We start from the raw sequence: 47,070 nt of genomic DNA, 5'->3' as shown, positions 1-47,070 counted from the left end.
GTGACGTCGATCGACAACCCGGCCGACGTCCGCGAAGCGCTCGCGGCCGCGCCAGCAAGCGGCCGCCAGGCCGCGCTGGTCGAGGTTGCCGAGCTGCGCGCGCTCGTCGCCAACGTCGATACGCTCGATGCCGCGCCGATCCTACGACAGGCATCGCGTTTCCTCGCGCTGACCGCAGTGCGCATGGCGGCGCTCCGCGGGATGGAATGGTGCGAAGTCGAGGACCTCGATGGCGACGCGCCGATCTGGCGCGTGCCGGCGGCGCGGATGAAACTCGGTGCGGCAAATAAGCGCGACCCCGCCAATGATCATATCGTGCCGCTTTCCGCGCCCGCCGCTGCAATTTTGCGCGCGATCCGCGCGAGAATGGCGGTGCCGGGCGAACCATCGAGCTTCGTCTTTCCCGGGCGGGCTGGCGCTCAACCAATTGGTGCCGGCGCGATCGGCGAGCTCTATTTCCGCGCGGGCTTCGGTGGCCGCCACGTCCCACATGGCTGGCGCGCCAGTTTCTCCACCGTCATGAACGAGCGGCGGCCGGAATGTCGCGCCGATATCGACCGCACGCTGGGCCACATGCCAAAGGACATGAAAAAGGTGGAGCTCGCCTATAACCGCGCCAAACACATCATCGCGCGGCGCGCGCTGCTCGAGGAATGGGCCGAGATCCTGATCGGATAACCATCGGCCGATATTGAGGATCGCGCCCGTTCTGACCGTGCACAACGCGCCATACCCGAGGGCAGGGTGGCACGCTTCATGCTCTCGCCCCCCGATAGCCAAAAGCCCGACCGCCAAGCTGGGCGATCGGGTTGCCGTCCAGGTCGGACGTCTGCACCGGGGGAAGGGGCGATCAATAGCGCACGCCGAAGGCGTTCCTTTTATTTATCTCCTGAGGTGGTGGACTCTCTGATCACTAGAATCGCGAAGCTACGATAAAGCGGGGGCGGCGCGGCGGGCGTGCATGCCCTCGACGGCACTATTTGCGTAATGCTCGTGGCGCGAGGCGGCTGTGCGGTCGCTTCCGGCCGACTTGGCACGCGCTGTGGCCTGGGCGGCAAGCTCGTGCTCTGTGGGCTGCCTGGGAGGCTGTACGGGCGGCAACACGATGGACGAGACCTTCTCGAGCGCATCGCGCACGCGTTTGGCGACCTCGCCCGGGAGTTTGAGGAAATAGGCGTTGTTGATCTGGGTGTTGCGCGCGCTCCCGAGCTCGCCGCCGACGATCGGCACCATGCGCCGCCATTTCTCGACCAGGTGCAGTCGCTCGAATTTCTTGATCGCGGCGCTCAGCGTCTGCGTGCAGCACTTCGCCATGGCGCAGATCTGCGAATAGGCGAAGTCGAGCCGCCCCGTCAGATAGTCGCGCGCGTCGTGCAGCACTTTCAAGATGACCTTCTCCTTGGGAGACAGCAGCCCCCAGGGCCGGCCCTTGGCCTTATGCTCGTCGGCCCAGGCGAAGATCTGCTGCAGGCGTTCCTCTTTCTCGACGCGTGGGAAGACATTGTGGTGCCGCCAGTTGCGGAGCTCGGCCTCGCCAGCGAGCCGACTGGTCGCAAGCACGGCGCAGCTGCCGCGCCGCTTGCCTTCGAAGCTGAAGCCGACGCCCTTGATCAGGCTGCGAACGGTGTGGCGTTCCGCGCGCGCCTGGTTGGCGGCGGCGAGGCCAGCCGGTTTTGTCGGCGCGCTCACCGCGCACCGCCGATCAGCTGCGTCGCGGACCGTCCAGCAAAGAAGAGGCCGGCGGAAGCTCGCCGACCAGCATCGTCGCCCATTCCTGCGCCAGATCGCGACGGCGGGGCATATAAGCGGCGCGATTGTACGTCGCCTCCACGCCCGACGGAACGTGCGCCAGCATCAGATCGATGATCGCGCGATCGCCAACGCGATTCCGTTCCTCCGCCAGCTCGTTCATGATCGTCGAAAAGGTCGATCGCCAGCCGTGCGGAACATGCACGCCCGAATAGCCCGCGTCGCGATAGGCCTTGCTGATCGTGCTGTCGCTGATCGGCCGCCGCGTGCTGCGGACGCTGTGGAAGATCAGCGGGGCACCGCGCGAGAACGCGATCGCGACCTTCACCGTCTCGACCGCCTCGGGCGACAATGGCACCAGAAATTCGAAGGCTACGTCGCGCTTGCGCTCGACGACCAGCTTCATCTTGGCCGCAGGAATGCGCCAGAGCGGCATTTCCCCGTCGAGATCCTCGAACTCGTGCGGCTCGGCTGCGCGCAAGACGCCGGACCGCACTGCGGTGAGCGCGAGCAATCGCGAAGCGAGCTTGGTCAGCGGATGGCCGGGCTGCGCTTCTGTCGCCGCCAGCACCTTCCGCGCGTCCGCGATCGTCCGCACCGCGGGCGACTTGCCCTTGATCAGTTTCTTCATGGCAGGCGCGAGGCCCGCTGCCGGGTCCGACTCGGCAATCCCGCTCGCGATCGCCAAGACGAACACGTCCGAGATCCGCTGGCGCGCGCGCCGTGCCGTCTCGATTGCACCGCGCGTTTCGATTGCGCGCAGCGCTTCCAGCACCAAGGGCGGGGTGATGTCCGCGATCGGCAGCTTGCCGATCTTCGGGAAGACGTCGCGCTCCATCTGGCTCAGCACGTCGGCCGCGTGTTTCGCCGACCACAGGTGTTTCTGATTCTCGTGCCACTCCCGCGCCAGGGGCGCGAAGGTGATTCCGGCCTTGCTGGCCTGGGCGGCACTCCGCTGGCGCTTGTCGATCGACGGATCCACACCTGTGCGCAGCAGGCGGGCACCTGCCTGTTGCAGTTCGCGCGCCTCGATCAGCGAAATCTCCGGATATGGCCCGAACACCATCCGCTTTTCTTTGCCCGCGAACCGAAACTTCCAACGCCACGAGCGGTAGCCCGAGGGCAGCACGTACAAATAAAGCCCGCGAGCGTCCGCGAGCTTGTATGGCTTCTCCTTGGGCGTCGCGCGGCGACAGGCTAGGTCGGTCAACATGCGGTGCCCCCACAAGCAGCAACCGGTGCCCCAGAAGTGCCCCCGAATCGATTGCGCTGTGCTGTCGCTCAATGATGTCGAATGAGACAACCCGCAAGGCATTTACCGAGGGCGGGCGAGTCGCTTTGGAGCTAAATGAGACAACCCGGCACAAAGCCTTGGCGGAAGAGGTGGGATTCGAACCCACGGAGAGCTTGCACCCTCGCCGGTTTTCAAGACCGGTTCCTTAAACCACTCGGACACTCTTCCCGTCGGTCTGCGACAACGGCCAGCCGACTCTCATAGGCCAACCTTGCAGCGGATGCCCCGCTTAGCGGCGACGGGACGAGATGTGCAAGGTTTGTGGTCGGTATCGGGCCTTTAGGGGTTCATGTGGGCAGGCCGGTGTGCCAAGGTCGGAGGATGCGAGGAACCAGTATTTTTGGGCGTCGAATTGGCATCGCGCTGGCCGTTGTGGGCGCGTGCTTCACCATGATCGGGCAGGCAGCGGCGCAGGATGAAGCGGGGTTTCAGGCCTATCTCCAGACCCTGCGCGCGCAGGCGCTGGCGCGGGGGGGTGAGCAGGGCAACGCTTGACGCGGTCCTTCCTACGCTGACGCTCAACCAGCGCGTCATCGATCTGGATCGTGCGCAGCCGGGGGCCAATCCCAATGCCGGGGTTCCCAATTTCGCGCCGTATCAGGCGCAGCACCTCACGACCGCGCTCATCGCCAACGGTCGCAATGCCTATCAGGCCGAACGGTCGCGCCTGCAACGGATCGAGCAGCAGATCGGCGTGCCCGAATCGATCATGGTCGCGATCTGGGGGCATGAGACGAGCTATGGCCGGGTTATGGGCGGGTTCGATCTGCCGCGTGCGCTGGCGACGCTCGCTTATGAGGGGCGGCGGCGCGATCTGTTTGCGGAGGAGTTCATCGCCGCGCTGCAAATGATGGATCGCGGCGTATCGCGCGCGCAACTCGTCGGCAGTTGGGCAGGGGCGACGGGTGGGCCGCAGTTTCTGCCGTCGGTCTATTTGCGCCTCGCGCGCGACGGCGACGGCGACGGCCGGGTCGACATTTGGGCGAGCCGGGCCGACACGCTCGCCTCCATCGGTAATTATTTCGCGAATGCGGGGTGGAGACCGGGCCAACCGTGGGGCCTCGCAGTCTCCGTACCCGCGACGTTCGACCGCAGCCAAGTGACCAATCGCTTGCTGTCGCCGCGCTGTCTAAAAAGTGTTCGCGCGCCACAGCGCGTGGAAAACGATGGCCGAATGGCGCAGGCTGGGGCTTGTCCCGCTGACGCGCGACTGGCCGGGCGATTCGGTGCTGGCGACGTTGCTCGAACCCGATGGCCCCGGGCGCACGGCCTACTTGCTGACGGGCAATTACCGGGTGATCCTCGATTATAATTGCTCCAATTTCTATGCCTTGTCGGTCGGCCTGCTGGCCGATGCCGTGGAGCGCTGAGATGGGCGTGCTGGTGGCGCTGGCGCTGGTAAGCGGGGGCGGGCAGGCGATGCCGCCCCCTCAGCACCGCGGCGCACCCAAAATTCACGACGTCTCCTCGCCCCCCGCGATCGCCGCCGCCAGCGATTTGCCGCCGGGCGATGGCCGCGCGGCACCTCGGGCGAAGTGCGGGACGATAGCGTCGGTTTCGCGGCCGTGTCATCGCTGCCGGTCGATCCGCAGTGGAGCGCGGTGACGATGGCGGTCGCGCATCCGAATGTCCCGCCGGGCACACCGGTCGAGATCACCGCGCTCGATACGGGGCGGACGATCCTGGCGCTGGTGGTCGCGCGCGACACCAGCAGGGCGGTGGTCTCGCTGTCGCCAGCGACCGCGCAGGCATTGGGGGTTGGCGACCGGGCTCCGGTGCGGGTGCGGGCGGTGGTGGCCAGCCCGCAAGATCAGACGGCATTGCGCGCGGGACAGGCGGCATCGGCGCGGCTGGATGCGCCGCCAGCTTTGCTCACGGCGCTGCGTCGCAAAGTGCCGATGCCGCAGGGAACACCGGCGGTGCCGCGTGCGGTCCCCGCCAAAGCGCCGATGCCCAAAGCGCCAGCGCCCAAGCCGCTCGCCAAGCCAAAGCCGGCACCGGTTCCATCGATACCGGTTCCCTCTACGGCTGGCGGATTTGTCGTGCAGGTCGCCGCTTTGTCATCGGCGGAGCGAGCCGCTGCGATGGCGCACGCCCTGGGCGGCCATGTTGTTCCGCTCGGACGCCTTTTTCGCGTGCAATTGGGCCCCTTTGGCGACAAAGCCAGCGCACAGCGCGCGCGTGACGGGGCCGCCCGGCACGGTTATGGTGACGCGCAAATCCTCCACACCGACTAAAAAACGAGACCGGACCTGATGCTTTCCCGCCAAAAACTGATCGCCGCCGCTGCCCTCATCGCCGTCGCCGCGACCTGTCCGGCCGTGGCCGCACCCGAGTTCCAGACGCCGGCACCGGTCGCCTATCTGCAGGACCTGTCCTCCGGCGCGATCCTGTATTCGAAGGATGCCGACCGCCGGATGCCGCCCGCGTCGATGGCCAAGATGATGACGGTCTATGTGGCCTTCCAGATGATCAAGTCGGGCGAATTGAAGCTCGATACCAAATTCCCGGTGCGCCCCGAAACGTGGCGCGCATGGCATTCGCAAGGCTCGACCATGTTCCTGTCCTCGGGCGAGAATGTCAGCGTCGAGGATTTGCTCAAGGGCATCGTCACGCTGTCGGGCAATGATGCCTGCGTCGTGCTGGCGGAAGGGATTTCGGGCACCGAATCGGCCTTTACCGAACGGATGAACCGCGCGGCGGCCAAGCTGGGCCTCAGCAACAGCCATTTCGGCACCGCCAATGGCTGGCCCGACAATGGCGTCACCTATGTGACCGCGCGTGATCTCGCCAAGCTGGCGAGCGCGACGATCCAGGATTATCCCGATCTCTACAAGCGCTTCTATTCGCTGCGCAGCTTCACCTGGGGCAAGACGCTGGGCGGCGAGAAGCCGATCGACCAGGCCAATCGCGATCCATTGCTCGGTCGGGTGAGCGGTGCCGACGGGCTCAAGACCGGGCACACCGATGAAGCCGGTTTCGGCTTTACCGGCTCGGCGCAGCAGAATGGCCGTCGGCTGGTGATGGTGCTGGCGGGGCTGGGCACGTCGGGCCAGCGCGCCGAGGAATCGGTCAAGTTCATGGAATGGGGTTTTCGCGCGTGGCAGGCCAAGCCGATCCTCGCCAAGGGCAAGCAGATCGAAACCGCCGAGGTGCAGCTCGGCACCTCCAACAAGGTTGGGCTCGTCGCGCCGAGCGATCTCTCCGCGACGGTGCCTGCCGGCACGGCGGGCGAAATGCGGCTGACGGTCAGCTATGACGGGCCGATCAAGGCACCGATTAAGGCCGGGCAGCACATCGCCGATCTGGTGGTGGTAACACCGGGGATGCCCGCCGAGCGGCTTCCGCTGGTGGCCGCCAACGACGTGCCGCAGGCGGGCTTTTTCGGGCGGGCCTGGGCCGGGTTGATGAGCCTGTTCGGCGCTTGAGCCGATGACGGGCATCGGGCGTTTTATCTCGCTGGAAGGCGGCGAGGGAGCGGGCAAATCGACCCAGGCGCGCTTGCTCGCCGATGCGCTGGCGATGCGCGGGATCGAAACGCTGGTGACGCGCGAACCCGGGGGCAGCGAGGGGGCCGAGGCGATCCGCGCTTGCTGATGCAAGGCGACGTCGCGCGGTGGAGCCCGCATAGCGAAGCGTTGCTGTTCGCCGCTGCCCGCGCTGACCACGTCGAAAAGACGATCCGCCCGGCACTGGGGGCCGGACGCTGGGTGATTTGCGACCGGTTCCTCGATAGCAGTCGCGCCTATCAAGGGGTGGCTGGCGGCATTGACGACGCTGCCGTGCTGGCGCTCCATGCCTTCGGTTCACGCGGGCTGCTGCCCGACCGGACGCTCGTGCTGGAACTATCGCCCGAGCTTGGACGAAGACGCGCGGCGGTCCGCGATGGCGCTGCAGCGGATCGGTTCGCGGCGCGCGGCGATACCTTCCACGCCGACGTCGCCGCCGCCTTTCGCCGGTTTGCCAAGCAGGAACCCGAGCGCTTCCGCCTGGTCGGCGCGACCGCAGCGATTGACGATGTCGCAGACGCGGTGTTTGCCGCCGTGGCCGACCTGCTGCCATGACGCTGCCGCTCGGCAACGATGCCGCGCACCAGGCCTTCGCCGCCGCAATGGCGAGCGGAGCCTTGCACCATGCGTGGCTGTTCGCGGGGCCGGAAGGCATTGGCAAGGCGACGTTCGCGCGCGCGGCTGCGTTGCGGTTGCTGGCCGAAGGGGCGGGGGCAGAGCTGCCGCCGGGTTTCGACGTGCCCGAGAACAACCCGCAACGCAAATTGATCGCGGCGGGATCGCACCCCGATTACCGCGTGCTCGCGCGGCAGCCCAAGGAAGGCGACAAGACCGGGCTCGACCTCGCGCGCAGCATCCCGATCGCGCAGGTCCGCGCGCTCGGCCCGATGTTCGCGACGCGCCCCTCCATGTCGAGCAGGCGAGTCGTCATCATCGATGCGGTCGATGATCTGGAACGGCCGGGGGCCTCCAACGCCCTGCTCAAAAATCTCGAAGAGCCGCCCGAGGGCACGATCTTCCTGCTCGTCAGCCACGCGCCGGGGCGTTTGTTGCCGACGATCCGCTCGCGTTGCCGCCAGTTGCGCTTCGATCCGCTGGATGACGGCACCATGACGGCTGTGCTGAACCAACAGCTTCCTGCTGCCGATCCGGCGGAAGTGGCGGCGTTGATCCGCATGGCGCATGGATCGCCGGGCCGCGCCCTTGGCTTTGCCGGGCTGGATCTGGCCGCCATCGATCAAGCGCTGGCGGCAATCGCGCGCGATGGCGACCCGAGCAACGGCCGTCGCGTCCGCCTCGCCAAATCGCTGGCGCTGAAGGCCGCACAGGCGCGCTATGAGGCGTTCCTCGACCGCGCCCCCGCCTTTATCGCGGGCCTGGCCCCGGAACGGCACGGCGAACGGCTGCGCATTGCGCTCGACGGCTATGACGCCGCCCGCACGCTTGCCGCCACCGCGCGCGCGCTGACGCTCGATGCGCAGGCGACCGTCTATGAAATGTCGGGGATCGTCGCACGGCTTGCACGCTGAAAGCGGCGCCAAGGCTTCAATTGCGGCGACCGATGCTCTAGGAGGCCGCCATGGCCGACCCTTATTATATCACCACCGCAATCAGCTATCCCAACGGACGCCCGCATATCGGGCATGCCTATGAGGCGATCGCGACCGACGCGATCGCGCGCTATCAACGCCAATTGGGCCGTGAAGTCCGCTTCCAGACCGGGACCGACGAACATGGCCTGAAAATGGTCCAGGAAGCGCGCAAGCGTGACCTGACCCCGCGCGCGCTGGCTGACGAAATGAGCGGCTATTTCAAGGCAATGGCCGAGAAACTGGAGATTTCGTGCGATCGCTTCATCCGCACCAGCGACGCCGACCATTACCGCGCCAGCCAGGCGATCTGGCAAGCGATGGAAGCCGCGGGCGACCTGTATCTCGACCGCTATGAAGGCTGGTATTCGGTTCGCGACGAAGCCTTTTACGACGAGAAGGAACTGGTCGAAGGCGAGGGCGGTGCCAAATTGTCGCCGCAGGGCACGCCGGTCGAATGGACGGCGGAGGAAACCTGGTTCTTCCGGCTTTCCAAATATCAGCAGCCTTTGCTCGACCTATATGCCGCGCAGCCCGATTTCATTTTGCCCGAGGCGCGCCGCAACGAGATTTTGCGCTTCGTTGAGGGCGGCCTGTCCGATCTCTCGGTATCGCGCACCAGCTTCGACTGGGGCGTTCCGGTGCCGGGCAGCCCGGGCCATGTGATGTATGTGTGGGTCGATGCGCTCACCAATTATCTGACCGGGGTCGGCTATCCCGACGATGTCGAACTGTACGAAACCTTCTGGCCCGCGCATCTGCACGTGATTGGAAAGGATATCGTGCGTTTTCATGCAGTTTACTGGCCAGCTTTCCTGATGAGTGCCAACATTCCGCTGCCGCGTGCGGTGTTCGGCCATGGCTTTTTGCTCAACCGCGGTGAGAAGATGTCCAAGTCGGTCGGCAACGTGACCGATCCGATGGAACTGGCCGATCGCTTCGGTGTCGATGCGCTGCGCTATTTCCTGCTGCGCGAAGTGAGCTTCGGCCAGGATGGGAGTTATTCCGAAGAAGCGATCGTAACCCGTTGTAATGCTGACCTTGCCAACAATCTTGGCAATCTCGCGCAACGCTGCCTGTCGATCATTGCCAAGGCGTGCGGTGGCGTGGTGCCGGCGGCGGGCGAACGCACCGAGGCCGAGGACGCGCTGCTCGCCAGCGTCGCTGCGGCGGAGGCCGGGATGCACGATGCGATGGGCGATCTGGCCTTGCACAACGCGCTCGACGCGATCTGGTCGCAGCGCGCGATGCCAACCAATATTTCGCCGATCAGGCACCGTGGAGCGTGCGCAAGACCGATCCGGCCCGCGCCGACACCATCCTCTATCATGCAGCGGATGCGGTGCGGCGGATCGCGATTCTGGCGCGCTGGGCGATCCCCAATGGGGCGGACAAATTGCTCGATCTGCTGGGGCAGCACGGCGATGCGCGCCACTTCGAAGCACTCGGCCACCCGCTGGCGCCGGGCCTGACGCTGCCGGCCCCGGTCGGCGTGTTCCCACGGCTCGAAGCGCCGGTCGAAGGCTGATGTTCGCCGACAGCCATTGCCACCTCAATTATAAGGGGTTGGGCGAGCAGCAGGATGAGATCCTGGCGCGCGCGCGGCGCGCGGCGTGCATGCCATGCTCAACATTGCGACGCGCGAAAGCGAGTGGGATGCGGTGCTGGCCACCGCCGAGCGCGAGCCCGATGTTTGGGCGACGGTTGGCATCCATCCCAATGAAGCCGATGAGCATCCCGATATCGGCACCGCTCGGCTGGTCGAACGCGCGCAGCATCCGCGCGTCGTCGGCATTGGCGAGAGCGGGCTCGATTATTACTATGAACATAGCGACCGCGACCGCCAGCGCGCGAGCTTTCGTGCGCACATTGCCGCCGCGCGCGAAACGCAACTACCGATCGTGGTGCACACGCGCGATGCCGAGGACGATACCGCCGCGATCCTGCGCGAGGAAATGGGGAAGGGGGCCTATCCCGGCGTCATCCATTGCTTCACCGCGAGCGGGGCATTTGCCGATATCGCGCTGGAGCTTGGCTTCTATATCTCGATCTCGGGCATCGTGACCTTCAAGAACGCCAAGGATCTGCAGGACACCGCCGCGCGGCTGCCGCTCGACCGGCTGCTGATCGAAACCGATGCGCCGTTCCTGGCACCGGTGCCGCATCGCGGGAAAACGGGCGAGCCGGCCTTCGTGGCCGATACCGCCGCATTCCTGGCAAAATTGCGCGGCGAGCCGCTGGAAACGCTGGCAGCGGCGACGGCGGAGAACTTTCACGCACTGTTTACCAAGACGCGCGCATGAAGGTGCGGATCCTGGGATCGGGCACCTCGTCCGGCGTGCCGCGGATCGGCAATGACTGGGGCGCGTGCGACCCGACCAATCCGCGCAATCGGCGGATGCGCGCGTCGATCCTGGTCGAGACGCAGACGACGCGCATTCTGGTCGATACCGGACCCGACATGCGCGAACAGTTGCTGGCGGCGGATGTGTCGACGCTGGATGCGGTGATCTGGACGCATGATCATGCCGATCACACGCACGGCATAGATGATCTGCGCCAGGTGTTCCATGCGATGGGGCGGCCGGTGCGCGGGCTGGCGCGGCCCGATCTGATGGACACGTTGAAGCGGCGTTTCGGCTATGTTTTCCACGGTTGGGATGATTATCCGCCGACCGTCGCGATCGAGGCGCTGCCCGACAGTGTCGTCATCGGGGACATTACGGTTGGCGTGGTCGATCAGCCGCACGGGCCGTTCCAATCGGCCGGCTTGCGCTTTGACAGCATCGCGGGATCGATTGGATATGCGACCGATCTCAGTGCGATGACGCCGGATATGGCGAGGCTGTATGAAGGTCTTGACCTGTGGATCGTCGATGCACTGCGCCGCAAGCCGCATCCGTCGCACCCGACGTTGAACATGGCGCTGGGCTGGATCGAGATGCTGAAGCCGCGTCATGCGGTGCTGGCGCATATGGACCAGTCGATGGATTATGCGAGCCTGCTGGCAGAACTGCCACCGGGCATCGAGCCAGCCTATGACGGGCTGGAACTGCAGGTATGACCGACACCAGCATGGATCTGGTCTTTTACGCGCTGGTCCTGATCCTGCCGGTCAGCGCGCTAGCGGCGCGCCGTTTGCCGCTCGGCGATACGATCAGGATGGCGCTGGCCTGGGTGGCGATCTTCGGCGTGCTGTTCGTGCTGGTGGTGCTGTGGCAGGGCGCTTTCGGGGCTGGATCGGTATTGGGAGGCTTGCTCTGATGAAACGGCCTCAATTTAACATAATGTATATTATCGGATTGATGGAGGTCGCCAGCGGGAGCCGGTTCCTCACCCGAAATGGAGCGTGTCGATGATCGAACGGCTGGTCACGATCATGGCGCGGTTGCGCGATCCGGTGTCGGGCTGCGAATGGGATGTCGCGCAGGATTTCGCCAGCATCGCGCCCTATACGATCGAGGAAGCCTATGAAGTCGCCGATGCGATCGCGCGCGGCGACATGGCCGAGCTGAAGGACGAGCTTGGCGACCTGCTGCTCCAGGTCGTTTTCCATGCGCGCATGGCCGAGGAAGCCGGGCATTTCGCGCTGCCCGACATCGTGGCGGCGATCAGCGACAAGATGGAGCGCCGTCACCCGCATATCTTTGGCGATGTCGATGAGGGCGGCCATCATCTGTGGGAACAGATCAAGGCCGCCGAACGCGCCGCCAAGGGCCTGGCCGACGTCCCGCCGGGCGCGCTGGACGGCGTAGCCTTGGGCCTTCCCGCTTTGCTGCGCGCCGAAAAGCTGCAGAATCGTGCGGCGCGCGTGGGGTTCGACTGGCCGGACGCGGAAGGCCCGCGTGCCAAGATCGACGAGGAAATCGCCGAGATCGAAGCGGCCACCACCCCGGCCGAGACCGAGGATGAGGTCGGCGATCTGCTCTTCTCGGTGGTCAATTGGGCGCGCAAATTGGGCGTCGACCCCGAGGCGGCGCTACGCGGTGCCAATGCCAAGTTCGAACGCCGTTTCAAGGCGATGGAAGCGGAAGCTGGAGATGCCTTTCCCGGCCTGCCGCTCGCCGACAAGGAAGCCTTGTGGCAAGCGATCAAGGCACCGCGTCAGGAATGACCGCGGTCGCATAAGGGCAATGCACCGACCAGCCGAGGCTCGTATAAAGCGCGCGGCCTTGCGCGGTTGCGACCAGCACTTCGCGCGACGCGCTTGAGCGGCGCTGCGCTTGCAACAGGCTCATCACCGCCCGGCCCAGGCCGCGCCGCTGATGATCCGGGTTGGTGACGATGCGATCATAGACCAATACGCCCGACGCTTCGGCAGCATAGCCGCTGGCCGCGAGCGCGCCGTCTGCGCCGGTGATCGCGACCCGAACGACACCGTTGATGGTTTCGACCGTCGGGAGATAGCCGTCGGGCAGCCCCGTTTCTGCAAGGGGTGTGGCCCCCGCTGTCATCATCCAGGAAGGCGCACAGATTTGCCAATGTGACGGCAAAAGCGCTCTTAAAACAGCGTCATCCTGGCAAAGCTTCACATAGACTCTTGGCTGAGTGATGCACTGCGCCAGCTCGGCAATCGCGGGTGCCGGATCGGTGAAGACATAGCGGCACCATTCCTGCTCCGACCGCGTGTCCACCCGCCAGCCGCCGTGATCGGCCACTGGCATCGGCAGAGCCCGCGCGATCGAGCGGGCATGGAGCCAGCCTGCGATCAGGTCGCGATCGACGACGTCAGCGCTGGCAGAACCGTTCATAATCACGCTCGGCCATGCGGACTTCATAGATCGCCTGTTCGCCCTCGACCGATTGCTCCAGCACCTCGCCATGCGCGTGAAGCCAGGCCGCGCCGGCACCATCGCCCGCATCGAGCAGGATGGTGTAGCGGCGATGGCTCGACGTCAGCAGCGCGGCGACGGTGTCGAGCAAGGCCGACACCCCTTCCCCACTCAGCGCCGAAATCGCCGCAACATCGTCGCGCCGCGCGGCTTCGCCCAGCAATTCGGCGCGATCGTCGCCATCGAGCATGTCGAGCTTGTTCCACGCCTCGATCCGCGGAACCGAGAGATCCACACCGATATCGCGCAGCACCGCCTCGACATCATCCTTCTGCGCAATCGTATCCGGGTGCGCGATGTCGCGGACGTGGATCAGCAAATCGGCCGACACCACTTCCTCGAGCGTCGCCTTGAAGGCCGCGACGAGCTGGGTCGGGAGTTCGGAGACGAACCCAACGGTGTCCGACAGGATCGCCTTGTCGATGCCCGGCAGCGCGATCTGCCGCAGCGTCGGGTCGAGGGTGGCGAACAGCAGATCCTCCGCCATGACGTCAGCACCGGTCATGCGGTTGAAAAGCGTGGATTTTCCGGCGTTGGTATAGCCGACCAGCGCGATCACCGGCCAGGGCGCGCGCTGGCGCCGGTCGCGGTGCAGCCCGCGCGTGCGACTGACTTGCTCCAATTCCTTCTTCAACCGCGCCATGCGATCGCGGATCAAGCGCCGATCGGCCTCGATCTGCGTTTCACCCGGGCCGCCGAGGAAGCCGAAGCCGCCGCGCTGGCGTTCCAGATGGGTCCAGCTGCGAACGAGCCGCCCCGCCTGATAATCGAGATGCGCGAGTTCGACTTGCAAGCGCCCCTCGGCGGTTGCCGCACGTTCGCCGAAGATTTCGAGGATCAGCCCGGTACGGTCGATCACCTTGGCCGACAGCGCCTTTTCGAGGTTGCGCTGCTGTACCGGCGTCAGGCTGGCGTCGAACACGACCAGTTCGGCTTCCGCCATCCGCACCGTGGCACCCAGCGCTTCGAGTTGCCCCTTGCCGATCAGGGTCGAAGGCTGGAGCGCGCGCACCTTGATCGCAACGCGATCGACCACTTCGACATGGATCGCCATGGCCAGCCCGGCGGTTTCGGCCAGCCGGGCATCGGCATCCCGCGACGAAATACCGGTGTCGGGATACACGACAACGGCCTTGGCACCGCGCGCGACATCGCCGCGGTCCCGTTCAAAACCTGTGGTCAATCGTCGTCCGAACCTGCTGTTTCATCAGCCAAATTAAGGGGATGGGCGGGCTGAATGGTGGAGACCGCATGCTTGTAGACGAGCTGCGCCATGCCATCGCGCTGGAGCAGCATGCAGAACAGGTCGAACGCCGCGATCTGCCCCTGCAACATTACGCCATTCACCAGGAACATGGTGACATTGTCTTCGGACTTGCGCACCGCGTTGAGGAAGATTTCCTGCAGCAGCGGCTGCTTCTTCTGCGCCTCGCCGATCGCGTTGACGATCGCATCGATGTCGACCGTGTTGGCCGGCATGATCGTCGAAATGGCATGCTTATAGATCAGCTGCGACTGCCCATCCCGGCGCAGCAGCACCGAGAAATTGTCGAACCAGGTGACGATGCCCTGCAGCTTGACGCCCTTCACGAGGAACATCGTGATCGGGGTTTTGGTGCGGCGCAGGGCGTTGAGGAACAGGTCTTGCAGAGAGGTGTGCTTGTCGGCCATCGGTCGATCCTTTGTTCTTGGCGGGGGATTCCCGCAGCGCGCCGGTTCCGGCGTCGAGTTAGGTGGTGTACCCGTCCTCTAATCTAGGGATGCACGATCGTTTCGTCCACCGATCCAGTCGATTAATCCTCGCGCACCTCGGTAATGCCGAGCAGCTTCAGCTTCCGGTGCAGTGCCGACCGCTCCATCCCGATGAAATTGGCGGTGCGGGAGATGTTGCCGGAGAAGCGGCGGATCTGCACGCGCAGATATTCCCGCTCAAAGGTCTCGCGCGCTTCGCGGAGCGGCGCACCCATAATCGCGGTCGCCCCGCCGCCCAGTTCGCCCGGATCGCCGAGAATATCGGGGGGTAGCATATCGAGATCGATCTGCCCGATCCGGTCGCCCGGTGCCATGATGATCGTGCGCTCCACAATGTTGCGGAGCTGGCGCACATTGCCGGGCCATTCATAGGATTGCAGCGCCACCATGGCGTCAGGCGCGACGGCTGGCGTGGGAACGCGCCGTTCGGACGCGTAATGCGCCATGAAATGATCGACCAGCGCAGGGATATCCTCGCGCCGCTCCGCCAGCCCCGGAATGGTGACGGGCACGACGTTGAGCCGGTAATAGAGATCTTCGCGGAAGCGGCCTTCGGCAATTTCATGCGTCAAATCGCGTGCGGTGGCAGACACCACGCGCACATCGACCTTGACCACGCGCTGCCCGCCGACGCGGCTGAAACTCTGGTCGGTGAGCACCCGCAGGATGCGGCCTTGCGTTGCCAGCGGCATGTCGGCGATTTCATCGAGGAACAGCGTGCCCCCGTGCGCCTGTTCGAGCAGGCCGGAGCGGACGAGCTGCCCCCCCTCCTCGATGCCGAACAGCTCCTCCTCGACTCGCTCGGGCGTCATCCGCGCCGCACTGACGACGACGAACGGCGCATCGGCGCGCTGGCTCCAGCCGTGCAGCAGCCGAGCAGCCACTTCCTTGCCGACGCCCGCCGCGCCCATGATCAGCACGCGGCTGCCCGTCGCGGCCACGCGCTTCAGCGTTGCGCGCACGCCGTTGATCGCACCGGAATTGCCGGTCAAATCGGTATCGCGGCCCACCACCGCGCGCAGGCTGGCGATCTCGCGGCGCAAGCTCTCGGTCTCGGTCGCGCGTGCCACCATCAGCAGCAGCCGCTCGGCCTCGAACGGTTTTTCGATGAAATCGGCCGCACCACGCCGGATCGCAGCAACGGCGGTATCGAGATTGCCATGCCCCGAAATCATCAGCACCGGGATCGACGGGTCGCGCCGCTTGATCTCATCAAGCAACTCGAGGCCGTCGAGCCGCGAGCCTGTAGCCACACGTCGAGCAGCACGAGCGACGGCCGCCGCACCGAAATGGCTTCCAGGGCCGAATCGCTGTCGGCCGCGACGCGCGCGCCATAGCCTTCGTCTTCGAGCACACCGGCGACCAGATCGCGAATATCGCGTTCGTCATCAACGACAAGGATGTCCAGGGGCATGGGTTCAGGTCCGGTTCTGCGAGAGTTGCTGGGGTGGCGCTTCGGCGATGCCCCCATCGCCTCCGTCGCCGGTGTCGAGATTGGAGAGCATCGCCGTGTCGAAGCTGACGGTGACGATCGTGCCGCCGCCGGGGCGGTCGGCAAAGGTCATCGTGCCGAAATGCTCCTCCACGATCTTCTTGACGATCGCCAGGCCAAGGCCGGTGCCGCGCGCCGCGTCGTGACATAGGGCTCGACGATACGGTCGCGCGCGGCGGGCAAGCCGATGCCGGTATCGGCGACGGTGATGGTGGTGCGGCCGTCCCGCTCCTCCAGCGTCATCGTGATGCTCGCCTCGGCTGCGCCCGGATTGGCTTCAACCGCCTCGACCGCATTCTTGACGATGTTGGTGAGAGCCTGGCTAATCTGGCGGCGGTCGCACACCAGCATGATGCTCGGCTCTTCATGCGCCAGGCTGAACACGACGCCGGGGTGCGCGACTTCGTGCAGGAACAGTGTCTGGCGAGCGAGATCGACCAGCGACTCCTCCCGGAACACCGGTTTGGGCATCCGCGCAAAGGAGGAGAATTCATCGACCATGCGTCGCAAGTCGCCGACCTGGCGAATGATCGTATCGGTCAGGCGCGCAAAGGTGGTGTCGTCCGGGTCGATCTGCTTGCCATAGCGCCGCTGGAGCCGTTCCGCGGCGAGCTGGATCGGGGTCAGCGGGTTCTTGATTTCATGCGCGATGCGGCGTGCGACGTCGGACCAGGCGGCACGGCGCTGGTCGAGCAGTTGCCCGGTGATGTCGTCGAAGGTCAGGATCGGCCCTTCGTGTGCCCGCGTGACCTTGACCGCCAGCGTGCGCGCGTCATTACCGGTGCCGATCTCGATGATCGCTTCGCGATCCTGTCCGTCGAGCAGCGCCGCCAATTCGGGCGCGATCAGCTTCAGCGGTTTGCCGACCGGCATATCGTCAGGACCATCCAGCAGCGTGATGGCCGAACGATTGATCAGGCGGACGGTCCCGTCGGGCGCGACCGAGATGACGCCGGCAGTGACCCCCGACATCACCGCCTCGATCAAGGCGCGACGGCTTTCCAGCGCACCGGTCTGCGCTTGCAGGCGCTCGGTCATTTGGTTGAAGGCGCTGGTCAACGTGCCGATCTCGTCGTCGGTTTTGGGCGTCGGCACGCGCGCGGTAAAATCGCCTGTAGAAACCAGATCCGCCGCTGCCACCAGCGCGCCGAGTGGACGCACGATGCGATCGGCAACTTCCAGCGCGATCCATACGGCGATGGCGATGATCAGTAGCGAAATTCCGAGCAACGCAGCGTTGAACTTCAGCTGCAGCGATCGCGAACGCGCGAGAAAGTCGCGATAGCTGGACAGCACTGCCGCGCTGCGCTTCGACTGCGCTTCCATCACGCGGACGTCCGAAATCGCGACGGTCAGCAAATAGACATTGGTCGTCCCCGGGATCGGCACCAGCGTTTTGATGCGGTTGCCGTTCACCGTGGTAATGCTGGGCACCTTCTGTTGGACATCCAGAATGTCTCCACGCGTCACCTCCCGCGCCAGATCGAGCTTGTCCGGGTTCAGGTTGACGATTTCATGAAATTTGCCGTCCGGGGAATATATAAAAAGAAAACCATCCGAAAAGCTTCTGTAAAAAATCTGGTATTTTCCAAAATATTCGGGAAAATCTGGAGATCTTACCTTTTCTGAAAAATTCTCGGAAATATCCTGCGCGGCGGTAACCGTAGCAACCTGCCAACGTTGGAGCATTTGCTGATACGAGGTCGTTGCAACGCCAGTAGCATTTTCGATCATGCTGCGCGCCTGATCGGAATACCAGAATTGCACGCCATATTGAAACAGCAGCGAGGCGAAGATGACCACGAACAGTGTTGGCACCGCCGCAATGATCGAGAAAAGCGCAACCAGCCGTACGTGCAACCGACCACGCCCGCCGATCGGCAAACGCGAGGCACGCCGCATCGCGATGCGGCGCCCGATCAGCACCAGCAATGCAATGCCGGGCAGCAAATTGGCGAGCAACAGTGAAGCCACCAGAGCCGGGCTTAACAGCGCATCCGCGCTACTCCCGCGCGCGATGAACAGATAGCTGGCTGCCGCGATTACAATCGCGATGGCGAGCACCGCCAGCTCCAGAAAGCGCGTGACATGGAACCGGGGCGGCACGCCGCCCCTTAACGGAACCGAAAGCACAGACTCACTCATCGTGACATTCCTACAACGCCCGCGTTGCAAGGAAAACACACAAATGACGCCGCCGATCTCAAGTTCGAACCGGGTGAGCCCGGCTCGTCGCCCGTTCAGGGGGCAATACCGAGCATATCCAAACGTTTGCGCAGCGTGTTGCGATTGATTCCCAAGGCGCGCGCAGCTCGCAATTGGTTCTGGCCGTGACGCGCCAGCAGCGCCTCGATCAGCGGCCGCTCCACTTCGGCGATGATTCGGTCATAAAGCGTTCCATCGTCAAGCGCGGCGGGTTCCTCTATCGCCAGCCGCTCGATCCGAGCGCGAATGGCCGCTTCGATTCCCGCATCGCCAATCATCGGTACCAACGGCAGTGCGCCACCCAACATGGCGCGCATCTCATCGGCATCGATCCGCTCGTCGCGCGCCAGTACGGCAATGCGCCGCATCATATTTTCCAGCTCGCGGACATTGCCCGGCCAGTCATAGGCCTCGATCACGGCGATCGCGTCGGGATCGAGCTGCTTGCGCGGCAAGCCGTCCTCGGCTGCGCGGTCGAGGAAATGGCGCGCGAGCAGCGCGATATCCTGCCGCCGCGCGCGCAAGGCAGGCAGCAGCACCGGCACGACGTTGAGGCGATAGAACAGATCCTCGCGAAACTGGCCGATCGTCACCAACTGCGCGAGATCGCGATTGGTGGCCGCAACGATGCGCACGTCGGCGCGGATCGTGCGGGCACCGCCGACGGTGGTGAACTCGCCCGATTGCAGCACGCGCAACAGCCGCGTTTGCGCCTCCATCGGCATGTCGCCGATTTCGTCGAGGAACAACGTGCCGCCCGCCGCCTGCTCGAACCGCCCGGCCGATCGCGCCTGCGCGCCGGTAAAGGCACCGCGCTCATGGCCAAACAGCTCCGCTTCGATCAGTTCGCGCGGGATCGCGGCCATGTTGAGCGCAATGAAGGGCGAACGGCGGCGCGGCCCCAAATCATGGATCGCGCGCGCAACCAGTTCCTTGCCGGTGCCCGATTCGCCCGAGATCAGCACGGTGAGGTCATTAGAAACGACGCGCGCGATGATGCGATACACGTCCTGCATCGCCGGCGACCGCCCAATCAGCGGCAGCGCGCGATCTTCGGCCTCGATCGGATCGGCCACTGCCCCCGCCCCCCCGGGCGAGCGCGCTCTGGACGGTGCGGGACAGCACGTCGAGGTCGAATGGTTTGGGCAGATAATCGAACGCGCCGACTTCGGTCGAGCGCACCGCCGTCGTCAACGTGTTCTGCGCCGACAGCACGATCACCGGCAAGCCCGGATGCGCCTGAACAACGCGCTCGACCAGATCGAGGCCGTTACCGTCCGGTAGGACCACGTCGGTGACCAATACGTCGGGCGCTGTCGCGGCAAGGTGCACTTCGGCCTCGGCGACCGTCGCCACGACGATCACGCGGTGGCCGTCGCGTTTCAGCGCTTGCCCAACCACTGTGCGGATGGCGGCATCGTCATCGACGACGAGGATCCGTCCGGTGCGGGTCATGCACCCCCACGCGGCAGCATGATGCGAAACACGGTCATCGGCGGGGTTCCTTCGCGCGCAAATTGGATGATCCCGCCCATATCGCGCACCAGTTTGTCGACAAGCGCAAGGCCAAGCCCCTGCCCTTCGGGTTTGCCCGAAATGAACGGGTCGAACAGATGTTCGGCAATATCGGCGGGTGGTCCAGGGCCATTGTCGATCACGCAAATTTCGATCGGGAGTGGTCGGCGGGGTTTGCCGGGGGCGGGCGCAATTGCCATGCCGTGGCGATAGGCGGTGGCCAGCGTAATCCGCGCATCGGCCTGGTCGCGCACGGCCTCGCTCGCATTCTTGAGCAAATTGAGCACCACTTGCAGCGTCGCGTCGCGGTCGATCTGGACCGGCGGCAGCGACGGATCGAAGCGTTCCTCGATCACCACATGCCGCCCGAAACCGGCGAGCGCGACGCGCCGGGCATGATCCAGCAGGGGATAGATATTCTCGGGCACAAGCTGCAACGGGCGCGTATCGGTGAAATCCTGCATCCGGTCGATCAGCGCCGCGATCCGGTCGACTTCGGTGGTAATGAGCGTGGTCAGTTCCGCCGCACCCTTGCCCTTGGACAGCAATTGCGCCGCGCCGCGAATGCCCGAGAGCGGGTTTTTGATTTCATGCGCCAGCATCGCTGCCGCGCCAATTGCGGCGCGCGCAGCCGACGCGCGATCGGCATTGTGCCCCATCCGGCGCGAGGTGGCGGCATGATGCAGCGTGATCGTCTGCCAGCCGGGATAATCGGCGATCCGCGACTCGATATAATCGACGCGCACCTTGCCGCCGCGCTTGAGCGCGATCTCGACATCGAACGCCGCGAAACCGTGATTGTCGCGCGGATTTTCGTCCTCCGGTGCCTTCAGGATCGACGCCAATGGCTGTCCCAGCATCGCGCGCTCGGACAGATTGAGCAGCGCTTCGCACTCGGCATTGGCATGGGCAACTCGTGACTCGGGGTCGACCACCAGCACCGCCACCGGCAGCGCGGCAAACAAGTCTGCGAAATCGGGACCGGCGGCCGTGTTCACGCGGCGGCGCGACTGCACCAGGGCGCGTAAAATTCGGCGAGCATCGCCTGAACGACCTTCGGATCGGCGATCTGGTTCACGCGATTGCGGAATTCGGCAGAGCCATGCAGGCCGCGCGTGTACCAACCGATATGCTTGCGCGCCATATTGACGCCGGTCTCGTTCCCGTAATGACTGAGCATCGCTTCGTAATGCTCTGCAATCACGGTATATTGTTCCTCGATTGAGGGATCGGCCACGCGGCGGCCGCTGGCGAACCACTCCATCACCTGGCCCAGCAGCCATGGCCGCCCATAAGAACCGCGCCCGATCATCACGCCGTCCGCGCCCGACTGGTCGAGCGCCGCCTCGGCATCCTCGATCGAGCAGATGTCGCCATTGGCGATCACCGGGATCGTCACCGCATCCTTCACCGAGCGGATGAACGCCCAGTCGGCATTGCCTTTGTACATCTGGTTGCGCGTGCGCCCGTGGACGGTGACGAGCTTTACCCCCCAGATCCTGCGCGATCTTCGCCAGTTGCGGCGCGTTGAGGCTGCTGTGATCCCAGCCCATCCGCATTTTCAGCGTGACGGGCACGCTGACCGCCTCGACCACGCCCTTGATGATCGCACCGGCATTGTCGAGATCGCGCATCAGCGCGGAGCCCGCATCGCCATTGGTGACCTTGCGCACCGGACAGCCCATGTTGATGTCGATGATCGCGGCACCGCGATCCTCGCTCAGCTTCGCCGCTTCGCCCATTTCATAGGGCGTGCAGCCGACGAGCTGCATCGATACCGGATCCTCGATCGGATGCCATGCCGCCTTTTGCAGCGACTGGCGCGTTTCGCGAATCGCCGCCTGGCTCGCCACCATCTCGGTGACGTTGAGGCCCGAGCCATAGCGCCGCACCAGCGTACGGAACGGCATGTCGGTCACGCCGGTCATAGGCGCGAGGATCACGGGACTCGCGATCGTCACGGGGCCGACGTTCAGAGGGGCAAGGGTACGCGAAGTCACGGGATGGGATCTGCCTGAAAAACGGGCAGCCTATAGGCGAAAGCCCGTCTTGCAGCAAGGCGGGCTGGCGGGCGGCCACGGCTTGGGCTAGGCGCGCCGCATGACCTCGACCAAGACCGCCGCCATCATCGTCGCCGCCGGTACCGGCGTCCGCTCGGGCAGCGCCGTTCCAAAGCAATATGCCCGCCTGGGCGGCAAGGCGGTGCTGGCATACAGCTATGCCGCCTTGCGCAACCATCCCGCGATCGACCGCGTCATCGTGGTGATCGGGGCGGACCAGGAGGCACTCCTGCACGATGCGATCGGCGGGTCCGAAAATGTCACGGGTGGCGCGACGCGCCGCCTGTCGGTGCTGGCAGGGCTGGAAGCGCTGGCGAACGAGCCCCCTGCCCATGTGCTCATTCATGACGCCGCCCGCCCTTTCCTGAGCGCGGCGGTGATCGACCGGCTGATCGCGGCGCTCGACACGCATGACGGCGCTGTTCCCGCTCTACCGGTGCCAGACACGCTTGCGCGCGGCGAGAGCGAGCTGGGCGAAACCGTTGCCCGCGATGCCTTGCACCGCATCCAGACCCCGCAAGCCTTTCACTTTGCCACAGCCCTCGCCGCGCATCGCGGCTGGACCGGCGACGAACCGACCGACGACGCGCAAATGCTGCGGGCCGTCGGTGGCCGGGTCGCGCTGGTCGAAGGAGACCCCATGCTCGAAAAGATCACACATCCCGCCGATTTCGCCGCCGCCGAGTCGCGCCTTGCCACCACGATGCGCTCTCGCACCGCCACCGGCTTCGACGTCCACCGCTTGGAGGCAGGCGAGGAATTGTGGCTGGGCGGCGTGCTGATCCCGCATGACAAGGGTCTGTCGGGGCATAGCGATGCAGATGTCGCACTCCACGCCATCACAGATGCGCTGCTCGGCACGATCGCGGCGGGTGATATCGGCACGCATTTTCCGCCCAGCGACCCGCAATGGCGCGGTGCCGATTCGGCGCAGTTCCTGCAGCACGCCGCCTCACTGATCGCGGCGCGCGGCGGGATCATCGATTTCATCGACCTGACGTTGATCTGCGAGGCCCCCAAGATCGGCCCGCACCGCGTCGCGATGCGCGACCGCATCGCAGAGCTCTTGCGGCTTGACGCCGATCAGGTCAGCATCAAGGCGACGACGACCGAACGTTTGGGCTTTACCGGACGTGGCGAGGGGATTGCGGCGCAGGCCGCCGCCACCGTCCGGGTTCCAGGGGAGCGATAACGATGGACACCATCCTGCCCGCCGAACTGGTGGAGGCCGCTCGCAAGGTGGTTGCCGCCAATCTCGCCGCCGGCCGCCGCGTGGCGCTCGCCGAAAGCTGCACCGGCGGCCTCGTCGCCGCCGCAATCACCGAAATCGCGGGTTCGTCCGAAATGTTCGAGAGCGGTTTCGTCACCTATTCCAACGACGCCAAGCTGGAGATGCTGGGCGTCAGCGCAGACGTACTCGAAACCTTTGGCGCAGTATCGGTGGCAACCGCGTGGAGCATGGCGCAGGGCGCGCTGGAGGCGAGCGGTGCCGATGTCGCGGTCGCGATCACCGGCGTAGCGGGCCCCGGTGGCGGCACCGAAAAGAAGCCGGTCGGCACGGTCGTGTTCGCGCGTGCGGAGCGCGGTGCCGATCCCGGCCATGTCGTGGCCGATCGCAAGGATTTCGGCGATTTGGGGCGCGGCGGCGTGCGCCTTCAGGCGGCGTTGTGCGCGCTCGAACTGCTGCTGCCATCCGAGGACGATACCGCGCCTGAGGCCGAGGAAGCCCCGTAAAGCACGGCGGCGCGGTCCTCGAACGCGCCGATCATCTTGCGCAGGGCGGTGCCAAACACCTGGCCCGCCAACATTTCGAACACGCGATTCTTGAACGCGAAATCGACCGTGAAATCGACCGCGCAGCCGCTCCCGTCGGGCCGGAACGCCCATTCATTGCGCAGATATTTGAGCGGCCCGTCGAGATATTCGACCTCGATCCGCTCAGGCCGGTGTTTCTCGACCTTCGACGTGAAGGTTTCGCGCAAGCCTTTGAAGCCGACGATCATGTCGGCAACCATCTGCGTTTCGCTGTTCGAGCGCACCCGGATCGCCGATACCCACGGCAGGAACTCGGCATAGCGCGCGACATCGGCGACCAGATCGAACATTTGTTCGGGCGTGTAGGGCAGCCGCCGCGTTTCGGAATGGCGTGGCATCAGCGCTGGGCGAGCTTTGCCTCCCGCGCGGCGCGCAGGCGGGCGAAATCGTCACCGGCATGATAGCTCGACCGCGTCAGCGGCGAACTCGCGACCAGCAGGAACCCCTTGGCGCGCGCGATCGCGGCATAGGCGTCGAACACGGCGGGGGTGACGAAGTCCATCACCTTGGCATGGCGTGGGGTCGGCTGCAGATATTGCCCCATCGTCAGGAAATCGATCTCTGCCGAGCGCATGTCGTCCATCACCTGATGCACTTCGAGCCGTTCCTCGCCCAGACCCAGCATTACGCCGGATTTGGTGAAGATCGAGGGATCGTGACGCTTCACACTCTCCAGCAGGCGCAGCGACGCATAATAACGCGCGCCGGGGCGAATCGTCGGGTAGAGACGCGGCACGGTTTCGAGGTTGTGGTTGTAGACATCCGGACGCGCGGCCACGATCGACTCGACCGCCGCTTGCGTCTTGTTGCGGAAATCGGGGGTCAGGATCTCGATCGTCGTATTGGGCGTGGTGCGGCGCAGCGCCTCGATTACCTTGACGAATTGCGAGGCCCCGCCATCAGGCAGATCGTCACGATCGACCGAGGTGATGACGATATGTTCGAGCCCCAGCTCGGCGGCGGCATCGGCGGTGTGCTGTGGTTCGAGCGGGTCGACCGCACGCGGCATACCGGTCTTCACGTTGCAGAAGGCGCAGGCGCGCGTGCAGGTGTCGCCCAGGATCATCACCGTGGCGTGCTTCTTGGTCCAGCACTCGCCGATATTGGGGCAAGCCGCTTCCTCGCACACAGTGTTGAGGTTCAGGCGGCGCATCATCGCCTTGGTCTCGCCAAAGGCGGTGCCGCCTGGCGCCTTCACGCGGATCCAGTCGGGCTTGCGTTGACGCGGGCGGGCGAGTGGGGACATCTCGTTCATGGCGGAGCAGATAGCGACTGCCGCGCGCCCTTGCCACCCCCCCCTGAGGGCGGATACACGGCCCCCATGACCGATTTTTCAGATCTGATCGGCGGATATCGCCGCTTTCGCGACAGTGAATGGACCCGCCAGCGCGACCGCTGGGCCAAATTGTCCAAGGGTCAAAGCCCCAAGGTGATGGTGATCGCCTGTTCCGACAGCCGAGTCGATCCCGCGCAGGTGTTCGACACATCGCCGGGCGAGATCTTCGTCGTGCGCAACGTCGCCAATCTGGTGCCGCCGTTCGAACTGGATGGACGACGCCACGGCGTTTCGGCCGCGCTCGAATTCGCAGTGACACAATTGGAAGTGTCTGAAGTTGTGGTCATGGGCCACGGCCAATGCGGCGGCGTGCACGCCGCGATGACCCAGGCCTTCGCCGGCAAGGCCCCGGGCGAAGGCGGTTTCATCGATCACTGGGTCGACATGCTCGACGACGCGCGCAATCGGATCGTGGCGGAACACGGTTCCGGGCCCGAGGCGATCCATGAACTGGAACTGGAAACGGTGCGGGTGAGCATCGCCAACCTGCGAACCTTCCCCTGTATTCCCGAGCGCGAGGCCGCAGGCACGCTGAAGCTTCGCGGGGCTTATTTTGCCATAGCCGACGGCGTGTTGCACGTGATGGACGACGACGGCGTCTTCGCGGCCGCGTAACCCTTTCGTTGGGAAAACATATAGGTCGATACGGCGTAGGTGTCGCGGTTGCGGTTGCTCCCGCGGCACCGGTCGGCTAGCCGTTCGGCATGAGACCCAACACGCTTCGGCTGCTGCGCCGCTATCACCATTATCTCGGGCTGTTCTTCGCTCCGATGATCCTGCTGTTCGCGATCAGCGGCGCGCTGCAGACCTTCCGGTTGCAGGAAGCCAAGGGCTATGGCGGCACGCCGCCCAACTGGATCGTGTGGCTCGCCAGCGTGCACAAGGATCAGGGCCCGCCGCGTGAACGCAAGGCGGAGAAGCCCAAGCCCGCACCCGGTGCCGCTGAAGCGCAGAAGCCGCGTGCGGAAGCGAGCGCCGGCGCGGCCAAACGCCCCTCGCCCCTGCCGCTCAAGATCTTCGTCGTTCTGCTGTCGATCGCGCTCAGCCTGTCGACGATTACGGGCATCGTGATCGCGCTCGCCAGCCGCGCGATGCGGCGGATTTCGATCATCTTGCTGGTGCTTGGCACCGTAGTGCCGATCGTCCTGCTCTGGGTCTAGCCGCGCCGCCCTCCGCCTCAGGCGGCGGGCGTCGGTGGCAGCCCCAGTGCGGTGCGCGCGACCTTCTCGATTTCGGGATCGAGCACGGGCGGAGTCATGTCGACCTGCGCTTCGAGCTGCTCGGCAATCGTGGTCAGCGCCGTGATCCGCGCTGCTTTCTTGTCGTTGCCGTCGATGATCGTCCACCGACCCCAGCGCGTATCGGTGCGCTTGAACATGTCGTGCATCGCATCGAGATAGTCGGCGCGCTTGGCCCGGTTGCGATAATCCTCGAGCCCGGTTTTCCAGCGTTTCCAAGGATGGTCGAGCCGGTCTTTTAGGCGCTTGTCCTGCTCATCCTGCGTCACATGGACGAACAGCTTGACGATCGTCGTGCCCGAATCGGCCTGTTGCGCTTCGAACTCGTTGATTTCGTCATAGCCGCGCTTCCATTCGGCTTCGGTCGCGTAGCCCTCGACCCGCTCGACCAGCACGCGCCCGTACCAGCTACGATCGAACACTGCGATGTCGCCCTTGGCGGGAAGTTTCTGCCAGAAGCGCCACAGGAAATGCCGATCGAGCTCGTCCTCGGTCGGTGCCTTGATCGGCCACACCTCGAAATTGCGCGGGTCCCAATTGGCGCAAAGACGCTGGATGATCCCGCCCTTCCCCGCCGCGTCCCAACCCTCAAGCAAAACGATCGCGCGCTTGCGGTGGACGATATGCGCGACCTGGATATGCGCGAGCCGGGTTTGCAGCGCGATCAGATCCGCTTCGTAATCGCCCGCATAGGGCTTGCCCGACTCATAATCGGACAGGGAGATCGTCATAGCGCAGAAACCTTCAACCGCAGGCGCAGGATGCGGTCATTCGCCGTCAGAAACAGCGTGCGACCGTCTTCACCAAACGCACAATTGGGGATCGGCGCGCCGGTGGCGATCAGTCCGAGTGGCTCGGCGTCCGGCGTGAGGATCATCATCCCGCCGGGCACGCTGTTGAAATGCGTACCGTCGCGCGCGATCTTCATGCCATCGGGCAGGCCCGGCGCGGCGTTGGCGAGCATCGGCTTGGCGTCGAGCCAGAGCCTGCGCGACGTCGGCATCCCGCGCGCATCAAGCGCATAGGCCATAATCCGCGGTTCCTGCTCATCGGAAACCGACACGAACAACGTCTTGCCGTCGGGTGACAAAGCAATGCCATTGGGCCGCGTGAGCGTCCCATCGACCAGCACCGCCGCGCCGCCGGGTGCCCAGCGATAAACGCCGTTATGCGGCTGTTCCTTCAGCGGCGATTGGTCGCCCCCGACCAGTCCATAAGGCGGATCGGTGAAATAGATCGCGCCGTCCGCCGCGACGCACAGATCGTTGACGCTGTTGAAGCGCTTGCCCTGATAGCGATCGACCAACACCGTCCGGCGTTTGGTCTTGAGATCGAGCAGCACCACCGCGCGCGATCCACTGCCAGCGATCAGCAGGTTTCCGGCGTGATCGAGCGTCAGGCCATTCGAGCCGCCTTCGCGCACGGTCGCTGGATCGGGCGCGAAAGCATCAGAAGGCGAAAGGAATACCGATGTCCCGGTGCTGCGCGACCAACGCCGCATGATATTTGCCGGAGGGTCGGAAAACAGCAGATAGTTTCCACGCGGCACCCATACCGGCCCTTCGGCCCAGCGGATTCCCGTTGCGATCGTCTCGATCGGCGCATTTGGATCGAGAATGCGGTCGAGCCCCGGTGCCAGCCGCAGAATATGCGGCGTGACTGCGGTGCCGGAAGCGATCTCAGCACCGAGCACCGGTGCCGCCAGCAAGCCGAGCCCCGCGCCGATGACGCCACGGCGGCTCCACTGCGCTGCTGTAGCGCTTCCGGGCATTCTCAACCCTCTTGTGCCCGCGCGGCGTCGCCGGTCACGCGGATGTTGAGTTCCTTCAACTGCTTTGGCGTCGCGAAATTGGGCGCGCCCATCATCAGATCCTCGGCCTTCTGCGTCATCGGGAAGGTGATCACCTCGCGGATGTTGGGTTCATCCGCCAGCAGCATGACGATTCGGTCGACCCCCGGTGCCGAGCCACCATGCGGCGGCGCGCCGAACTTGAAGGCGTTGATCATGCCCGCGAAATTGGTATCGACATCGGCCTGCGTGTACCCGGCAATCTCGAACGCCTTGTACATGATTTCCGGGCGATGGTTCCGGATCGCGCCCGACGACAATTCGATGCCGTTGCAGACGATGTCATATTGGTACGCGAGAATGTCGAGCGGGTCCTTTGTCTCCAGCGCTTCCATCTCGCCCTGCGGCATCGAGAAGGGGTTGTGGCTGAAATCGACCTTCTTCGCATCCTCATCATATTCGAACATCGGGAAATCGACGATCCAGCAGAACTCGAAGCGCTTGTCGTCGATCAAACCGAGCTGCTCCGCAACGCGCGTGCGCGCGAGGCCCGCCAGCTTGGCTGCCTGCGCTTCCTTGCCCGCAGCAAAGAACACGCCATCGCCATCCTGCAGTTCCAAATCTAGGATTAGCTGAACTTTTCGGCCAGGTGTCAGCCACTTCGCAATCGGTCCAGATAGCCCTTCAAAGTCCGCTGGGCTTTCAGCTCTGATGTACGAGCTTACCAATTCTTGCTCGACGACGTTCCGTTCCGGATCCAACTCCATTCGATCTGCGGCGTTGATGCGATCAATGAGCGATATCTGGGAGTCACGTGCGACGCACGTTGCCCAACCTAAGCCACCGAAACCTTCGGATTGAGCCCAGCTATTCATTTCGTCGAAAAAACTTGCGAGACCGAGAAGCTGCGCCTGGTGCACGAATTGCTCGAACCACTTCGCCGTCGGCAACAATATCTGCAAATCGGCCAAAGCCTGATCCTGCGAATGCAGACGACACGTCGCTGATCACGATCGGGTTGCGCAGATCGGGCTTGTCATTGCCGTATTTCAGCATCGATTCGCGGTACGGAATGCGCTTGAACGGCAGCGGGGAGACGGTGCGGCCCTTGCCCTGCCAGTTGGCGAATTCCTCGAACACGCCGTGCAGCACCGGCTCGATCGCGGCGAACACGTCGTCCTGCGTGACATAGCTCATCTCGAAATCGAGCTGGTAGAATTCGCCCGGCGAACGATCGGCGCGCGCATCTTCGTCGCGGAAGCACGGTGCGATCTGGAAATAGCGGTCGAAGCCCGCGACCATCAGCAACTGCTTGAACATCTGCGGGGCCTGCGGCAGCGCGTAGAACTTGCCCGGATGCACACGGCTCGGCACCAGATAATCGCGCGCGCTTCGGGCGACGAGGCGGTCAGGATCGGCGTCTGGAATTCGGTGAAGCCCTGGCCGATCATGCGCTGGCGCAGCGAGGAAATGACGTTGGAGCGCAGCAGCACGTTGGCGTGCAGCCGCTCGCGCCGCAAATCGAGATAGCGATATTTGAGGCGGATTTCCTCGGGATATTCGTTCTCGCCGAACACCGGCATCGGCAATTCCTGCGCCGCCGACTGCACCACGACATCGCGGGCGCGCAGTTCGATCTCGCCCGAGGGGAGCGCCGCGTTCACCGTCTCCGCCGAACGGGCGACCACGTCGCCAGTGATGGTGACCACCGACTCGGGCCGCAATTTGTCGAGCACCGCATGCGTCGGGCTGTCGCTGTCGGTGACGATCTGGGTGATGCCATAATGGTCGCGCAGATCGACGAACAACAGGTTTCCGTGGTCGCGCTTGCGGTGGATCCAGCCGGAAAGCTTGACCGAGGCCCCGACATCGGTGGCGCGAAGCTGGGCGCAGGTATGAGTGCGATAGGCGTGCATAAATCTTCTCATGTTCGTCGCCCCGGCGAAGGCCGGGGCCGCTGTGTATCGAAGCGCAACGCCTGACAACGCAGCGGCCCCGGCCTCCGCCGGGGTGACGGCGAATATAGCCGCTGCGCTTCCCTCCCTCACCCACCTTTGTCAACCCGCCCGGCGCTCGCTATGGGGGGCTGTATGCATATCCATCCGCTCATCACCGACAGTGCCACCCTCGCCAATCTCTGCACCCGATTGGCCGAAGCCGACTTCGTCTGCGTCGATACAGAGTTCATGCGCGAGAACACCTTCTGGCCCGAACTCTGCCTGATCCAGATTGCCGACGTGAACGAAGCCGCCGCGATCGATCCGCTCGCCCCCGGCCTCGACATGACGCCGCTGCTGCAACTGCTGGTCAACAATGAGGATGTGCTGAAGGTCTTCCACGCCGGCGGGCAGGACCTCGAAATCGTCTACAACCTTACCGGTACCACCCCGCACCCGCTGTTCGACACGCAGGTCGCCGCGATGGCGCTGGGGCAAGGCGAGCAGGTCGGCTATTCCAATCTGGTCGACGCCTATCTCGGCATCACTGTCGACAAGGGCGCGCGCTTCACCGACTGGAGCCGTCGTCCGCTCGATGCACGGCAGATCGAATATGCGATTGGCGACGTGACGCATCTCGCCAAGATTTTCCCCAAGATGCTCGAACGGCTTCGCCGCACCGGGCGTGGGGCCTGGCTCGACCAGGAAATGGAGCGCCTCGGCGACCCCAAAAATTACGCCAATGATCCCGAGGAAGCCTGGCGCCGGATCAAGGTGCCAAGCCGCAAGCCCGAAGTGCTCGGCCGCCTGAAGGCGCTGGCACGCTGGCGCGAAATCGAGGCCCGCAGCAAAGATCTGCCGCGCGGCCGCATCGTCAAGGACGAGACGATCGCCGATCTTGCTGGACACGCCCCGCGCAAACAGGCCGATCTCGCCAAGGTGCGCGGTCTTTCCGCGACCTGGGCGCAGAACGATATCGCGCGCGGCTGATGGCGGCGCTCGAACATGCCCAACCGATGTCCCCCGAGGAACTGCCCTCGCGCGACGACCGCAAGCCCGGCATGGGCAAGGATGGCGCGCTGGTTGCCGATTTGCTCAAGCTGCTGCTCAAGATCCGCTCCAAGGAAATCGACGTGGCGGCGCGCTTGCTTGCGCGCACCGATGATCTCGACGCGTTGGCCGCGGGTCAACGCAGCGGTTTGTCGATCCTGGAGGGCTGGCGCTTCGACCAATTCGGCCGCGATGCGCTCGACCTGGTCGAGGGGCGGCTGGCCTTTGCAGTGGTGAACGGCAAGTTGAAGATGACGCGCACCGAGGACGCCCCGGTCTATCCGCAATAATTTTGACGATCAGCCAGCCCCGTTTCTTTCGTTCCGGGTTTCATTGACCGGTAACGTTCGCCATGCAAAGTTTCGATATCGAAACTTTTTGTAGCGGGAGAACGTTCATGGCCTTTCCGACCTCTGTCAACGATCAAGTCACCGACTCGGTTACACAAGCCAACGTCAAGGTTCTGGGTGAGAGCCCGGCGATTGCGATGGGAAATCTGTATCAGGCCACCGCGCAGGCGCTGGCCAATGCCGCGCACAATGCGACCGCGGCGCAGCAGCAAAGCTACGTAACAGCGCAAGCGGCCACGACGATGGGGGTTGCCACCCTATATTCGATCGATACCGCGAGCACGGGAGCCTCCACGGAAGATATTTTGCAGTCGGGTCGTGTGAGGGGGCTTTAACGCCCCACACATTCGTCTCGAACGACCAAATCCGGAGCACGACCCATGGCTTATCCTACCGCCGTCAACAGCCAGATCACCGATTCTGTTTCGCAAGCTGGCGTGGTCACGCTTGGTTCCGCCCCCGCCGTGGCGTTGGCCTCGCTTTATCAGGCAGTCGCCCAGACGATCGCGATGGCTGCGCACAACGCTACCTTCGCGCAGCAACAGGCCTATATCACAGCCCAGGCCGCCACGCGCAGGCGTCGCCCTGATCTACGCCCAGGCCAACACGTTGCACAGTCCCGCCGCGATGGCCCCCGGTCGCCGAAAGCCAACCGGCGGCTGGTCCCGTCGCTTCTGGCGTAGCCTGAAAGGCGGACGATAGTGCAAGACCACACCGACCCAAATCCAGCGGCCGAGGCTGCCGCGGAACCGTTCGCTACGGTCAACGCGCAGGTGTTGGACAGCCTAGCGGCAATCCAGGCGCTGACCAAAGGCGCAGCCGACAATCCCGCCGCGGCGATGGTCGAACTGGCGAGCGCCCAGGCCATTGCGCTGGGGCAGCTTCAGGCCGTGATCCGCCAGCAAGCTGATGCGACGATCGCATCCGCGACGACGGCGGCGGCTTGTGCCCAAATCCTGGGCGCACCGCTCCCGCCCGGTCCCGGCGCGCACTCGCCAAACTCGGCAATCGTCGCGGTTTACGAGCAGCAGGCGCGGTTGGCCGTCGATGTCTTGAAGGCGCGCGTTGTGCAAGCCGGTCAGGATGCGGAGGCGGCGACCGCAGCGCTCGCCCGCATCGCGGCGGCAGTGGCGGCTCCCTCGCCCAAGCCAGCAGCGGCTGAGCAATGATGCAGAATGCCGACCCGCAAATCAGGCTGGCGCTTAGTATCGCGGTGCAGGATGCCACCGATGCACTGCGCAATTCCACGATGATTGCCACAGCGGCATCCGCAGCCGGGCTGGCGCGCTTTTTTGCAACCAACGATCGCATCTATCTGGAGGCTGCTAAGGAAGGGCAGCATCTGATTACGAAGGCGATCGAAACGCTGCGGATGGTTGTCGCGATCTCCCAGGACTATGTGCGCGAAGATCACCCCTCGGGTTCAGACGCCGCCGCGCCCAAAGCGAGTACCACTTATGATTGAGCAGGATCCATCGCAACCGCACGCCGGGCAAGGCGACTCGCAGCGACCGGCGCAAGATGCGGTAGAAGGAGGGATGGCCGCCGCCCAGCAACAGCACCAGGCCGCGATGGCCGCAGTGCAAGCTGCAATGGAGGCCGCACAACAACAGCAACACATCGCGACGGGCGCTGTGCAATCGGCGATCGAGGTTGCCATGAAGCAGCAACGGGACGCGATCGCGGCTGCGCAAGCACAGGTTGAGGCCGCCATGACCGCTGCGATGAAAGCAATGACGACCGCTTCATCGGAGCCCAGCACCGACCATTGACGCGACCGCAGGCGCTACCGCGCCAGGATCAGTGCCTTGCGCCCGAGCGCGGTAGCAAGCGCCGAGTGCCGACGTTCCACCGTTTCGCTGTAAAGTGCCAGATCCCCCCGACGCGACGCTGAGCGTGAGCGTGTTGCCATCATCGGCGAGCGACGAGCGTTGCAGCGGCCCGGCCAATCCACCGCTCATTCGCTGGCCCAGCCGCATCGCCAGCCCCCACAACACCGCGTGGCGCAAGTCCGCCGGTGTCGCGAGAACGCCCAGCGGCGCGGGCGTTTCGGTGCCGCCGCCAAGGCTGGTGTAGAGCGCCTGCGCCACCAGCGCGCGGCCGCGCGCATCGATTGCGACCCAATTGCCATGCAGCGCGATTTCGACCCCGCGTTCGGCGCGAAATTCCGGGTTGGCACGCCAGCCGACATCGGCAAGCAAACATGCTGCAAGCCGTAGTCGCGCCATGTCCGGCGCATCGCGCGTGAACAGCGGCGCGATCCAGCCATCGAGCAAATCGCCATGTTCGGCAAAGCGGCCATGCCGCCGCCCTTCATCACGCGTTGCGACGATCAGCGGGTCCTGCGCGCGCACGCTTTCGTCGAGCGCGCCGTACAGCAGCCCCTCGCGTAAGCCGAAGGCCGAGACGATCGTCGTCTCGATCTGCAAATGCTTGAGCAACACCACCAGCAAGGCGGTCGCATCGCCCAGCGTCGCGGCGCGCCCCGCCGACAGGCCCGGGATCGCGCGGAGCCAGGCCTTGTTCACATGGCTGATCGTGCGCCCCATCCGCGCGACCGCTTCGGCCGACATCGCATATTCGTGGATGACGGGCAGCGGATAGCTGCCCAGATGCATATCCAGTCGTGCCAGTGCGCGCCACGATCCGCCGACCAGATACAGCGGCAGCCCTGCGCCCTTGCCGGTCCACCCGGCGGCGTCGAGCAAGCGCGCGACCTGGCGCTGGAGAGCGCCCTGCCCTTTGTCCCGCAACGCGCCGAGCCGCAGCACGCCAAGCGGGAAAGAGACGCGCTCGCCCACCTTGCCGCCGCTGATGCGGATCAGCTCGAGGCTGCCGCCGCCAAGGTCGCCGACGATCCCATCGGCCGCGGGGATCGCCGACAAGACACCGTGTCCGGCCGCCGTTGCTTCCTGTTCGCCGGACAGGAGCTCGACCTCGAGCCCGAGATCGCGCGCCGTGTCGAGCAGGACCTTGCCGTTGGTCGCATCGCGCACAGCAGCGGTTGCAACGGTGCGCAGCCGCGTCACCTCCATCTCGCGCGCGACGGCGGCGAAGCGTGCCAGGGCGTCACTGGCAACCGCAAGCCCCGATTCGGCGATCGTCCCGGTCTCGGCTAGGCCGCGACCGAGTCCTGCCATCACCTTTTCGTTGAACAGGATCGCGGGCAAGCGCTCCGGGCCTTGATAGACGACCAGACGGATCGAGTTGGACCCGATGTCGATGATGCCGGTGCGTGGTTCTCCCGTGATTTCGGGTTTCGCCTTGCGGAACAGAAGCGTCGCCATCGGGCGACTAACGCCGGTTTCGCAGCGACAGCTTCGGCACCGACCCGCTTGCGGCGAGCGAGGCACCGCGACCGGACAGCGACGGATTGGTCATGAAATAGCGGTGCAGGTTGAATGGTCGCTCGCCCGGCTGAACGCGCACATAGCTGCCATCGGCCTGCAATTCCCAGCTTTGCTCATTGTCGATCAGATTGGCGACCATCACCTGGTCGAGAATCTGTTTGTGAACAGTCCGATTCTCGATCGGCAGCATATATTCGATCCGCCGGTCGAAATTGCGCTGCATCCAGTCGGCGGAGGAAATGAACAACTTGGCACCGTCATTGGGCAAGGCCTTGCCATTGCCGAACGCCCAGATGCGGCTGTGTTCGAGGAAGCGGCCGATCACCGATTTGACGCGGATATTCTCGGACATGCCGGGGACGCCGGGCTTCAGACAGCAAATTCCGCGTACGATCAGGTCGATCTCGACCCCTGCGTTTGAGGCTTCGTACAATTTCTCGATCACGGCGGGATCGACCACCGAATTCATCTTGGCCCAGATTGCGGCGGGTTTGCCCTCGCGCGCATTGGCGATCTCGGCGTCGATCAGCCGCATCAGGCGCGGACGCAAGTCGCGGGGCGACAAGCTGATCAGCGTCATATTCTCGGGTTCGACATAGCCGGTGATGTAGTTGAACATCTGCGCGGCATCGCGCCCGAGCCGCGGGTCGGCGGTGAAGAAGCTGAGGTCGGTATACACCTTCGCTGTGATCGGGTGATAGTTGCCCGTACCGAAATGGCAGTAGGTGCGGTATTGCCCGTTCTCGCGGCGGACGACCATCGAGACCTTGGCATGGGTCTTCCAGTCGATGAAGCCATAGACGACCTGCACCCCGGCCCGCTCCAACGCCGACGCCCAGAGCAGATTCTGCTCCTCATCGAAGCGCGCCTTCAGCTCGACCACCGCAGTCACCGATTTGCCGGCCTCGGCGGCGGCGATCAGCGCGTTGATGACGGCGGGCTGCTTGCCGGCGCGATAGAGCGTCTGCTTGATCGCGACCACGTCGGGGTCCGCTGCGGCCTGTTTGAGGAAGGCCAGCACCACGTCGAAGGTTTCATACGGGTGGTGGACGACAATGTCCTTGGCGCTGATCGCGGCAAAACAGTCGCCGCCATATTCGCGGATGCGCTCGGGGAAGCGCGGCGAAAAGGGCGTGAATTTCAGGTCCGGACGATCCTCATCGACGATCGCCTCCAAGTCACCGACGCCCAGGAACGCTCCGCTTTCAGTGACGAAGGCATCCGATCCGCCAAGCTCGTCGCGCAGTACCGCGCCCAGCCCCTCGGGCATCCCGCTTTCCAGCTCGAGCCGGATGACCCGGCCGCGACGGCGGCGCTTGATGGCATTGGCGAAATAGCGGACGAGATCCTCCGCCTCTTCCTCGATCTCGATGTCGCTGTCGCGCAGCACGCGGAACTCGGCACCGCCGATGACGCGGTAGCCGGGGAACACCAACGGCGCGAAGCGCTTCACCAGCGATTCGACCGCGACATAGCGGGCCTTCTCCCCCGGCAAGCGGATGAAGCGCGGCATCGGTGCCGGGATCATCACCAGTTCGCGGATCGGCTGCTCGTCCGAAATCCGCACCAGATCGAACATCACCGCCAGCCCCTTATTGGGCATGAACGGAAAGGGATGTGCCGGATCGAGCGCTTGCGGCGTGAGGATCGGGAAGAGCTGTTCGCGAAATTGCGTTTCCAGCCAGTGCAGGTCTTCGGGTGACAGCGCTTCGTCGATCGTGCGCGAACTGAGCACGGCGATGCCGGTCTCGGCCAACTGGCGACGCAGGTCGCGCCACACGTCGCGTTGGCTCGTCACCAGAGCGTCGGCTTCGGCGACGATCGCGGCGAGTTGCTGTCCCGAGGTGAGCCCGTCGCTCGACAAGCGGGCGACATCTTGAAGCTGCTGCCCCTTCAGGCCAGCCACTCGGACCATGAAAAACTCATCGAGGTTCGAGCCCGAAATCGACAAAAACCGCAGCCGTTCCAGCAGCGGGTGCGCCGTATTGCACGCTTCCTCCAGCACACGCCGGTTGAAGGCGAGCCACGACAGCTCGCGATTGAAATACCGGTCGCTGCCCTCGCTCCCCGCAAAGGGGTCGTCGTCGTGGTCCAGGCTCGCAATATGGGCGGGTCGGGTCATGGGTTTTCCATCGATTCGGGTGCGCGACCGGGGATCAACCCCGCTTCCTCCAATGTGGCCCGTGCGAGCGGAATCGACAAGCGTTTGTGGCTTTCCAGCACGACTTGATCGAGCACATCGACCGCGCGTAGCAGCGCAACATGCGTGCGCTCGACCCGGACCACGAGCCATTGAATCAACTCCGGCCGGGCATCGAGCCCGCGCCGCAGGAACTGCCGCTCGAACAGCGCGCGCATCAGGCTCTCGTCCGGATCGCCGATCCGGATCGTCGGGCTTGCGCTCAGCCGCGAGCGTAAATCGGGGAGCTTGATCGACCATTCCGGCGGCGGCGCATCGGCGACGATCACGACCGGGCGGCGATCCTCTTGTGCGCGGTTCCAGGCATGGAAAATCGCCGTCTCGTTCTGCCGTTCGGCATCGTCGATCAAACCGCCACCGGTCTTGGCGGCGAAGATCCGGGCGAGCAGACTCCGGCCTGATTTGCGTGGGCCTGTGACCACCACGGCCATCACCGGCCAGGTGCTCCAGCGCTCGAGCTGCTGCACCGCGCGGGCGTTCGATGGACCAATCAGAAATTCGTCGTCACGCGGATCGGCAGGCCAGTCGAGCGGCAATGCCATTTGGGCCGGAAGCATCCCGTCAACCCGTCGTGTTATCAGCCGGCGGGGCTGCTTGCCCGCCTGCGGATGGCTGCCCCGAGCGCCGGATGCGCAGCGTCGAGCCACTGGCAACCACCGTCCAGCCGCGCGCCTCCAGCGCAGCGCGCAACACAGCGGGATCGGCATCGAAGCCGACTCGCATCACCGACACGCCACCGATGGCAAGGCTGGTGGTGACGGCCGAGCGCACCCCCGGCACCACTTGCAATGCCGATTCGGTCGCGGTGACCGAGCCCGCGCTGGGCGTATCGACTTGAATCGTGATCACACTGCCGCTCGCACCCGGTTGAGTGCCAGCCGCGACGTCGCCGGTACCGACATCGCTTGGCGTATCGGTCGGTGTCGCGGCAACGACCGGCGCAACAAAAGCGAGGCCGGGATCGGTCCCCAGCAGCCCCGCGTGCAGCGCCGCCTGATAGGTATCGTCGATCCGCTTGACCCCGGCGTCGAGCAGCACGGGCAACGCATCGGCCCGGTCGACGCGGAGCGAAAATTGCGTGAGCAACCGGTTATCCGGGCCGTGCCGTGCCTCGAACATGCCGATGATCGGCCCGCCCGGCCATTCCCGACGCAGTGTGACCTTGGGGATGAGCACGTCGTTCGCGCCATATTGATCGAGCACCACGCGCCACCAGCCGCGACCGGGCCGCTCGACCTGCCCCAGCGTCAGCAACAGCGCGTCACCGCCGGTGCCGCTCGGCCGAACATAATCCACCGTGCTGTTGCCGGTGCGATAGCGCCGCCACGCGTCCTGCCACGCCGTCTTTTGCTCGAAGCCCGTGGCGACGCCGCCGCTGATCTCGATCGGAATCGTCAGCATTGGGGCCGATCGTGCCGCCTCGGGCGCAATCCCCAGGATTGCACCGGCCTTCGCACGGCTGAACAGCACGCCGAGCCGTGCGACGTAGCGGTTGGGGCCGATCTGCTCGTCCTCGACGACGATCCCCGACACCATTCCGTCAAGCGCACCGTCGGAGAGTGCCGTGGCGCTTTGGCCCATGCGCTGCGCGAGCATTGCCCAGCCCTTGCGCTGTGCGATCCGCCAGCCGGCATAGCGCGCGGCATCGGCGGTTTTGCCGACAACATCCACGGCGATGCCGCTGACCTCATAGCTGCCCGAGCTGTCGGCAGCCGCCAGCCCCTGATCGGGATCGTCGACTTGCGCGAGCACAAGCCCACCGGTCGCCGCAAGGGCAAGCGCTGCGGCAAATTGCAGGGGGCGGGAAAAGCAGCGGATCGACATGTCGGCGCCCTTTTGGCGAAGGAGGCGTGGAAATCCAAGCAGGATATGGCTAGGCGGGCATCATGAGCGATACGAACCCGGACGCGACGTCCTACACCTATGCCCAAGCGGGCGTCTCGATTGCAGCGGGCAACGCCCTGGTCCGGGCGATTGCGCCGCTCGCCAAGTCGACCCGACGATCGGGCGCGGATGCCGAACTCGGCGGTTTTGGTGGCTTTTTCGATCTCAAGGCGGCGGGTTTCGTCGATCCGTTGCTGGTCGCCGCGAACGATGGCGTCGGCACCAAGCTGAAACTGGCGATCGACCACAATGCGCATGATGGAGTCGGAATCGATCTGGTCGCGATGTGCGCCAACGACCTGATCGTGCAGGGTGCCGAGCCGCTGTTCTTCCTCGATTATTATGCGACGGCCAAGATCGATCCGGCGGTGGCGGAGCGCGTGATCGCTTCGATTGCCGAAGGCTGTCGCCAGGCGGGCTGCGCGCTGATCGGCGGCGAGACTGCGGAAATGCCCGGCATGTATGCCGCGGATGACTATGACCTCGCTGGCTTCTGCGTCGGCGCGGTCGAGCGGGACCGCGTGCTGACCGGGCAGGACATTGCGCCGGGAGACGTGCTGCTGGGTCTTGCCTCGTCGGGCGTGCATTCGAACGGCTTCTCACTGGTCCGTCGCCTCGCTGCCGACAAGGGCTGGAAGCTGGCACGCCCGGCGCTGTTCGATGCCGACGTGCTGCTGATCGACGCGCTGATGGCACCCACGCGCATTTACGTGAAGTCACTGCTGCCCTTGCTGGCCGAGCGCCGGATCAAGGGCCTTGCCCATATCACCGGCGGCGGTTTGCTCGAGAATGTGCCGCGCGTGCTGCCCGCAGGCGTCCACGCGCGGATCGATGCCGATGCCTGGCCGCAGCCACGGCTGATGGCGTTCCTGCAAGCGCAGGGCAATATCGAGCCCGAGGAAATGGCGCGCACCTTCAATTGCGGCATCGGCATGGTCGCCGCCGTCGCGCCCGATCAGGTCGAGGCGGTGACGGCAGCGTTGACTGCGGCGGGCGAAACCGTGTTCACCATCGGCGCGGTCCAAGCGGGCGTGCGCGGTTGCACCGTGACGGGCTCGCTGGAAACCTGGGGCGGTCGTAGCGCCTGGACCGCGACGCACAATCATGGGTGACGCGCGCCTGCTCCCCTCCCGCACGCGGGAGGGGCTGGGGGAGGGCCTGACCTCCAACAGCATCGCATCGCGTGAAGACACGCCCCTCCCCCAACCCATCCCGCAGGCGGGAGGGGAGTCTTGAACCGGAAGGTCGGCATCCTGCTCTCGGGCCGCGGCTCCAACATGATGGCGCTGGTCGAGCACGCACGCAGCTATGACGTCGCTTTGGTCGCCTCGGACAAGCCCGATGCCGCCGGCATCGCCTGGGCGCGCGACCGGGGCCTTGCCACCTTCACCCAATCGCCCAAGGGCATTCCCAAGGCCGACTATGAAGCCGCGATCGACGCTGCGCTCCGCGCCGCCGGGGTCGAGGTGATCGCGCTCGCTGGCTATATGCGCTTGCTGTCCGATGATTTCGTCGCGCGCTGGCGTGGGCGGATCATCAACATCCACCCCTCGCTGCTGCCCAAATATAAGGGCCTCGACACCCATGCCCGCGCGATCGCGGCGGGCGATGCGGTGGCGGGCTGCTCGGTCCATGTCGTCACCGAGGAGCTCGATGGCGGCGAAGTGCTCGGCCAGGCCGAAGTGCCGATCCTCCCCGGCGACACCGCCGACACCCTCGCCGCGCGCGTGCTTGCGGCCGAGCATGGCCTTTACCCCTCGGTTCTGGCAGACTTCGTCACGCGATGAGCCCCGATCCCGACATCCCGCTCGCCAAGGTCCGCGCGCTCGCCCTGGCGCTGCCGGAAACGGTCGAGCGAGCATCGCACGGGTCGCCGGGCTTCCTGATCGAAAAGGGCAAGTTCTTCGCCTATTTCTGGCATAACCATCATGGCGACGGCGAAACCGTGGTGATCGTCAAGACCACTGGCCGCGACGAGCAAGCGATACTGATCGAGCTGGACCCGGAGTGTTATTATAGCCCGCCCTATCTCGGGCCATCTGGCTGGATTGCGATGCGGCTCGATCGCGAAGAGGTCGACTGGGACCGCATTGGCGACCGGATCGCGATCAGTTGGGAATTGGTGGCGCCGCGGCGCTTGCTGGAAGCGGGTGGACGATGAGCGACGACATCACGAAAACCCCGCCCCAGCACGACCCCGCAATCCAGGTCGCGGCGACCGAAGCCGTCGCCAAGGCGGAAGCCGCAGCAACGCGGCGGCGCTGGATCAACCTCGGCGAATTCATCGCCGTCGCAGGCCTGCTGATCGCGGGCGGTAGCCTGTATCTCAATTGGTCGGATCACCGCGCCGACCAGGCCGACAAGCGGGTCGCCGCGGTCAAGGCGCAGCGCGACTCCTCGCGCTTCGACGTGCGCGCGGTGCCCGCGGCCAACGGCACGGCTTTGCTGCTCCAGCATGACGACCGCCACCCGATCCGCGATGCCACCGTTACCTTCCCGAGCGAGCTCGGCATCGGCAGCAAGGATACCGTCGGCGATACGATCGAGCGCGGCTGGTTCGAGCATGAAGTGCTGAAGGCAACCGATGGGGCCATGGAAAAGAAAACCGGCCGCCTGCCCGTCCTCATCGCGCTCACCTATTGGGACGGCGACACCCCGCGCACCACGCGCGGCATCTATGATATTGGCTGGAAGGCAGAGGGCGGCTTCCCGTTCGGCCGTTCGCTCAAGCTGGAAAGTCTGCGGCTGCACGAACTGGGCGGCACGCAAGCCCGGCTCGATGCGGTGTGGGCCAGCGTCAAGCCGAAGCCGAAATCCTGACCGAAAGGTCCAGCGCGTAAATCGGGTCGATGTGCACTTCGCTGCCGACCTGGAATTCGCGCGTGCCGATCACGCGGAAGCCGTGCCGTTCATAGAAAGCACGCGCCCGCGCATTGTGCTCCCACACGCCAAGCAACAGCCGACGCGCGCCCATCCGGGCGGCATCCTCGATGGCACGCGCCATCAGCGCGGCGCCGATGCCGGTCCCATGCGCCTGGCGCAGCGAATAGATGCGGCGCAGCTCGACATCGGTCGGCTCCAGCGCGATCGGAAAATTGGGGGTGGTTAAAACCGCGTACCCGAGCGGCGCATGGCCCGGTTCGATCTCGGCAACGGTCACGATGGTTGCCGGGTCGGCGAGCCAGATCGCAAAGGCCTCGGCGCGATTGTTCTTGAGACAATGCGCGAGCAAATCTGCGCCCTCCAAAGACGGCGCATAGGTATCAAGAAATGTCGCATTGGCGACGAGCGACAGCAGGTCGGCATCCGCCACACCTGCCTGTCGCACGCGCCATTGCATCGGCTGGATCAGCCGACGATTTCTTCGGGCTTGAAGAAATAGGCGATTTCGATCGCCGCATTTTCGTCCGAGTCCGAACCGTGAACGGTGTTGGCTTCGATCGATTCGGCCAGTTCCTTGCGGATCGTGCCCGGCTCGGCATTGGCGGGGTTGGTCGCGCCCATGATGTCGCGGTTGCGCTGCATCGCGTTCTCGCCTTCGAGAACCTGCACGACGACCGGGCCCGAGATCATGAACTCGACCAGCTCACCGAAGAACGGGCGTTCCTTGTGGACGGCGTAGAAGCCTTCGGCCTGCTCGCGCGTCATCTGGATGCGCTTGGAGGCGACGACGCGCAGGCCGGCTTCCTCGAGCATCTTGGTGACGGCACCCGTCAGGTTGCGGCGCGTGGCGTCGGGCTTGATGATCGAAAACGTGCGGTTCGCGGCCATGACCGTGAAGCTCCTGTGTTGATAGGTGGGGGATTTGGAAAGTCGCGTGTCCCTAGTCGCGGGGGCGCGGCAAAGCAAGTCTCTGGGCAAGTCTCTGGGCAAGCCTCTGGGCAACCCTCAGGCCGCTTGCTCCCAACGGCCATTGTCATTTTGCTTCCAATACCGCCGTTCGATCCCGGGACGATCGGTCAGTGCTTTCCACGCCACCCGCGCCGCGCCGATGCGGTCTTCGTCGAAGAAATGGAAAGCGCGGTCGAAGCCCAGCGCTTCCTCGCGCCACAGGCCATCGGCAATCGCGATGTTGCGTGCGGTGTTCGCCGCGACCGGCTGCTCGGCAATCAGGATCGGTTGCGCCGCATCGCCCTCCCCCGTCGGCCTGCGCATGCGGCAGGAAACTGTCGGCGGCATAGGTCCACAACAAGCGGTCGAGCGCGGCGCGCTGGTCGACGCTCTCCGCCACCACCAGCAACCGCCCGCCCCCCTCGACCACGCGCTCGGCAATGCGCGGCAGCACGCGGTCGAGCGCTGGAGCGTCAAATGGTAGAAATCGACTTGCACCTACTCCCCTCCCGCTTGCGAGCTCGGGGTCGACAGCGCCCCGCGCTGTCGAGGATGTGCTGGGGGCACATCCGACCCCGAACTGGGCTGGGGGAGGGAAATCCATCGCTGGCACCCGTTCGACCCGAAACACCGCCCTCCCCTAACCCCTCCCGCGAGCGGGAGGGGAAATGGGTTACATCAAACGAAAATCTGGCTGATCCATTCGGCGATCATTGCGGGCTTGTCCTCGCCTTCGATCTCGACCGTGAATTCGTTGGTCTGCTGCCACTGGCCGGGGCGCTTTTCGTCGAAGCTCAAGAGCTTGAAACGACCGCGCACGCGCTTGCCCGAGCGGACGGGCTGCAGGAAGCGGACCTTGTTGCCCCCGTAATTGACGCCCATCTTGACGCCTTCGATCTCGACGCCGTCGATGATCTTGGACGACAGTAGCGGCATCAGCGACAGCGTGAGGAAGCCGTGCGCGATGGTGCCGCCGAACGGGGTCATCGCCGCCATTGCCGGGTTGACGTGGATGAACTGGTGGTCGCCAGTCGCATCGGCGAACTTGTCGATCATTTCCTGGCTGACCTCGACCCAGTCGGACACCTGTTCGGTGCCGATCCGGCCTGCCATTTCCTGGACTGTAACGGTCGTCACGGCATTCCCCTGAAGCTGATTTCGTCGCATAGGCGCGGCCAAGCAAATGGCATCCGCCGTGCCTGCGCGCAAGCCTCACACCGACCGGAAACCGGAACATGACCTTTGACGTAGCGTCCACCGCCCGTAAATCCATGGGCAATCTCCACCGCGCGAGCGAACCCGATGTTCTAAAGCCCCTGTTGGACCGTGCCGCGCTCACCCCCGAGTCGCGCGAACGGGTGATGGGCCATGCTTTGGGGCTGCTCGCCGACCTGCGCGCGGCGCAAGGGAAGGGCTGGGTCAACCAGTTCCTGCAGGAATATCGGCTCAATTCGTCCGAGGGCGTCGCGCTGCTGTCGCTGGCCGAGGCGTTCCTGCGCGTGCCCGACCCCGAGACCGCCGATCTGCTGATCGCCGACAAGCTTGGCGATGCCGATTGGCGCGCGCACACCGGCAAATCCAACTCGACTTTGGTCAATTCGGCGACCTGGGGGCTGGTGGTCGGCCGCGCTTTGGTGGGGGAGGGGCAGGCGCAAAGTGCGTTGCGCCGCCTGATTGCCCGTGCAGGCGAGCCGTTCGTGCGCCAGGCGGTGGGCGCTGCGATGCGGATGATGGGCGAGATTTTCGTGATGGGCCGCACCATCGACGAAGCGATGAAGCGGATGAAAAAGCCCGAGCATAAGGGCTTTACCGCGAGCTTCGACATGCTGGGCGAGGCGGCGCGGACGCATGACGATGCGCAGCGCTATTTCCGCGCTTATACCGATGCGGTGGATGCGGTCGGGCGCGATCCGGCGGCGGGGCATTCGATCTCGGTCAAGCTGTCGGCGCTGCACCCGCGCTATGAAGTCGCGCGCTGGGAGGAATGCGTGCCGGCGCTGACCGAAATGCTCGAGGCGCTGGCCGTGCAAGCGGCGGGCAAGGGTATCGCGCTGACGGTCGATGCCGAGGAGAGCGAGCGGCTGGAAATGAGCCTCGACATCATCGGCAAGGTCGCCGCGCTGCCGAGCCTGAAGGGCTGGGACGGCTTCGGCATGGCGGTGCAGGCTTATGGCAAGCGCGCGCGGCCAGTCGTCGCGTGGGCGGGCGCGCTCGACCGCATCATGAACGTGCGGCTGGTGAAGGGGGCCTATTGGGACAGCGAGATCAAGCGCGCGCAAGTCGAGGGGCTGTCCGATTATCCCTTGTTCACGCGCAAGGCGGCGACCGACGTGTCGTATCTGGCGGTGGCGCGCGACATGCTCGATGCGCCCAACATCCGCCCGGCCTTTGCCAGCCACAATGCGCTGACGGTGGCGACGATCATGGAATGGGCCGGCAACAGCCGCGACTTCGAATTCCAGCGGCTGCACGGCATGGGCGACGGGCTGTATGAGCGGCTAGTGCGCGAGCAGGGCTATCACTGCCGCGTCTATGCGCCGGTTGGCGGGCATCGCGATCTGCTGGCCTATCTGGTGCGGCGCTTGCTGGAGAATGGCGCGAATTCGTCCTTCGTCCATCAACTCGCCGACGAGCGGCTGACCGAGGCCGAGATCCTGGCCGACCCTGTGGCGAAGATCGCTGCCGTCGGCGGTGCGCGGCACCCGAGCATCCCGCTGCCGGTCGACCTGTTCGGCGCGGAGCGCAAAAACTCCGCCGGGGTCGACCTCGCGGATCGTACGACCTTGGGCGAGACGGTTTCTTCTCTTCGTGGCTTTGTGTCTTTGCCCGAGCAAAAAGATGATCTCGCACAAAGCCACAAAGGCAGGAAGGAAGAGGCGAAAAAAGGCCGTTGGTACTGCCGCCGCGGCCTTCCCCGCATGGCTGGGCGGTCGATTGAGGATCGCTGCGCGATCGTGGAGCGGCTGGCCGATCTGTTGGAGGCGCATCGCGACGAATTGATGGCGATTTGCGTGTCGGAAGCGTTCAAAACGATCCCGGATGCGCTCGGAGAGGTGCGCGAGGCGGTCGATTTCTGTCGGTATTACGCACGCGCCGCGCGCGATGGGTTGCAGCCGGTCGAACTGCCCGGGCCGACGGGCGAGCGCAACGTGTTGCGCTATGCCGGGCGCGGGGTGTGGGCGACGATTGCGCCGTGGAATTTCCCGCTGGCGATCTTCCTCGGCCAGACCGTCGCGGCGCTGGTGACGGGCAACACCGTCGTCGCCAAGCCCGCCCCGCAAACCCCGCGCATCGCCGCGCGCGCGGTGGCGCTGGCGCATCAAGCGGGCGTGCCGAGCGATGCGCTGATCCTGCTGCCGGGAGGGCCTGAGGTTGGCGCCGCGCTCACCGCCGATCCGCGCATCGCGGGCGTCGCCTTTACCGGTTCCACCGCAACCGCGCGAAAAATCGCCCGCTCGCTCTTGGAAGACGACGCGCGCCCGATCGTGCCGCTGATCGCCGAGACTGGCGGGATCAACGCGATGATCGTCGATTCCACCGCTTTGCCCGAACAGGTCGTGGCCGATGTCGTCACCTCGGCCTTCCGCTCGGCCGGGCAGCGTTGCTCGGCGCTCAGGCTGCTGCTGCTGCAGGAGGAAATCGCCGAGACGACGATCGAAATGCTGAAGGGTGCGATGGACACGCTGCGCCTCGGCGATCCGGGCGATCCTGCGACCGATGTCGGCCCGGTGATCGACCAGGCCGCCTATGACAAGCTCATGGCGTATCGTGCGGGCGCGACCGTGCTGAAGACGCTGGACGCGCCGGCCGAGGGGCTGTTCGTGCCGCCGACGCTGATCGGGCTGTCGCGGATCGAGGACCTTACCGCCGAATGGTTCGGCCCAATCCTGCATGTCGTCACCTGGCCGTCGGGCAAGCTTGCCGAAACGATCCGTAGCGTGAATGCCAAGGGCTATGGCCTGACCATGGGGCTGCACAGCCGCATCGCGCGCGCCGCCGAGGAGACCGAAGCGCTGGCCGAAGTCGGCAACCTCTACGTCAACCGGTCGATGATCGGCGCGGTGGTCGGCTCGCAGCCCTTCGGCGGCGAGGGACTGTCGGGCACTGGTCCCAAAGCGGGCGGACCCAACTATCTCCACCGCTTCGTGGTGGAGCGTGCGGTCTCGGTCGACACGACCAGCGCAGGCGGCAATGCGACGCTGCTGAGCCTTGACGAGGGCGGGATTTAGGCGCGCCTGAGATCGCTGGGGCCTCCCCTCCCTGGGAAGGGAGGGGATTGAAGGGGGTGGGGGG

The 47,070-nt window shown here is 65.0% G+C and carries 37 protein-coding genes, 1 tRNA gene and 13 pseudogenes; 26 read left to right on the top strand and 25 right to left on the bottom strand.

Features of this window, described 5'->3' with window-relative positions; genetic code table 11:
* On the top strand, nt 1-678 hold a 678-nt coding region (locus NW75_RS20435), incomplete at its 5' end, for a tyrosine-type recombinase/integrase (protein WP_033967232.1).
* 249 nt (nt 679-927) lie between these two features.
* Here the strand turns inward: NW75_RS20435 and NW75_RS20430 are convergent.
* The 3 genes from NW75_RS20430 to NW75_RS20420 form a co-directional block, all read right to left on the bottom strand.
* Nucleotides 928-1,689 carry a hypothetical protein gene (locus NW75_RS20430; RefSeq protein WP_033967230.1) on the bottom strand — a complete coding sequence of 254 codons (762 nt, stop codon included), beginning with the start codon at nt 1,687-1,689 and terminating at the stop codon, nt 928-930.
* A gap of 13 nt (nt 1,690-1,702) precedes the next feature.
* The gene (locus tag NW75_RS20425; RefSeq protein WP_033967228.1) at nt 1,703-2,962 is read right to left on the bottom strand and encodes a tyrosine-type recombinase/integrase; all 1,260 of its coding nucleotides are present in this window, start codon (nt 2,960-2,962) and stop codon (nt 1,703-1,705) included.
* A 159-nt stretch (nt 2,963-3,121) separates the two neighbouring features.
* Nucleotides 3,122-3,211 (bottom strand) — tRNA-Ser (locus NW75_RS20420).
* Between the two features lie 222 nt (nt 3,212-3,433).
* Between NW75_RS20420 and NW75_RS20415 the strand changes: the two are divergent.
* The 10 genes and pseudogenes from NW75_RS20415 (at nt 3,434) to mazG (ending at nt 12,255) form a co-directional block, all read left to right on the top strand.
* Nucleotides 3,434-4,413: pseudogene (locus NW75_RS20415) on the top strand (lytic murein transglycosylase).
* A 165-nt stretch (nt 4,414-4,578) separates the two neighbouring features.
* Complete coding sequence (locus tag NW75_RS20410; protein ID WP_052192545.1) at nt 4,579-5,280, top strand: SPOR domain-containing protein; 702 nt, start codon at nt 4,579-4,581, stop codon at nt 5,278-5,280.
* An 18-nt stretch (nt 5,281-5,298) separates the two neighbouring features.
* Nucleotides 5,299-6,471 (top strand): D-alanyl-D-alanine carboxypeptidase family protein, encoded by a 1,173-nt coding sequence (locus tag NW75_RS20405; protein ID WP_033967226.1) that lies wholly within the window; start codon nt 5,299-5,301, stop codon nt 6,469-6,471.
* A 4-nt stretch (nt 6,472-6,475) separates the two neighbouring features.
* Nucleotides 6,476-7,107: pseudogene (gene tmk / locus NW75_RS20400) on the top strand (dTMP kinase).
* Nucleotides 7,104-8,081 carry a DNA polymerase gene (locus NW75_RS20395; protein ID WP_033967224.1) on the top strand — a complete coding sequence of 326 codons (978 nt, stop codon included), beginning with the start codon at nt 7,104-7,106 and terminating at the stop codon, nt 8,079-8,081. Before tmk ends, NW75_RS20395 begins: the two are co-directional and overlap by 4 nt.
* A 50-nt stretch (nt 8,082-8,131) precedes the next feature.
* A pseudogene (gene metG, locus NW75_RS20390) lies at nt 8,132-9,669 on the top strand (methionine--tRNA ligase).
* Nucleotides 9,669-10,444: pseudogene (locus tag NW75_RS20385) on the top strand (TatD family hydrolase). The pseudogenes metG and NW75_RS20385 overlap by 1 nt, the downstream one beginning before the upstream one ends.
* The gene (locus tag NW75_RS20380) at nt 10,441-11,205 is read left to right on the top strand and encodes an MBL fold metallo-hydrolase (protein WP_033967222.1); all 765 of its coding nucleotides are present in this window, start codon (nt 10,441-10,443) and stop codon (nt 11,203-11,205) included. Before NW75_RS20385 ends, NW75_RS20380 begins: the two are co-directional and overlap by 4 nt.
* Entirely contained in the window at nt 11,202-11,405 is a 204-nt protein-coding gene (locus NW75_RS20375; protein ID WP_033967221.1) for a hypothetical protein, read from the top strand. Before NW75_RS20380 ends, NW75_RS20375 begins: the two co-directional genes overlap by 4 nt.
* 91 nt (nt 11,406-11,496) lie before the next feature.
* Complete coding sequence (gene mazG, locus NW75_RS20370; RefSeq protein WP_033967219.1) at nt 11,497-12,255, top strand: nucleoside triphosphate pyrophosphohydrolase; 759 nt, start codon at nt 11,497-11,499, stop codon at nt 12,253-12,255.
* On the opposite strand, the gene NW75_RS20365 is transcribed toward mazG, so the two are convergent.
* The 8 genes and pseudogenes from NW75_RS20365 to dusB form a co-directional block, all read right to left on the bottom strand.
* Complete coding sequence (locus NW75_RS20365) at nt 12,233-12,892, bottom strand: GNAT family N-acetyltransferase (protein WP_033967218.1); 660 nt, start codon at nt 12,890-12,892, stop codon at nt 12,233-12,235. The genes mazG and NW75_RS20365 overlap by 23 nt on opposite strands.
* Nucleotides 12,870-14,156 carry a GTPase HflX gene (hflX, locus tag NW75_RS20360; RefSeq protein WP_033967216.1) on the bottom strand — a complete coding sequence of 429 codons (1,287 nt, stop codon included), beginning with the start codon at nt 14,154-14,156 and terminating at the stop codon, nt 12,870-12,872. The genes NW75_RS20365 and hflX overlap by 23 nt, the downstream gene beginning before the upstream one ends.
* A pseudogene (hfq, locus tag NW75_RS20355) lies at nt 14,153-14,668 on the bottom strand (RNA chaperone Hfq); the annotation flags it as partial. The pseudogene hfq and the gene hflX, both read right to left, overlap by 4 nt.
* 98 nt (nt 14,669-14,766) lie before the next feature.
* Nucleotides 14,767-16,139, bottom strand: a pseudogene (gene ntrX / locus NW75_RS20350) (nitrogen assimilation response regulator NtrX).
* 4 nt (nt 16,140-16,143) lie between these two features.
* Nucleotides 16,144-18,362: pseudogene (locus NW75_RS20345) on the bottom strand (sensor histidine kinase).
* Between the two features lie 95 nt (nt 18,363-18,457).
* Nucleotides 18,458-19,877 (bottom strand): annotated as a pseudogene (gene ntrC, locus NW75_RS20340) (nitrogen regulation protein NR(I)).
* Nucleotides 19,874-20,956, bottom strand: a complete 1,083-nt coding sequence (locus tag NW75_RS20335; RefSeq protein WP_052192547.1) for a two-component system sensor histidine kinase NtrB — start codon at nt 20,954-20,956, stop codon at nt 19,874-19,876. Before NW75_RS20335 ends, ntrC begins: the two are co-directional and overlap by 4 nt.
* Nucleotides 20,932-21,865, bottom strand: a pseudogene (gene dusB / locus NW75_RS20330) (tRNA dihydrouridine synthase DusB). The gene NW75_RS20335 and the pseudogene dusB overlap by 25 nt, the downstream one beginning before the upstream one ends.
* 172 nt (nt 21,866-22,037) lie before the next feature.
* Between dusB and NW75_RS20325 the strand changes: the two are divergent.
* Both NW75_RS20325 and NW75_RS20320 read left to right on the top strand, forming a co-directional pair.
* On the top strand, nt 22,038-23,189 hold the full coding sequence (locus NW75_RS20325) for a bifunctional 2-C-methyl-D-erythritol 4-phosphate cytidylyltransferase/2-C-methyl-D-erythritol 2,4-cyclodiphosphate synthase (RefSeq protein ID WP_033967210.1): 1,152 nt from the start codon (nt 22,038-22,040) through the stop codon (nt 23,187-23,189).
* Between the two features lie 2 nt (nt 23,190-23,191).
* Nucleotides 23,192-23,731, top strand: a complete 540-nt coding sequence (locus NW75_RS20320; RefSeq protein WP_033967209.1) for a CinA family protein — start codon at nt 23,192-23,194, stop codon at nt 23,729-23,731.
* Here NW75_RS20320 and NW75_RS20315 read toward each other — a convergent pair.
* Both NW75_RS20315 and lipA read right to left on the bottom strand, forming a co-directional pair.
* The gene (locus NW75_RS20315; protein WP_033967207.1) at nt 23,653-24,150 is read right to left on the bottom strand and encodes a type II toxin-antitoxin system RatA family toxin; all 498 of its coding nucleotides are present in this window, start codon (nt 24,148-24,150) and stop codon (nt 23,653-23,655) included. The two genes, NW75_RS20320 and NW75_RS20315, sit on opposite strands and share 79 nt — an antisense overlap.
* On the bottom strand, nt 24,150-25,067 hold the full coding sequence (lipA, locus tag NW75_RS20310) for a lipoyl synthase (protein ID WP_033967205.1): 918 nt from the start codon (nt 25,065-25,067) through the stop codon (nt 24,150-24,152). The genes NW75_RS20315 and lipA overlap by 1 nt, the downstream gene beginning before the upstream one ends.
* Nucleotides 25,068-25,133: 66 nt before the next feature.
* Between lipA and NW75_RS20305 the strand changes: the two genes are divergently transcribed.
* Together NW75_RS20305 and NW75_RS20300 are read left to right on the top strand one after the other, a co-directional pair.
* On the top strand, nt 25,134-25,763 hold the full coding sequence (locus tag NW75_RS20305; RefSeq protein ID WP_033967204.1) for a carbonic anhydrase: 630 nt from the start codon (nt 25,134-25,136) through the stop codon (nt 25,761-25,763).
* A gap of 89 nt (nt 25,764-25,852) precedes the next feature.
* The gene (locus tag NW75_RS20300) at nt 25,853-26,308 is read left to right on the top strand and encodes a hypothetical protein (RefSeq protein ID WP_052192544.1); all 456 of its coding nucleotides are present in this window, start codon (nt 25,853-25,855) and stop codon (nt 26,306-26,308) included.
* A gap of 17 nt (nt 26,309-26,325) precedes the next feature.
* Here the strand turns inward: NW75_RS20300 and NW75_RS20295 are convergent, their stop codons facing one another.
* The 4 genes and pseudogenes from NW75_RS20295 to aspS all read right to left on the bottom strand — a co-directional run.
* Nucleotides 26,326-27,117 carry a polyphosphate kinase 2 family protein gene (locus tag NW75_RS20295; RefSeq protein WP_033967202.1) on the bottom strand — a complete coding sequence of 264 codons (792 nt, stop codon included), beginning with the start codon at nt 27,115-27,117 and terminating at the stop codon, nt 26,326-26,328.
* Nucleotides 27,114-28,157 (bottom strand): SMP-30/gluconolactonase/LRE family protein, encoded by a 1,044-nt coding sequence (locus NW75_RS20290; protein ID WP_033967201.1) that lies wholly within the window; start codon nt 28,155-28,157, stop codon nt 27,114-27,116. The genes NW75_RS20295 and NW75_RS20290 overlap by 4 nt, the downstream gene beginning before the upstream one ends.
* Before the next feature lie 2 nt (nt 28,158-28,159).
* The gene (locus NW75_RS24065) at nt 28,160-28,942 is read right to left on the bottom strand and encodes an amino acid--tRNA ligase-related protein (RefSeq protein ID WP_156143092.1); all 783 of its coding nucleotides are present in this window, start codon (nt 28,940-28,942) and stop codon (nt 28,160-28,162) included.
* A gap of 57 nt (nt 28,943-28,999) precedes the next feature.
* Nucleotides 29,000-30,091, bottom strand: a pseudogene (aspS, locus tag NW75_RS24060) (aspartate--tRNA ligase); the annotation flags it as partial.
* A gap of 174 nt (nt 30,092-30,265) precedes the next feature.
* On the opposite strand from aspS, the pseudogene rnd reads away from it, so the two are divergent.
* From rnd to NW75_RS20255, 6 genes and pseudogenes are all read left to right on the top strand, one after another.
* Nucleotides 30,266-31,452, top strand: a pseudogene (gene rnd, locus NW75_RS20280) (ribonuclease D).
* A gap of 107 nt (nt 31,453-31,559) precedes the next feature.
* On the top strand, nt 31,560-31,847 hold the full coding sequence (locus tag NW75_RS20275; RefSeq protein WP_033967199.1) for a RebB family R body protein: 288 nt from the start codon (nt 31,560-31,562) through the stop codon (nt 31,845-31,847).
* A gap of 45 nt (nt 31,848-31,892) precedes the next feature.
* Complete coding sequence (locus NW75_RS20270) at nt 31,893-32,195, top strand: RebB family R body protein (RefSeq protein WP_197057887.1); 303 nt, start codon at nt 31,893-31,895, stop codon at nt 32,193-32,195.
* 18 nt (nt 32,196-32,213) lie between these two features.
* Nucleotides 32,214-32,681: a RebB family R body protein gene (locus NW75_RS20265; RefSeq protein WP_033967198.1), complete on the top strand. Its 468-nt coding sequence runs from the start codon at nt 32,214-32,216 to the stop codon at nt 32,679-32,681.
* Nucleotides 32,682-32,725: 44 nt separating this feature from the next.
* The gene (locus NW75_RS20260; RefSeq protein WP_156143091.1) at nt 32,726-32,977 is read left to right on the top strand and encodes a hypothetical protein; all 252 of its coding nucleotides are present in this window, start codon (nt 32,726-32,728) and stop codon (nt 32,975-32,977) included.
* 73 nt (nt 32,978-33,050) lie between these two features.
* Nucleotides 33,051-33,284, top strand: coding sequence for a hypothetical protein (locus tag NW75_RS20255; RefSeq protein WP_137902329.1), 234 nt, complete (start codon nt 33,051-33,053; stop codon nt 33,282-33,284).
* A gap of 14 nt (nt 33,285-33,298) precedes the next feature.
* Here NW75_RS20255 and NW75_RS20250 read toward each other — a convergent pair.
* From NW75_RS20250 to NW75_RS20235, 4 genes and pseudogenes are all read right to left on the bottom strand, one after another.
* Nucleotides 33,299-34,799 (bottom strand): annotated as a pseudogene (locus tag NW75_RS20250) (Ppx/GppA phosphatase family protein).
* A 7-nt stretch (nt 34,800-34,806) separates the two neighbouring features.
* Entirely contained in the window at nt 34,807-36,984 is a 2,178-nt protein-coding gene (locus tag NW75_RS20245) for an RNA degradosome polyphosphate kinase (protein WP_033967194.1), read from the bottom strand.
* Entirely contained in the window at nt 36,981-37,604 is a 624-nt protein-coding gene (locus NW75_RS20240) for an HdaA/DnaA family protein (RefSeq protein WP_033967193.1), read from the bottom strand. Before NW75_RS20240 ends, NW75_RS20245 begins: the two co-directional genes overlap by 4 nt.
* A 19-nt stretch (nt 37,605-37,623) precedes the next feature.
* Entirely contained in the window at nt 37,624-38,886 is a 1,263-nt protein-coding gene (locus tag NW75_RS20235) for a hypothetical protein (protein ID WP_033967192.1), read from the bottom strand.
* A gap of 62 nt (nt 38,887-38,948) precedes the next feature.
* Between NW75_RS20235 and purM the strand changes: the two genes are divergently transcribed.
* From purM to NW75_RS20215, 4 genes are all read left to right on the top strand, one after another.
* Entirely contained in the window at nt 38,949-40,058 is a 1,110-nt protein-coding gene (gene purM / locus NW75_RS20230; protein ID WP_033967191.1) for a phosphoribosylformylglycinamidine cyclo-ligase, read from the top strand.
* 165 nt (nt 40,059-40,223) lie between these two features.
* On the top strand, nt 40,224-40,733 hold the full coding sequence (purN, locus tag NW75_RS20225) for a phosphoribosylglycinamide formyltransferase (RefSeq protein ID WP_052192546.1): 510 nt from the start codon (nt 40,224-40,226) through the stop codon (nt 40,731-40,733).
* Nucleotides 40,730-41,107, top strand: coding sequence for an MmcQ/YjbR family DNA-binding protein (locus NW75_RS20220; protein ID WP_033967188.1), 378 nt, complete (start codon nt 40,730-40,732; stop codon nt 41,105-41,107). The genes purN and NW75_RS20220 overlap by 4 nt, the downstream gene beginning before the upstream one ends.
* Complete coding sequence (locus tag NW75_RS20215; protein WP_052192543.1) at nt 41,104-41,766, top strand: hypothetical protein; 663 nt, start codon at nt 41,104-41,106, stop codon at nt 41,764-41,766. The genes NW75_RS20220 and NW75_RS20215 overlap by 4 nt, the downstream gene beginning before the upstream one ends.
* On the opposite strand, the gene NW75_RS20210 is transcribed toward NW75_RS20215, so the two are convergent.
* The 4 genes and pseudogenes from NW75_RS20210 to NW75_RS20195 form a co-directional block, all read right to left on the bottom strand.
* The gene (locus tag NW75_RS20210) at nt 41,744-42,274 is read right to left on the bottom strand and encodes a GNAT family N-acetyltransferase (protein WP_310066437.1); all 531 of its coding nucleotides are present in this window, start codon (nt 42,272-42,274) and stop codon (nt 41,744-41,746) included. The two genes, NW75_RS20215 and NW75_RS20210, sit on opposite strands and share 23 nt — an antisense overlap.
* A 20-nt stretch (nt 42,275-42,294) precedes the next feature.
* Nucleotides 42,295-42,717: a nucleoside-diphosphate kinase gene (gene ndk / locus NW75_RS20205; protein ID WP_033967186.1), complete on the bottom strand. Its 423-nt coding sequence runs from the start codon at nt 42,715-42,717 to the stop codon at nt 42,295-42,297.
* 117 nt (nt 42,718-42,834) lie between these two features.
* Nucleotides 42,835-43,275, bottom strand: a pseudogene (locus NW75_RS20200) (DNA polymerase III subunit chi).
* Between the two features lie 180 nt (nt 43,276-43,455).
* Entirely contained in the window at nt 43,456-43,890 is a 435-nt protein-coding gene (locus tag NW75_RS20195) for a MaoC family dehydratase (RefSeq protein WP_171010471.1), read from the bottom strand.
* A gap of 122 nt (nt 43,891-44,012) precedes the next feature.
* On the opposite strand from NW75_RS20195, the gene putA reads away from it, so the two are divergent.
* The gene (gene putA / locus NW75_RS20190) at nt 44,013-47,006 is read left to right on the top strand and encodes a bifunctional proline dehydrogenase/L-glutamate gamma-semialdehyde dehydrogenase PutA (RefSeq protein WP_081988847.1); all 2,994 of its coding nucleotides are present in this window, start codon (nt 44,013-44,015) and stop codon (nt 47,004-47,006) included.
* Nucleotides 47,007-47,070 lie beyond the last annotated feature (64 nt).

It is taken from the genome of Sphingomonas sp. Ant H11 (assembly GCF_000797515.1).
Taxonomy (GTDB): domain Bacteria; phylum Pseudomonadota; class Alphaproteobacteria; order Sphingomonadales; family Sphingomonadaceae; genus Sphingomonas.
This window is presented reverse-complemented; position numbering and strand designations above follow the sequence as displayed.

Coding starts and splice junctions, on each gene's coding strand:
- NW75_RS20425 (WP_033967228.1), bottom strand. CDS start 2,962: ATGTTGACCGACCTAGCCTGTCGCCGCGCGACGCCCAAGGAGAAGCCA.
- NW75_RS20405 (WP_033967226.1), top strand. CDS start 5,299: ATGCTTTCCCGCCAAAAACTGATCGCCGCCGCTGCCCTCATCGCCGTC.
- NW75_RS20395 (WP_033967224.1), top strand. CDS start 7,104: ATGACGCTGCCGCTCGGCAACGATGCCGCGCACCAGGCCTTCGCCGCC.
- NW75_RS20380 (WP_033967222.1), top strand. CDS start 10,441: ATGAAGGTGCGGATCCTGGGATCGGGCACCTCGTCCGGCGTGCCGCGG.
- NW75_RS20375 (WP_033967221.1), top strand. CDS start 11,202: ATGACCGACACCAGCATGGATCTGGTCTTTTACGCGCTGGTCCTGATC.
- mazG (WP_033967219.1), top strand. CDS start 11,497: ATGATCGAACGGCTGGTCACGATCATGGCGCGGTTGCGCGATCCGGTG.
- NW75_RS20365 (WP_033967218.1), bottom strand. CDS start 12,892: ATGAACGGTTCTGCCAGCGCTGACGTCGTCGATCGCGACCTGATCGCA.
- NW75_RS20325 (WP_033967210.1), top strand. CDS start 22,038: ATGACCTCGACCAAGACCGCCGCCATCATCGTCGCCGCCGGTACCGGC.
- NW75_RS20320 (WP_033967209.1), top strand. CDS start 23,192: ATGGACACCATCCTGCCCGCCGAACTGGTGGAGGCCGCTCGCAAGGTG.
- NW75_RS20315 (WP_033967207.1), bottom strand. CDS start 24,150: ATGCCACGCCATTCCGAAACGCGGCGGCTGCCCTACACGCCCGAACAA.
- lipA (WP_033967205.1), bottom strand. CDS start 25,067: ATGAACGAGATGTCCCCACTCGCCCGCCCGCGTCAACGCAAGCCCGAC.
- NW75_RS20305 (WP_033967204.1), top strand. CDS start 25,134: ATGACCGATTTTTCAGATCTGATCGGCGGATATCGCCGCTTTCGCGAC.
- NW75_RS20300 (WP_052192544.1), top strand. CDS start 25,853: ATGAGACCCAACACGCTTCGGCTGCTGCGCCGCTATCACCATTATCTC.
- NW75_RS20295 (WP_033967202.1), bottom strand. CDS start 27,117: ATGACGATCTCCCTGTCCGATTATGAGTCGGGCAAGCCCTATGCGGGC.
- NW75_RS20290 (WP_033967201.1), bottom strand. CDS start 28,157: ATGCCCGGAAGCGCTACAGCAGCGCAGTGGAGCCGCCGTGGCGTCATC.
- NW75_RS24065 (WP_156143092.1), bottom strand. CDS start 28,942: ATGGAGTTGGATCCGGAACGGAACGTCGTCGAGCAAGAATTGGTAAGC.
- NW75_RS20275 (WP_033967199.1), top strand. CDS start 31,560: ATGGCCTTTCCGACCTCTGTCAACGATCAAGTCACCGACTCGGTTACA.
- NW75_RS20270 (WP_197057887.1), top strand. CDS start 31,893: ATGGCTTATCCTACCGCCGTCAACAGCCAGATCACCGATTCTGTTTCG.
- NW75_RS20255 (WP_137902329.1), top strand. CDS start 33,051: ATGGCCGCCGCCCAGCAACAGCACCAGGCCGCGATGGCCGCAGTGCAA.
- NW75_RS20245 (WP_033967194.1), bottom strand. CDS start 36,984: ATGACCCGACCCGCCCATATTGCGAGCCTGGACCACGACGACGACCCC.
- NW75_RS20240 (WP_033967193.1), bottom strand. CDS start 37,604: ATGGCATTGCCGCTCGACTGGCCTGCCGATCCGCGTGACGACGAATTT.
- NW75_RS20235 (WP_033967192.1), bottom strand. CDS start 38,886: ATGTCGATCCGCTGCTTTTCCCGCCCCCTGCAATTTGCCGCAGCGCTT.
- purM (WP_033967191.1), top strand. CDS start 38,949: ATGAGCGATACGAACCCGGACGCGACGTCCTACACCTATGCCCAAGCG.
- purN (WP_052192546.1), top strand. CDS start 40,224: ATGATGGCGCTGGTCGAGCACGCACGCAGCTATGACGTCGCTTTGGTC.
- NW75_RS20220 (WP_033967188.1), top strand. CDS start 40,730: ATGAGCCCCGATCCCGACATCCCGCTCGCCAAGGTCCGCGCGCTCGCC.
- NW75_RS20215 (WP_052192543.1), top strand. CDS start 41,104: ATGAGCGACGACATCACGAAAACCCCGCCCCAGCACGACCCCGCAATC.
- ndk (WP_033967186.1), bottom strand. CDS start 42,717: ATGGCCGCGAACCGCACGTTTTCGATCATCAAGCCCGACGCCACGCGC.
- NW75_RS20195 (WP_171010471.1), bottom strand. CDS start 43,890: ATGGCAGGCCGGATCGGCACCGAACAGGTGTCCGACTGGGTCGAGGTC.
- putA (WP_081988847.1), top strand. CDS start 44,013: ATGACCTTTGACGTAGCGTCCACCGCCCGTAAATCCATGGGCAATCTC.